Source organism: Amycolatopsis tucumanensis (assembly GCF_021654135.1).
GTDB classification, from domain to species: Bacteria; Actinomycetota; Actinomycetes; order Mycobacteriales; family Pseudonocardiaceae; genus Amycolatopsis_E; species Amycolatopsis_E tucumanensis.
This window is the reverse complement of record NZ_JAKGSD010000035.1, coordinates 1-57366: the sequence shown is the minus strand read 5'-3', so window position 1 is coordinate 57366 and position 57366 is coordinate 1. Positions and strand designations below refer to the sequence as shown.

Here is a 57366-nt window from a genome sequence, read left to right as displayed (position 1 = left end):
CACCCCCATGTCGCCGTCCGCCATTGCGGCGATGAGCGAGGCGCTGTCCACGGTGGGCAACGCCAGCTCGCTGCATTCCTCCGGCCGCCGCGCGCGGCGGGCCGTCGAGGAAGCGCGGGAGGTCATCGGCGAGGCGCTGGGCGCCCGTCCGTCCGAAGTCATCTTCACCGCGGGCGGCACGGAAAGCGACAACCTCGCGGTCAAGGGCATCTACTGGGCGCGCCAGGCCGCCGACCCGAAGCGCCGCCGCGTCCTGGCGAGCGCGGTCGAGCACCACGCCGTGCTGGACGCGGTGCAGTGGCTCGCCGACCACGCCCAGGCCGAGGTCACCTGGCTCGACGTGGACGAACACGGCCGCGTGCTGCCGGAGACCGTGCGCAAGGCCATCGAGGCCGACCCGGACGACGTGGCGCTGGTCACCGTCATGTGGGCGAACAACGAGGTCGGCACGGTCAACCCGATGGCCGAGCTCGCGGCGATCTGCGCGGAGCACGAAATCCCGCTGCACACCGACGCCGTGCAGGCCGTCGGCGCTGTCCCGGTGCACTTCGCGGACAGCGGCGTCAGCGCGCTCACCCTCACCGGGCACAAGCTCGGCGGCCCCTACGGCGTCGGCGCGCTCGTGCTGTCCCGCGACACCGAGTGCGTGCCGCTGCTGCACGGCGGCGGCCAGGAGCGCGACGTCCGCTCCGGCACGCTCGACGTGCCCGCCATCCGCGCGTTCGCGACGGCCGTCGAGGAAGCGGTGCGCGAGCAGCCCCGCTACGCCGAGCGGGTCGGCGGCCTGCGGGACGCGCTCATCGAGGCCGTCCGGCGCGAGGTGCCGGACGTGATCCTCAACGGCATGCCGACGGGCGAGGGCAGACTGCCCGGCATCGCGCACTTCACGTTCCCCGGCTGCGCGGGCGACAGCCTGCTGATGTTGCTGGACGCCAAGGGCATCGAGTGCTCGACCGGCTCGGCGTGCACCGCGGGGGTCGCGCAGCCCAGCCACGTGCTGCTGGCGATGGGCGCCGACGCCGCGTCGGCCCGCGGCTCGCTGCGGTTCTCCCTCGGGCACACGTCCACTCCGGACGACGTGGACGCGGTGGCCCGGGAGATCGCGGCGGTGGTCGCGCGGGCGCGGCAGGCCGGGCTGTCCGGGCTGCGCAAGAACAAGCAGGAGGTGTGATGCGGGTACTGGCCGCGATGAGCGGGGGAGTGGATTCGGCCGTGGCGGCGGCCCGCGCGGTGGAGGCCGGGCACGACGTGGTCGGCGTGCACCTGGCGCTGTCGGCCAAGCCGGGCACCCTGCGCACCGGCTCGCGCGGGTGCTGCACGATCGAGGACTCGCACGACGCGCGTCGCGCCGCGGACATCCTCGGCATCCCGTTCTACGTCTGGGACTTCGCCGAGCGGTTCACCGAGGAGGTCATCGAGACCTTCGTCGGCGAGTACGCCGCGGGCCGCACCCCCAACCCGTGCGTCACCTGCAACGAGAAGATCAAGTTCGAGGCGCTGCTGGAGAAGGCGATCGCGCTCGGCTTCGACGCCGTCGCCACCGGCCACTACGCCCGGCTGTCCGTTGTGGACGGTGTGCCGGAGCTGCGCAGGGCGGTCGACCCGGACAAGGACCAGTCCTACGTGCTGGCCTCGCTGACGCCGGAGCAGCTGCGCCACTCGATGTTCCCGGTCGGCGACACTCGCAAGCCGGACATCCGCGCGGAGGCCGAACGCCGCGGCCTCGCCGTCGCCCGCAAGCCGGACAGCCACGACATCTGCTTCATCCCCGACGGCGACACGAAGAAGTTCCTGGAGAAGCGCCTCGGCCAGCGGCCAGGCGACCTCGTGGACGCCGAGACCGGCGCCGTGCTGGGCCGCCACACCGGTGTGCACGGCTTCACCATCGGGCAGCGCAAGGGCCTCGGCATCGACCGCTCGGTGCTGGACGGCAAGCCGCGGTACGTGCTGGCGCTGGAGCCGGTCTCCGGCACGGTCAAGGTCGGCTCGGCCGACGCGCTCACCGTCCGCGAGATCCGCGCCGACCGCCCGGTGTGGCCCGCGGGGCCGCTCGACGGCCCCACCGAATGCGTGGTCCAGGTCCGTGCGCACGGCGGCCTCGGCGAGGCCGTCGCCGAGGTGGACGGCGACCAGGTGCGGATCCAGTTGCGTGAACCGCTCACCGGCGTCGCCCCCGGCCAGGTCGCCGTGCTCTACCGGCCGGACGCGGCAGGCGACGTCGTGCTGGGCAGCGCGAAGATCGCAGCAACCGACGGGTAACCCCCGATGCGGTGAACTGAGTGGCTGTTCGGTTTAACCCGGCGGCGCTAGCATCGTGGTCCGGTTCCGGCCGGAGACACGACCACGTTGCCGAGGGGGCGAACCTGGTGTCCGACGAGCCGCGCACACCGCTCACCGAGCGGCTGCTGGACCTCGCGGTCGAGTACCGGTCCGGGGCGGCCGTCGTCCGCGCGACCGGCGAGATCGATCTCTCCACCGCGCCGCGGCTCGCCGAGACACTCGCCGATCAGCCCGGCACGGTCGTGCTCGACCTGACCCGGGTGGCGTTTCTCAGCGCCGCCGGCGTGCAGGCGATGCTCGACGTGCGCGCACGCGGCCGGGAGCTGCGGCTGGTCGCGCCGCCCGGCTGCCGCGCGAACCGCGTCCTCGACCTCGCCGGCGTGACCTCGGTCCTGACCCGTTACGAGTCCGTGTGCGACGCCGTGGCTCCATGATCTGCTGACCACCGCGAAAGGGTCTACCGTCGGAGGTGCGGAGTCGGGACCCTCTCGGAAGGCGCATTCTGGTGGCCGAACGGTTCAGGGACATCGTCGTCGTCGGCGCTTCGGCAGGCGGCGTCGAGGCGCTGCGCGCCTTCGTCGGCGGCCTTCCCGCTGACCTGTCCGCGGCGGTCCTGGTCGTGCTGCACCTGCCACCCGGCGGGGCCAGCGCGCTGCCCGCGATCCTGAGCCGGTCCGGCTCGCTGCCCGCGGTGGCGGCCCGTTCGGGCGAGCCGCTGCGCCACGGGAGGATCTACGTGGCGCCGCCGGACCACCACCTGCTGGTCGAGGACGGCGCGTGCCGGCTCTCCCGCGGCCCCACCGAGAACGGGTACCGGCCGGCGATCGACGCCTTGTTCCGGTCCGCGGCACTCGCGCACGGTCCCGCGGTGATCGGCGTCGTGCTCTCCGGCTCGCTCGACGACGGCTCCGCCGGGCTGGACACCATCAAGTCCCGCGGCGGGCTCGCGATCGTGCAGGACCCGGAGGACGCGATCTACCCGGCGATGCCCGAGAACGCGATGGCCAGGGTGTCCCCGGACCACGTCGTCCCAGCCGTGGAGATCGGCGGCGTGCTGGCCGACCGGGTGCGGGAGCCGGTCGAGGCGCGTGACGGCGAACCCCTTCCCCTGATCGAGGAGATCGAAGCACGCATCGCCCGGTCCGACGGTCCGGGCAACGCGGTGTCGCTGGAGGTGCTCGACGTGTCCGAGCCATCGGGCCTCGCTTGCCCGGACTGCCAGGGCGTGCTGTTCACACTCGACAAGGAGGGCACCCGGTACCGCTGCCGGGTCGGCCACGCCTGGACGGCGAAAGCCTTGTTCCAGCAGCAGTCCCGCGACATCGAGCAGGCGCTGTGGGCGGCTCTGCGCGCACTCGAGGAGAAGCGGGACCTGGCGGGCCGGATGACGCAGGACGCCGAACGCCGCGGTTACCCCCTGGTCGCCGGGCGCTACTCCCGGCACCGCGACGAAGCCGGCCACGCGGCGACGGTGCTGCGGAAGTTCCTGTTCGAGGGACTGCCCACCGTGACGGACCTGCCGGACGGCGCCTCGGACGAGACCGCCTGACCTTGTAAGGTCCGCACCGTGAACGAGCAGATCGAGCCCGCGACGGACGAGGGTTTCGAGGCCATCCTCGAATACCTGAAGGAAACGCGCGGTTTCGACTTCACCGGGTACAAGCGCAGCAGCCTCATGCGCCGGGTCGCACGGCGGCTGAGCATCGTCGGCTGCGAGGACTACGCCAGCTACCTCGACCACCTGCAGGCCAACAGCGACGAGTTCGGCGCGTTGTTCAACACGATCCTGATCAACGTCACGAACTTCTTCCGCGACCCCGACGCCTGGGACTACCTGCAGTCGGACATCGTGCCGATGATCCTCGCCGAGCGCTCGCCCGACGACCAGATCCGGGTGTGGAGCGCGGGCTGCGCCTCCGGCGAGGAGGCCTACAGCCTGGCCATCGTGCTGGCCGAGGCGCTGGGGCTGGAGCAGTTCCGGCAGCGGGTCAAGATCTACGCCACCGACGTCGACGAGGAGGCACTGGCCCAGGCCCGGCAGGCCGCCTACACCGCCAAGGATCTGGAAGACCTCCCCTCGGAGTACCTGCACCGCTACTTCGAGCGCAGCGCGGGCCGGTACGTCTTCCACAAGGACCTGCGCCGGTCGGTGATCTTCGGCCGCAACGACCTGGTCCAGGACGCGCCCATCTCCCGCATCGACCTGCTCGTCTGCCGCAACACCCTGATGTACTTCACGGCCGACACGCAGACGAACATCCTGCGGAAGCTGCACTTCGCGCTCGTGCCGCGCGGGGTGTTGTTCATGGGCAAGGCGGAAATGCTGCTGTCGCACAGCCGCATCTTCGAGCCGGTGAACCTGCGGTACCGGATCTTCCGGAAGGTACCGACGGGGATCGGCGGCTCCTCGCCGTTCAGCCACCCTCTGATGCCGGAACGCCGGAACTCGCTGGACCAGATCGACGAACTGCGCGCGCTCACGTTCGACTCGAACCCGGTCGCGCAGATCGTGGTGACGGCCGATGACGTCGTCGCACTGGCCAATCGGCAGGCGCAGCAGGTGTTCGGCCTGACCGACCGCGACATCGGCCGCCCGCTGCGGGACCTGGAGATCTCCTACCGGCCGGTCGAGCTCCGCGCCTACATCGAGCAGGTTCGCGCCGAGCGGCGGGCCGTGCGGGTCAAGGACGTCGAGTGGCAGCGCGGGCCCGGTGAGATGCTGGCGCTGGAACTGCACATCAACCCGCTGATCTCGCTGTCCGACGACGTCGTCGGAGTGTCCGTGGTGTTCCACGACGTGACGACGAATCACCGCCTGCTCGCCGAGCTGGCGAGTGCGAACCGGCAGCGCGAGAGCGCCTACGAGGAGCTGCAGTCCACGACCGAGGAGCTGGAGACCACGAACGAGGAACTCCAGTCCACGGTGGAGGAGCTGGAGACGACGAACGAGGAACTCCAATCGACGAACGAGGAACTGGAGACCACGAACGAAGAACTCCAGTCCACCAACGACGAGCTGCAGTCGATCAACAACACGTTGCGGGACCGCACCAGCGAACTGGACGACGTGAACGAGTTCCTGGAGTCGGTCCTGACCTCGCTGCAGGCCGGTGTCGTGGTCGTCGACCAGGAGATGCGCGTGGTCGCCTGGAACGCGGGCGCGGAGGACCTGTGGGGGCTTCGCTCGGAAGAGGCCGAGGGCGAGCACCTGCTGAACCTCGACATCGGGCTGCCGGTCGCCGAGCTTCGCCCGGTGGTGCGGCCCGCCCTCGCCGACGCGTCCTTCACCGAGCGGATCGTGCTGAAGGCGATCAACCGGCGTGGGCGCCCGGTGACGGTGCGGATCGCTTGTGGCGCGTTGCGCAACCGCCGCGGCGAATCGGCGGGCGCGATCCTGGTGATGGAAACCCTCGACGGAATCTCGGACTCGCTGCCGGACGTCAAACAGGGAACGGCGCGAGGCGACGGGGACCGACGCTGAGCACGGCCCAGACGATCTTCCCGCCGTCCTGGGCGGGGGAGCAGCCCCATGCCCGGGACAGGGCGGAGATGACCTGCAGGCCGTAGCCCTGCAGGCGTCCGCTCGGCCGTTGCCGCAGGACGGCCGGGTGCGGGTCCTCGTCGCGGACGGCGACGGTCAGGTAACCCGCGTGCAGCTCGAGCCGGACCTCGAGCGCCGTGCCCGCGTGCGTGATCGCGTTCTCGACCAGTTCGGTGGTGACGCCGAGCGCGTCCTCCAGCCGGTGCTTGACGTTCCACTCGCGACAGGTCTCCTGGACGAACGCCCGGGCGCCGTGCGAGCTGCTGGGAAGCGGGAGGAAGACGGCCCTCCGCCGTCGCCGGGGCGGCGGTTCGGCCACTGCGTCGACCGCCGCGTCGAGCGAAGAGTGGACCGGGACGAAGCGGCGAATGGCGCTGCCGGCGATCATCCGGTGCCGCTGCGGATCGTGCACGACGAGCAGCACCGGCACGGCCGGCCATGCGTCGGTGCGCATCCGCACCGAAGAGAAGACGGTCAGTGCGGGCTCGCTGACCACGTCCAGTTCGTCGACCTGGACGATCAACGCCCGCGGCTGGTCCAGCGTCAGCTTGATCAGGTTGTCCCGTAGCTCACCGTAGGTATGTGCGTTGAGCCGGCCGGTGAGATCGACGACCGCGCATCCGGCAACCGTCCGTTGCCGGATGAGGACCCGTCCAGCGGTGCTCATTCTGCCGACACCGCCTCCACGCTTCTCGTCGGTTGTGTCAGCGGGGTGGTACCCCGCCGGAGGGCCGGTCATTCCTCCTCATCGAACTCCTTGTGCGCCAATCCACGCAACAGGGGGAGGAAGATTTCGTCGACAATCTCGGTAATCGTTTTCTCGTCGATTTCCCCGTGCTGGAAGATGGCTTCGGCGCGGACGAGGTCGAGGGGGACGCGTGCGACGCGCGGGGTGATCTCGACGGGCGGGAGTTCGCCGCGCGCCACGGCCCTGCGCACGATGGTTTCGAAGGTGGGGCGGTGTTTCGCGGCCGCTATCTGCTTCAGCAGCAAAGCGAAAACGTCGGGGTCGCGAACCGTTTCGCTCATCAGTCCGACCAGCACATCGCGCGGCGTGTCCTGAAATCGGTGCAACAATCGATGCAGGAATGCCAGCAAATCCGAGCGGAGGTCGCCGAGGTCGGGCGGGTTGTCGGCGTCCGGGATGTGACGGCGCCACGCGGCGAGGACCAATTCGGGACGTCCGGGCCAGCGCCGGTAGACCACCGGTTTGCTGGTGCCCGCGCGGGCCGCGACGCCTTCCATCGTCAGCTTGGCGTACCCGACCTCGACGAGTTCGGCCCACGCGGCGTCCAGGATCGCGGCCTCCAGTTCGGCCCCGTGGCGCCTCGACTTGGGCTCCGGCACCCGCCCTCCTAAAAACGTTGCGTTTCTTACGGGCGTAGCCTACACAGTGGATACCGACCGTTCCTAGGGGGAATCGTGCTCAACCGGATATTGCGGACATTCCTGCGTCCGTACTGGCGAGCGCTCGCCGCGGTGGTGGTGCTGCAGCTCGCGGGCACCATCGCGTCGTTGTACCTGCCGAGCCTCAACGCGGACATCATCGACCACGGTGTCGCCACCGGCGACACCGGTTACATCCTCTCCGCGGGCGGGTGGATGCTGGCCGTGACGCTGCTGCAGATCGCCTGTTCCGTCGCGGCGGTGTACTTCGGTGCGCGCAGTGCGGCCGGTTTCGGGCGCGACGTGCGCGCCGCCGTTTTCCACCGCGTCGGCGGGTTTTCCGCGCGCGAGGTGGCGCAGTTCGGCGCGCCGTCGCTGATCACCCGCACCACCAACGACGTGCAGCAGGTGCAGCTGATCGTGGTGCTGGGCTGCACGATCCTGATCGTGGCGCCGATCATGTGCGTCGGCGGCATCGTGCTCGCGCTGCGGCAGGACGTCGGGCTGTCCTGGCTGCTGCTGGTCGCGGTGCCGGTGCTGCTGGCCGCCATCGGGCTCGTGGTGTGGCGCATGGTGCCGCAGTTCCGGCTCATGCAGACCCGCATCGACCGCGTCAACCGCGTGCTGCGGGAACAGCTTTCCGGCATCCGCGTGGTGCGGGCGTTCGTGCGCGAGCGGGACGAAGTGCGCCGGTTCGCCGTCGCCAACAACGAGCTGACCGTCACCGCGCTGCGGGTCGGCCGCCTGCAGGCGGTCATCTTCCCGACGGTGCTGCTGGTGATGAACGCCAGCAGCGTCGCCGTGCTGTGGTTCGGCGCGCACCGCGTGGCGAGCGGCGAGATGCAGATCGGGGCGCTCACGGCGTTCCTGAACTACCTGATCCAGATCCTCATGTCGGTCACCATGGCCACTTTCATCGCGACGCTGGTCCCGCGCGCGTCCGTGTGCGCCGAGCGGATCGCCGAGGTGCTGGACACCGAGTCGTCGGTGCGGCCGCCGCTGCGCCCGGTGCGGGAGGTCGCCGAGCGCGGTGCCGTCGAGTTCCAGGGGGTCGAATTCCGCTACCCGGGCGCGGACGCCCCGGTGCTGCGGGACATCGCGTTCCGCGCCGAGGCCGGGAAGACCACCGCGATCATCGGCAGCACCGGCGCCGGCAAGACGACGCTGCTGTCGCTGGTGCCGCGGCTGTTCGACGCGACCGCCGGGCGCGTCCTGGTCGACGGCGTGGACGTGCGGGAACTCGACCCGGACGTGCTGTGGAGCCGGATCGGACTGGTGCCGCAGCGGCCGTACCTGTTCACCGGCACCGTGGCGAGCAACCTGCGCTACGGGAAACCGGACGCCACCGACGAAGAACTGTGGGAGGCGCTGGAGATCGCGCAGGCGCGGGAGTTCGTGTCGGAGATGCCCGGCGGACTGGACGCCCCGATCGCGCAGGGCGGCACGAACGTCTCCGGCGGGCAGCGGCAGCGGCTCGCGATCGCGCGGGCGCTGGTGCGCAAACCCGAGGTGTACCTGTTCGACGACTCGTTCTCGGCGCTCGACCTCGCCACCGACGCCCGGCTGCGCGCCGCGCTCGCCCCGCACACCGCGGAGGCGGCGGTGATCGTGGTGGCGCAACGGGTTTCCACGATCGTCGGCGCCGACCAGATCGTGGTGCTGGAGAACGGGGAGATCGTCGGGCTGGGCACGCACGCGGAGCTGCTGCGCGACTGCCCCACCTACCTCGAAATCGTGGAGTCCCAGCTCACCGCGGAGGAAGCGGCGTGACCAGACCAGGTTTTCCCGGCGCTCCCGCCGGGCCGGTGCAGAAGCCGAAGAGCTTCGGTGAGGGCGCCCGGCGCCTGATGGGCAGGCTGCGCCCGGAGCGGCTCACGCTCGCGTTCGTGGTCGCGTGCGGCGTCGCGAGCGTCGCGTTCACCGTGGTGGGGCCGAAGATCCTCGGTCACGCCACCGACATCATCTTCGGCGGGTTCGTCTCCAGCCGCCTGCCCGCCGGCACCACCGCCGAGCAGGCGATCGCGGCGGCGCGGGCGGAGGGCAACACCAACCTCGCCGACATGCTCGCCAGGATGGACGTGGTGCCGGGCGCCGGCATCGACTTCGCCGCACTCGGCCGCGTGCTGTCCTGGGTGCTGGTGCTGTACGTGGCCGCGTCGGTGTTCGGCTGGCTGCAGGGCCACCTGCTCAACGGCGCCGTGCAGCGCGTGGTGTACCGGCTGCGCGAGGACGTCGAGGCGAAGCTGCACCGGTTGCCGTTGCGCTACTTCGACGGGCAGCCGCGCGGGGAGCTGCTGTCCCGCGTCACCAACGACATCGACAACATCGCGCTGACGCTGCAGCAGACCCTGAGCCAGCTGCTCACGTCGCTGCTGTCGCTGATCGGCGTGCTGGTGATGATGTTCGTGGTGTCGCCGCTGCTCGCGGTGATCGCGTTGCTGGTGGTGCCCGCGTCGATCGTGCTGACCAGGGTGATCGGGAAGCGTTCGCAGAAGCTGTTCGTGGCGCAGTGGAAGCACACCGGCGCCCTCAACGCGCACATCGAGGAGGCGTTCAGCGGGCACGAGCTGGTCACGGTGTTCGGCCGCCGCCGCGAGGTGGAGCAGGAGTTCGGGCGCCGCAACGCCGACCTCTACCGGGCGGGCATGGGCGCGCAGTTCATCTCCGGGATCATCATGCCCGCGATGATGTTCCTGTCGAACCTCAGCTACGTCGTGCTGGCGGTCGTCGGCGGGCTGCGGGTCGCGACGGGGACGATGACGCTCGGCGACGTGCAGGCGTTCCTGCAGTACTCGCGCCAATTCACGCAGCCGCTGACCCAGGCCGCGTCGCTGGCGAACCTGCTGCAGTCCGGCGTCGCCTCCGCCGAGCGGGTCTTCGAGCTGCTCGACGCGGCGGAGCAGGAGCCGGACACCGCGTCCCCGGCGGTGCCGGAGCGGCGCCGGGGACGGGTGGAGTTCGAGCACGTGGACTTCTCCTACGACCCGGAACGGCCGCTCATCGAGGACCTGTCGCTGGTCGCCGAGCCGGGCCAGACGGTGGCGATCGTCGGGCCGACCGGGGCCGGCAAGACCACGCTGGTGAACCTGATCATGCGGTTCTACGAGCTGGACGCCGGGCGGATCACGCTCGACGGCGTGGACATCACCGCGATGACCCGCGACGACCTGCGCGGCCAGACCGGCATGGTGCTGCAGGACACCTGGCTGTTCAACGGCACCATCCGGGACAACATCGCCTACGGCAACCCGTCGGCGACACCGGAGCAGGTGGAGGCGGCCGCGCGGGCCACGTTCGTCGACCGGTTCGTGCGCAGCCTGCCCGACGGCTACGACACGGTGATCGACGACGAGGGCACCAACCTCAGCGCGGGGGAGAAGCAGCTGGTGACGATCGCGCGGGCGTTCCTCGCCGACCCGTCGCTGCTGATCCTCGACGAGGCCACCAGTTCGGTCGACACCCGCACCGAGGCGCTGCTGCAGCAGGCGATGGCGGCGCTGCGCACGGACCGCACGTCGTTCGTGATCGCGCACCGCCTGTCCACGATCCGCGACGCCGACCTCATCCTGGTGATGGAGTCGGGGCGGATCGTGGAGCAGGGCACGCACGAGGAGCTGCTCGCCGCGGGCGGCGCCTACTACCGGCTGTACTCGGCGCAGTTCCGCAGCCCGGTGGAGGCGGCGACCTGACGGGCGGGGCGGCCTCGTCCCGCGACGAGGCCGCCCGCCACCGCGGCGGCGGTCACGACGGCGCCGAACGCGGTCGCGCTGGTGGCGAGACCGGTGGCGTCGCTGAGGAACCCGGCGGCGAGCGGCAGGACCGCGGCGGGCACGTAGCCGCCGACGTTCTGCGCCGCGGTCGCCTCGGCGAGCCGGTTCGCCGGGACGCTCGCGTTGATCAGGGTGAGGCCGCCGAACTGGCCCATGCCCTGACCGGCCCCGGCGAGCACCGCGGCGACCGCGAGCAGGGCAGGCGACGACGTCTGCAGTGAGACGACCAGCGCGACCATGCCTGCCGTGGTGGAGGCGGCGCCGGCGAGCAGGATCGCCCGCACCGGCAGGTCGCGCACCGCGAACTGGACGCCCGTCGCGCCGAGGAACATGACGAACGCGAGTGCGCCGGCGACGATCCGGTTGGTGGTGCCCAGCAGCTCGGTGAGGACGGACGGGCCCAGCGAGAGCACGAACGACGTGGCCGTGATGCCCGGCGCGAACACGGCGATGCCGCGCAGGACCGCGCTCCGCCCGCCGGGGTGGACCTGCGGGATCCGGATCCAGGTGCGGATCGTGCTCACCGGGCGGGGCAGCGGCAGCCGGGCGACGACGACCGCGGCGGAGACGAGCAGGACGATCTCGGCGAGGAAGATCGTCACGGTCGGCCCCGGCAGGGTTTCCGACGCGACACCGGCCAGCAGTGGCCCGAGACCCGCGCCGAGGACCATCGCGGTCGACGACGCCAGCGCCGCGGTCTTGCCCTGTCCCGGGGCGACGTCGTGCACCACGGCCATGCCCGCGGAGACGGCGGCGCCCACCGCGAGCCCGGTGAGGAACCGCGCGACCGCCAGCACGAGCACCGAACCGGCCGTCGCGAAGAGGACGCACGCCACGATGCCCAGCGCGAGCGCGGGCAGCAGGACCGGTTTGCGCCCGATCCGGTCCGAGACCACACCCGCGACCAGGAGCGCGGCGAGCAGGCCCGCGATGTAGCAGGCGAAGACGACCGTCAGGACGCCTGCGGAGAAGCCGAGTTCGCGCTGCCACAGCACGTAGAGCGGGGTCGGCGCGTTGGACAGGACGAACACGGCGAGGACCGGCCAGGCGGCGAGCCAGGCGGTGCGTTTCACGATCTCCTCCTAGTTCGATTTTTGTCGTACTAGTTGGAAGATAGTCGAACTAGTCGCTAGTACGATATTATTCGAACTGTGACGGAGGAGATGTTGCCGCAGCCGGCGCGGGAGGACCTGCGCCTGGAGGTGGTGCTGTCCGCGCTCAGCGACCCGCTGCGGCTCGGGATGGTGCGGAAGCTGCTGCTGGAGTCGCCGGGCGTGCCGCGCTCGTGCGGCTGGTTCGGGATCGACCGCCCGAAGTCGACGCTGACCCACCACTTCAAGCTGCTCCGCGAGGCCGGGGTGACGACCCAGCGGCAGTACGGGCTGGAGCGCCGCAGCGAGGTGCGCGTCGCCGACCTCGACGCGCGGTTCCCGGGCCTGCTCGACCTGGTGCGGAACTGGGAACCGCCTACAGCATCAGCTTGAACCCGAGGTGGGTGGCCTCGAAGCCGAGCCGCTCGTAGAAGCGGTGCGCGCGGGTGCGGGAGGCGTCGGAGGTGAACTGCACCAGCGCGCAGCCCCGCCGCCGGGACTCCTCGACCGCCCACTCCATCAGCCTGGCCCCGAGCCCGCCGCCGCGCTGGTCGGACCGCACCCGCACGCCCTCGACCAGCGCCCGCGTCGCGCCGCGGCGGGACAGGCCCGGGATGAACGTCAGCTGCAGCGTGCCCACCACGTCGCCGTCCCGCTCCGCGACCGCCAGCAGCTGGCCGGGATCGGCGTCGATCGCCTCGAACGCCCGCAGGTAGGCCGGGTCGCCGGGCGCCTCCCGCCGCGCGCCGAGGTCGTCGTCGGCCAGCATCGCCACGATCTCCTCGACATCGGAGCGCCGGGCACGTCTAATGTGGATCTCACTCACGACAGTCGAGTATGGCACCGGCGCCGAAGGAGGAGTCCCCTTGACCACGCTCCGCTCCAGCACCGTCGCGGACATCCTCCGGCGCAGCGCGGCGCGCTGGCCCGCTCGCGTCGCGCTGAAGTTCGCCGACCGCACCTGGACCTATGCCGAGCTCGACGCCGCCATCACCCGCGCCGCCGCGCACCTGCTCGGCCTCGGGCTGGCCAAGGGCGACCGGGTCGCCGCGTACGGCAAGAACTCCGACGCCTACCTGATCGGCTTCCTCGCGTGCGCCCGCGCCGGGCTCGTGCACGTGCCCGTCAACTACAACCTCACCGGCGGCGAGCTGGCCTACCTGGTCGAGCAGTCCGGCAGCCGCGTCGCGCTCGCCGACCCCGCCCTGGCGGGCAACCTGCCGCCGCTGGAGCAGGTGGTGCCGCTGCGCGACGCCGAGGGCGCGCTGGTCGCGCTGTCCGGCGAGGCGCCCGCGCTGGACGTCGACGTGGCCGACGGCGACCTCGTGCAGCTGCTGTACACCTCCGGCACGACGTCCCGACCCAAGGGTGCGATGATGACCCACCGCGCGCTGGTGCACGAGTACCTCTCGTGCATCACCGGCCTCGACCTCACCGCGGACGACGACCCGCTGCACGTCATGCCGCTCTACCACTCGGCGCAGATGCACGTGTTCCTCGTCCCGTGGCTGGCCGTCGGCGCGACGAACACGCTCCTGGAAACGCCGGATCCGACGGACATCCTGCGCCGCCTGGCCGAGGACCGGCACGGCGCGTTCTTCGCCGCGCCGACGCTGTGGGTCGCGCTGGCCAACCACCCCGACTTCGGCTCCCGAAACCTGAGCGCGCTGCGCAAGGCGTACTACGGCGCGTCGATCATGCCGGGGCCGGTGCTCGACCGCCTCCGGGAAGCCATGCCGGAGCTGGGTTTCTACAACTGCTTCGGGCAGTCCGAGATCGGCCCGCTGGCGACGATCCTGCGCCCCGAGGATCACGCCGAGCGCCCCGACTCGGCCGGCCGCCCGGTGCTGTTCGTCGAGCTGCGCGTGGTCGACGCCGAGGGCAACGACGTGGCGCCGGGCGAGTCCGGGGAATGCGTCTACCGGAGCCCGCAGCTGTGCGAGGGGTACTGGGACAAGCCCGAGGAGACGGCGGAAGCCTTCCACGGCGGCTGGTTCCACTCCGGCGACCTGGTGCGGATCGACGAGGAGGGCTACATCTACGTCGTCGACCGCATCAAGGACGTGATCAACACCGGCGGTGTGCTGGTGGCGTCCCGCGAGGTCGAGGACGCGCTCTACACGCACCCGGCGGTGGCCGAAGCCGCGGTGATCGGCGTCCCCGACGAGAAGTGGATCGAAGCGATCACCGCGGTTGTGGTGTCCAAAGAGGACGTCACGCCGGAGGATCTGATCGCCCACGTCCGGGAACGGCTGTCCGCGTTCAAGGTGCCGAAGGCCATCCGGTTCGTCCCGGACCTCCCGCGCAACGCCTCGGGCAAGATCCTCAAGCGCGAGCTGCGGGAGCAGTTCTCCTGAGCTCGTCGCCGATCAGGCTGTCCACGCTGTCGTCGCCGCCGGGAAGGGACGCGTCGCGCATCGCCTTCGCGGCGGCGGCGTCGGTGGTCTCCGGCGGCACGACCAGCAGCGTCAGGCGGCGCATGCCCGTGCCGACGAGGGTGACGGTGCCGGGGCGCTGCGACCGGAACCCGTCCAGCCGCACCGTGCGCCCGCCGGTGGCGAGCTTGGTGCCTGCGGGGTTCCAGCCGTCCAAGTGGTAGGTCGACCGCTCGACGGCGCCGAGCCGGGCCGTCAGGGCGGCGAGCAGCGCGGGCAATTCGGCGGACAGGTCGCGGGACCTGGGCCACCACGCGCCGTCGACCTGCCCGGTGGCAGGCGCCTCCGGCTTGAGCGTCATGCGCAGACCCGGCCCGGATTGCTGGGGGGTGGTGGTGGATGTGGGTGAACCCGACGTCATGTCGGCGCTCCCGTCCCCGGCCGGAAAACGGCCGGTGTGGTGCCGGGAAGTCCCGGCACCACCGACACTACCCGGTCCCGGCCCGCAGCGGCGCGCCCGTTTCGTGCAGGTGCCGCAACACTTCGCGGTAGGACCGCACCAGACCGGTCTCGCTGTAGGAGATCCCGTGCGCGGCGCAGAACCGCCGCACGATGGGCTGCGCGTGCCGCAGGTGCGGCCGGGGCATGCTGGGGAACAGGTGGTGCTCGATCTGGTAGTTCAGCCCGCCGAGCAGGAAGTCGGTGAACCAGCCGCCGCGGACGTTGCGCGACGTCAGCACCTGCTTGCGCAGGAAGTCCGGCGACTCGCCGGTCATCGTCGGCATGCCCTTGTGGTTCGGGGCGAACGAGCATCCCATGTAGACACCCCACAGCGCCTGGTGCACCACGACGAACAACACGGCGATGCCGGGCGACAGGACGAGGAACACAGCGGCGAGGTACCCCACGGTGTGGGCGACCAGCAGCGCGCCTTCGAGGCGCCGGGCCCTGGTCTCGCCGCGCCACACCGAGCGGATGCCGGAGGCGTGCAGGTTCCTCGTGCATGCCGATCAGGCCGCCGCGCAGCGTCCCCAGCGTGTCGTCGGGGCGGCGCGTCCGGAAGATCTCAGCAACTGCCACCAGTTGTCGCCGAGGAGGCGAAGGCGGTCCGGGCGCCCGCGGCGCGGATCTCGCGCGACAGGGCGGCGTAGTCGCTGCCGGTTCCGGACGAAGTGGGCGCCGTGGCGCCGGTCAGCGGCGGCGGGCCGGGGTGGACGACGGCGCCGCGAAGCGGACGTGCCGCGCGGGGGTCACGTCGACCTCGCCCGCGGTCCGGGTGGGTTCCTCGGCCAGGGGGTGGCTGAACAGGACGGGCGCGGCCGCGTCCGGGGTACGGGTCTGACGGGTGGTCTGCATCAAGGTGAGCTCCTGAAAAGGGGTGGCCGGCGCCGTCTGGCGCGGCAGCCAGGTGGTGAGGACGTCCGGCCCGGGAAACAGCCCGTGACCGGCGGAGTCGATGGCAGCGGGGGGCGAGCGTCAGCATCGCGGCAGGTTCACCGTTCCGGTGCTCCTCGCAACCGGCGTCGACGGCGACCGAACCCGCCCGCTGCCACCCACCCTACGCGAAGTCGCGCCCGGGCGCCCCTGCGACCCGCTCAGGCCACCGAGTAGCGGCGCACCCCGTCCTCGACGAGCAGGGCCAGCTTGCCCTGGTGGACCAGCAGGTCGAGGTGCGCGGCGGTCTCCAGGACGGCCAGCATCCGGTTGAACACGTCCAGCTCGTCCAGCTTGCGCTGCCGCCGCGTCCAGCCCAGCCGCAGCGCCGACTCGTACGCGGTCGCGGCACCGTCCACAATGGTCGTCGCGATGACGTCGAGCCGCTGGGCGTGGTGGTCCAGCAGTTCGTCGACCCTGGCGTGCACGCTGTCGGACACCGGGCCGTGCGCGGGCAGCATCCGCCGGTCCGGCATGCCCCGCACCAGGCGCAGCGAGTCCAGGAAGTCGCGCAACGGCATCTCCGCCACCGCGGGCTGGAAACCGATCGACGGCGTGATGTGCGGTAGCACGTGGTCGCCGGTGAACATCAGCCCCGCCGCGCCGTCGTCGAACACGACGTGCCCGGCCGTGTGCCCCGGCGTGTGCACGACGTCGAGCTGCCTGCCGGGAAGCACGACGCGGCGGCCCGGCGTGAGCCACTCGTCGGGCTGCTCCCAGATCGACGCCTCCGTGTTGCGGCCGTGGATCTCGAACACCCGCACCAGTTCGTCGGCCACCGGATCCGCGCCGCACATGCGCAGCGACCGGATCTGCCCGATGAGCGGCACCACGTCCGGGTCCGCCGTCATGCGCAACGACGGCTCCTCCAGCGAGCCCAGCGCGATCCGCCCGCCGAACTCCCGCCGCAGCGCGACCGCCTGCGTGTAGTGGTCGCGGTGCACGTGGGTGACCAGGAACTGGCTCACGTCACCGAGTTCGGCGCCCAGCCCCTTGAGCGCGGCGGCGAGTTGCTCGCGCGCCTCGTCCAGCGCCCAGCCGGAATCGATGAGCACCAGCTCGGAACCCTCGGTGAGGGCGTAGACGTTGACGGCCCGCAGCCCGTCGTTGGGCAGCGGCAACGGGATCCGGTGCACGCCCGGTGCCACGGTGTACAGGCCGGGCTCGCTCCACTCGGCGCTGCCTTCCGGAGTTGCTTCCACGAGACCTCATCGTCCTTTCCGACCGGGAAATTTCACTTTGGAACTTCCCGGGTGGAAAGTCCACCTGCCGTGGTTGAGACCCACGTCACCCCGGGCGCAGCGCGGTGTCCAGGGTCAGCGCCGCGGCGATCACCAGGCTCGCCAGCGGATCCGTGAGCTGCGCGAACACCTCCACGACGTAGTCGCGGCCGTCCCCCTCCGCCGAGCGCGCCACTTCCCGGCCGGCGGCGTCGGTGATGCTGAACTCACGCGGCCGCCGGTGCTCCAGCACCCCGGCCGGGCGGCCGTGGGCCGACAGCGTGAACCGGTCCGGCCCGTCGGGCGCGATCCCGCCGATCGGCGTGCCGTCCGCGCGCGTCACCAGAAAGCGCGAGTCGTGTGCCCGCACTTTCAGCACGACACTTCCGCCGGAGTCGCGGACGGCGAAACAGTTCGGGCGGAAGCGGGCGGATCCGGTGAGCGCCCACAACGTTTTCCGGAACGCGCCGTGATCGGTTTCCGCGACGGTTCCCAGCGGTCGCCCGTGCTGGTCCCGCACGCCGGGCCCTGCCGCCCCGGCACGGTGGCTGACCACCAGGAAGGGCTCGGTGAACAGGGTGCCACCGCCCGCGTGCCGCGAACCGCTCGTCATGCCCGTCAAGGTTAGCCAGCGGAAATCAAGAACGGGAGACGACCGGGGAATTGCGGAGAAATGTCCGGTTGACCGGATTTTCCGACATCGACACCTTTCCGCTATTCCTCCCGGCGCCATTTTCCGGGCCGCCCGCGGGGCCGGGGGCGCGACCGGCCGGGCGGCCTTGGAGAATCGGGGTGTGAGCGAACACGTCTGGCCACCCGGTGCGGCCACCGCGGTGGGATCGATGCCCGGCGCCGACCCGGCGGAGGCGGCCGCCGTCGTCTTCGGCGAGCTGCCCGACTTCCCGCACCTGCCGGAGCTGCCTGCCCGCGGCGTCGGGGCGGACCTGATCGGCCGGACCGCCGCGATGCTGGTGGACCTCGCGATCGAGGTCGTGCCCAGCGGTTACCGGGTCGCGGCGCGCCCGGGGCACGACCACCGGCGCGCGGTGGACCTGCTGCGCTGGGACCTCGACGCGGTCACCGAGGCGGGTGCCGCGCCCGTGATCAAGACGCAGCTGGCCGGGCCGTGGGCGCTGGCCGCCGGCATCGAGCTGCCGCGCGGGCACCGCGTGCTCACCGACCGCGGCGCGGTGCGCGAGTTCACCGAATCGGCGCTGGAGGGGCTCGCCGCGCACGTCGGCGAGCTCAAGGCGCGCACCGGCGCGGAGGTCGTGGTCCAGTTCGACGAGCCGACCCTGCCCGCCGTGCTCGCCGGTTCGCTGCCGACCCCGTCGGGCTACGGCACCGTCCCTGCGGTCCCTGAACCGGAGGCGCGGGAACTGCTGAGCCGCGTGATCGAGCGGGCCGGCGAGCTGACCGGGCAGCCGGTCGTCGTGCACTGCTGCGCCGCGCGGCCGCCGGTCGGCCTCCTGCACGCCGCGGGCGCGGGTGCGCTGGCGATCGACGCGACGCTGCTCGGCGGAGCGCCCTCGACCCTGCTCGACGAGCTGGGGGAGGCCTGGGACAGCGGGACCGTGCTGTTCCTCGGCCTGGTGCCTGCGCTGGAACCGGCCCGGCGACCCGCGTTGCGGGAGCTGGCGCAGCCCGCGCTGGCGCTGGCCGACCGGCTCGGGTTCAACCGCTCGACGCTGGCCGAGCGCGCGGTGCCGACGCCGACGTGCGGCTTCGCCGGGGCGACCGCGGACTGGGTGCGCCGCGCCCTGAAGCTGACCACGGATCTGGGCAAAGCGTTCGTGGAGCCGCCGGAAGGCTGGTAGGACCTACCCGATGCGATGGTTTCGACGACGGCGTCCAGAGGACGAGCTGCCCGACCCGCGCACGGCGTGGCCGGAGCAGGCGGTGCCGGACGACCCGGTGGCCGCCGCGGAGCGCTTCTGGCGCCGCTGGCCGGAGATGCTGCCGGAGATCAGCGCGGCGCTGGGCGACCGCGAGCCGCAGCGCGTCGAGGGCGAGCTGGCCGCTGCCGTCGCCGAGCTGCACCCGGACCTGCACGTGTCACTCGAACGAGGGCAGCGGGCCATCTACGCGCTCGTGGTGAGCGGCCAGGAGGACCCGGCGCTGCGGCCGTTCACCGACGCGTGGAAGGCCGCCGCGCCGCCCGAGGACGCGATCTGGGAGTACCACGACTCGGTGCCGCCGGTGCCCGATCCGACGGGCGTGACGGTGAACCTCGGGACGCGGTCGGTCGCGCTGGCCGACGTCCGGGTCGCCGCGCAGGTGGACGAGGCCGAGGGGGTGGTCGACGTCGCGGTCCACCACCCGCTGCTGGGTGAACTCGACCCGGCCGCGCGGTCGGCGATGACGTTCCTGCCGCTGGACGCAACGCTCGGCGAACGCCTCGCGGCGGAACGGTTACGCAGGGTGGAGACGGCCGAGGCCGAGCCCGCCGGCGCCATCACGCTCCTCGAACTGCGTGACCTGGTCCGTGGTCTGGACGAGGAACGCCCGGAAACTGTCGGTGGTGCTGACTAAGCTGACGGACTGTGAGTGAGACTCCAGCCGCACAGGACGTCACCGAGGTCCCCGCCGAGGTCCGCGATCGCCACGGCGCGCTCGCGGAAGAGGTGCGCGGGCACCAGTTCCGGTACTACGTGCTGGACTCGCCGGTCATCAGCGACGGCGAGTTCGACGCGCTGCTCAAGGAGCTGGAGCGGCTGGAGTCGGAGTACCCGGGCCTGGCGACGCCGGATTCGCCGACCCAGAACGTCGGCGGCACGTTCTCCACCGACTTCGTCGCGGTCGACCACCTCGAACGCATGATGAGCCTGGACAACGTCTTCGACGAGGAGGAGTTGCGGGCGTGGGTCGACCGGGTGGAGCGCGAGGTCGGCGGGTCCACCCAGTACCTGTGCGAGCTCAAGATCGACGGGCTGGCCATCAACCTGCTGTACGAGAGGGGGCGGCTGGTCCGCGGGCTCACCCGCGGCGACGGGCGGACGGGTGAGGACGTCACGCTCAACGTCCGCACGCTCGAGCAGGTGCCGGAGACGCTGACCGGAACCGACGAGTACCCGGTGCCCGACCTGGTCGAGGTGCGCGGCGAGGTGTTCTTCCGGGTCGAGGACTTCGCGGAGCTCAACGCCCGGCTGGTCGAGGCTGGCAAGCCGCCGTTCGCGAACCCGCGCAACACCGCGGCCGGGTCGTTGCGGCAGAAGGACCCGAAGGTCACCCGCAGCCGCAAGCTGCGGCTGATCTGCCACGGGCTCGGCAAGCGCGAGGGGTTCGAGCCTGCCCGGCAGTCGGAGGCCTACGAGGCACTGGCGGCGTGGGGGCTGCCGGTGTCCAGCCACACGAAGGTCGTCGAGAAGGCGTCCGAGCTGCTGGACCACATCCGGTACTGGGGCGAGCACCGGCACGACGCCGAGCACGAGATCGACGGCATCGTGGTGAAGGTCGACCAGGTGTCGCTGCAGCGGCGGCTGGGCAGCACGTCCCGCGCGCCGCGCTGGGCCATCGCCTACAAGTACCCGCCGGAGGAGGCGACCACCCGGCTGCTCGACATCCAGGTCAACGTCGGCCGCACCGGGCGGGTCACGCCGTTCGCGGTGATGGAGCCGGTGAAGGTGGCCGGGTCGACGGTGGCGATGGCGACGCTGCACAACGCGCAGGAGGTCAAGCGCAAGGGCGTGCTGATCGGCGACCGCGTGGTGATCCGCAAGGCGGGCGACGTGATCCCCGAGGTGCTCGGCCCGGTGGTCGACGTGCGCACCGGCGACGAGCGCGAGTTCATCATGCCCACGTTCTGCCCGGAGTGCGGCACCAAGCTGGCGCACCAGAAGGAGGGCGACGTCGACATCCGCTGCCCCAACGCGCGGTCGTGTCCCGCGCAGCTGCGGGAGCGGTTGTTCCACCTGGCCGGGCGTGGCGCGTTCGACATCGAAATGCTCGGCTACGAGGCGGCGACGGCGCTGCTGGAGTCCGGGGTGGTCGTCGACGAGGGCGACATCTTCGACCTGGACGAGGAGAAGCTGGGGCGGGTCGAGCTGTTCCGCACCAAGGCGGGGGAGCTGTCCGCGAACGGGCGGAAGCTGCTGGCCAACCTGGACAGCGCGAAGGACCGTCCACTGTGGCGGGTGCTGGTGGCGTTGTCGATCCGGCACGTCGGCCCGACCGCGGCGCAGGCGCTGGCCCGGGAGTTCGGCTCGCTGGAAGCGATCGAGAACGCCGACGAGGCCGCGATGGCCGATGTGGATGGTGTCGGCCCGACGATCGCCGGGGCGCTGCGGGAGTGGTTCGCCGTCGACTGGCACCGCGAGGTGGTGGAGAAGTGGCGCCGCGCCGGGGTCCGGATGGCGGAGGAACGCGACGAGTCGGTGCCGCGCACGCTGGAAGGCCTGTCGATCGTGGTGACCGGTTCGCTGAACACGTTCTCGCGCGACGAGGCCAAGGAGGCGATCATGTCGCGCGGCGGCAAGGCCGCGGGCTCGGTGTCGAAGAAGACGGCGTTTGTCGTGGTCGGCGACGCGCCGGGCTCCAAGTACGACAAGGCGGTGCAGCTGAAGGTCCCGATCCTCGACGAGGGCGGTTTCCAGGTGCTGCTGGACCGCGGCCCCGAGGCCGCCGCCGAGGTGGCACTGCCGACGGAGGAGCCGGCTGGTGAGTGAGGTGTCGGCTCGCGCGCCGCGGCCGGAGGGGTGGGTCCGCTGTGGTGGCGGGGCTGACGGAGGAGCCGACCGGTGAGTGAGGTGTCCGTTCGCGCGCGGCGGCGGGAGGGTGCCGCTGTGGTGGCGGGGCCGACCGGCGCGTGCGTGGTGTGGCGGGCGAGCGGAGTGTCCGGCCGAGCGGTGCGGCCAGGGCGCGCCCCCGGGGCGGCGCCGACCAGGGCGACCGCGGTGCGGCTGATGGGTGAGGTGCCGGCTCGCGCGCCGTGGCCGGAGGGCTCCGCTGCGGTGGCGGGGCTGACCGGGGCGTGCGTGGTGCGGCTGGCGAGCGGAGTGTCCGGCCGAGCGGTGCGGCCAGGGCGCGCTCCTGGGATGGCCCGGGTGAGCGCGCCCGTGGTGTGGCCGGTGGAACCCGTTGCGGGGCCGGCCGTTGTGCCCGTGGTGATCTCAGCCGGAGGTGGCCGATGAGCGAGGTGTCCGTCCGACCGGCCCGCCCCGAGGAGTACGCGGCCATCGGCGAGTTGACCGCCTCCGCCTACCTCGCGGACGGCCTGATCACCGCCGACGACGACTACGTCCGCGAACTGGCCGACGCCGCCCACCGCGCCGAACACGCCGAACTCCTGGTCGCCACGGACGACGACGGCCTGCTCGGCTCGGTCACGATCGTCCACCCGGGAACGCACTACGCCGAAATCGCCCGCGACGGTGAGCTGGAGTTCCGCATGCTGGCGACCGCACCCGCCGCCCGGGGCCGCGGCGTCGGCGAGGCCCTCACGCGAGCAGTGATCGACCGGGCGCGTGCCCTCGGCGCCCGCGCCGTGGTGATGTCCAGCCTGGACACCATGAAGACAGCGCACCGCCTCTACACCCGGCTCGGTTTCATCCGCCTGCCGGAACGGGATTGGGAACCATTGCCGGGCCTGCGGTTGCGGGCTTTCTGGCTGCTCCTGTGAGGGGGCACTGACGCCGGGGGCGTTCGCACCAGGGTTGTGGTGCTGGCGGGGGTGGGGCGCTGCCTGGCTCTGCGGCGGGTGGGTTTCGGCCGCGGTCGGGGTTGGGAGCCGTTGCCGGGCCTGTGGTTGCGGGCTTTCTGGCTGCTCCTGTGAGGGGGCACTGACGCCGGGGGCGTTCGCACCAGGGTTGTGGTGCTGGCGGGGGTGAGGCGCTGCCTGGCTCTGCGGCGGGTGGGTTTCAGTCGCGGTCGGGGTTGGGGACCGTTGCCGGGCCTGTGGTTGCGCGCCTTCCGGCTGCAGCTGTGACGCGCCGGCTCGCGTTCACCGGCGGGTGAACTCAGCCAAGCCCCATGGCCTCTACCCGCGGCTCAGCCGGCGGGCTCGGGAGCCGTCGCCGGGGCCGGGGCCTCACCAGCAGCAATCGCGGCGTGCCGCTCCTCGATCGCGGCCGTCCGCTGCTCGATCGCGTGCACCACCGCCGCCATGTCCTCCGCGCCGTGGCCGAGCCGCAGCGTCTCCCCGTACAGCTCGTGGCACACGTCCAGCAGCGGCGACGCCAACCCCGCCCCGCGAGCCGCCTCCGCGACCAGCTGGTTGTTCTTCAGCACGTCCGCGATCGCCGCCTGCACCCCGAAATCCCGGGCCACCAGCTTCGCCACCTTCACCCGGGACACGTCACTGGCCATCGGGCCCGCGTTCAGCACCTCCACGAACCGCGCCAAGTCCAGGCCCTGCCGCTCCGCGAAGTGCGTCGCCTCGGCCAGGCCCGTCACCATCGTGATCAGGTACAGGTTCACCGCGAGCTTCATCAGCAACGCGCCCGGCACCGGCCCGCACTCCACCACCTGACGGCACACCGGCGCCAGCAACGGCCCCACCTCGGCCACCGCCCCCGGCCCGCCCGCCAGCATTGCCACCAGCTGCCCCGCCTCGGCCGGCTTCCGCGACCCCGACACCGGCGCCTCGACGTACCGGCCACCAGCCGCGGCGACATCGGCCGCCAGCCCGCGCGAGTACTCCGGCGACGTCGTCCCCATGTGCACGACGATCCGCCCGCCGACGTTCGCCGCGAACCCGCTCCCGCCGCGGCCCAGCACGGCATCCACCGCCGCGCCGTCGGCGAGCATCAGGAACACCACGTCCGCCCGCCGGCACACCTCCGCCGCGCTCCCGGCGACCGCCGCCCCCGCCGCACGCAGCACCTCGGCCTTGGCGGCGGTCCGGTTCCACACCACGAGCGGCGTGCCCGCGCGGACGAGGTTCAGCGCCATCGGCGTGCCCATCGTGCCCAGCCCCAGGAAACCCAGCTCCATCCCAGCACACTAGCGCGCGACTATGACACTTGTCATGAGCCGGTCAGGTGCCCGATCAGTTCGATCAGCTGCCGCCGGAAGGCCGCGTCGTCGCCGAGGGCGCCGATCACCGACGAGTCCTCCCGCGCGATCTGCTCCGAGGTGGCCAGCACCTCTTCGCCCGCGGGGGTGAGTCGCGCCAGGGAGCGGCGGCCGTCGAGCGGATCGGGCACCCGCGTGACGTAGCCGGATCTGGACAGCCGGTCCAGGGTGCGGCTCATCGTCTGGTCCGTCACCTGGCACCGGCGGGCCAGCGCGCGCTGCGACAACGGCCCGCCGCGCAGCGTGTGCAACGCGATCAGCCCGGCGTGCGACAGCGCGAGCGTCTCCAGCCGCGCCGTCCACCGCTGCTCGACCAGTCGCGCCGCCGCGGACAGCAACCGCCCGGTGGGCCAGGAGGCCATCCCTTCCGCACCCTCGAGCGATGTCCGATTTGCCGGGCCTTCCTCTGCGGGCAACCGCACCTCCCGGTAATGTTCAGCCTGCTGAACAACTCTCCGATCCCTAGGACTGTATTAGCCCATGAGGACCGCACGCTGGCTCGTCCCCGCCCTGCTCGTCGTCGCCTGGCTGGCGCTCGGGGGCTTCGGCGGCCCCTACGCGGGCAAGCTGAGCGACGTCGCTACCAACGACAACTCCGCCTTCCTCCCGGCGTCCGCCGAATCCACCCGCGCGCTGAACGAGCAGCGCACCTTCAGCACCGACCAGACCCTCCCGGCGATCGTCGTCGCCGAGCGCACCAGCGGCGTCACGCCCCAGGACAACGCCTTCCTCAGCGAGGCGGCGGCCCGCATCCAGGCCGTCCCCGGCGTCACGCAGGTCGCGAGCCCGCAGCCGTCCCAGGACGGCCAGGCCCTCGAACTCACCGTCTCCGTCCTGGTCGGCGGCGAACCCGGCGAGGTCGTCGAGCAGATCCGCGCCGAACTCCGCCAGGCGCCGCCGGGGCTGACCGTCCTCGTCGCCGGACCGGCCGCGCAGATCGCCGACCTCGTCACCGCGTTCGGCGGTATCGACGGCCTGCTCCTGCTGGTCGCCGGGATCGTCGTGGCGCTCATCCTCGTCGTGGTCTACCGCAGCCCGCTGCTGCCCGTCGTCGTGCTGCTCTCCGCCGTCTCCGCGCTCGGGCTGGCCAGCCTGGTCGTCTACCTGCTCGCCGACCACGACGTCCTCACCCTCAACGGGCAGAGCCAGGGCATCCTGTTCATCCTCGTCTTCGGCGCGGCCACCGACTACGCGCTCCTCCTGGTCTCCCGGTTCCGCGAACAACTCCGCGACACCGAGAGCCGCTACGAAGCCGTCAAACTGGCCTGGCGCGCCACCTTGCCGCCGATCGCCGCCTCGGCCGGGACCGTCGTGCTCGGCGTGCTCTGCCTGCTGTTCTCCGACCTGCAGTCCAACCGCGGCCTCGGCCCGGTCGCCGCGATCGGCATCGCCGCCGCGTTCGGAGCCTCCGTCACGTTCCTGCCCGCCGCGCTCGCCCTGCTCGGCCGGGCCGCGTTCTGGCCGGTCCGGCCCAAGCTCGGCTCGCCGCACCCGGAATCGAGCGGCATCTGGGGCCGGATCGCCAAGGCCGTCGCGGCCAAACCGCGGGCGATCTGGATCGGCACCACCGTCCTGCTGCTGGCGGGCGCCGCGTTCGTCCCACAGCTCAAGGCGGGCGGCGTCGCGCAGTCCGACCTGTTCCTCACCCCGGTCGACTCGGTCGCCGGCCAGGAGGTGCTGGTCAAGCACTTCCCCGGCGGGTCCGGCTCGCCGACCACGATCATCGCCAACGCGGGCCAGGGCGCGGCGGTCGCGCAGGCCGCGCGGGTGGACGGGGTGGCGCAGGTCGCCGCGGTGCCCAACGTGGTCGACGGCCGCGTCCAGGTCGTCGCGATCCTCACCGACGCGGCCGACTCCGAAGCCGCGCTCGACACGGTCGGCCGCATCCGCGAGGCCGTGCACGCGGTGCCCGGCGCGGACGCCGTCGTCGGCGGCACCACCGCCACCCAGCTGGACACGCAGGAGACCTCCGAGCGGGACCGGGCGGTGATCATCCCGATCGTCCTCGTGGTGATCTTCGCGGTGCTCGCGCTGCTGCTGCGGGCCCTGCTCGCGCCGCTGCTGCTGATCGCGACCGTGGTGCTGTCCTTCGCGGCGACGATGGGCGTGTCCGCGCTGGTGTTCAACCACCTGCTGGACTTCCCCGGCGCGGACCCGGCGGTGCCGCTGTTCGGGTTCGTCTTCCTGGTGGCGCTCGGGATCGACTACAACATCTTCCTGATGACCCGGGTGCGTGAGGAGGCCCTCCGCACGAACACGCACGAGGGCACGTTGCGCGGGCTCACGCTCACCGGCGGCGTGATCACCTCGGCCGGGGTGGTGCTCGCCGCCACCTTCGCGGCGCTGGCGGTCATCCCGATCCTGTTCCTGGCCCAGATCGCGTTCATCGTCGCGTTCGGCGTCCTGCTCGACACCCTGATCGTGCGGTCGCTGCTGGTGCCCGCCCTGACGCTGGACGTCGGGCGGCGGATCTGGTGGCCGTCGAAGGTGCCGTGATCAGCCGTCGAGCACGACGGCGACGATCCCGGCCAGGTGCGCCAGGCGCGCGACCTCGGCGGCCCGGAACATCGGGCCGCCCGGGCGGCCGACGAGCAGCGCCTTGTCCGGCTTGCCGAGCGGCGTCGCGGCCAGCTCGGTGCCCAGCTCCTGCCAGGTTTCCGGCACCCAGGAGTCCTCGGAGTCCAGGATCGTGGCGCGCTCCAGCGGCAGCCACGGCAGATCGGTGATCGGCGCCTCGGGCGCCGCGCTGGAGGAGGCCAGCCGGTCCACGCCCGGCTCGCTGACCGACACCACGATCGCCCAGCCCGCCCGGATGATCCGCGGCACGCCCTCGACCAGCACCGCCAACCCGGACGCCGGCTGCGCGGCGATCTCCTCGACCAGCTCCAGCTCGCGGTGGGTGTCCAGCACGCCGGCGTACGGCCGCACCGCGTCGACCTCGACGCCCTCCACGCTCTCCGCCGCGGTGATCACGGCGTCCGGCAGCCTGCCGGAGGGCAGTTCCACGACCATGTCGTCGATCGCGACGCCGCCGCCGCGCTCGACCACGTCCACCGAGAGGATGTCCGCCCCGATCATGCCGAGAGCCGTCGCGACCGCTCCGAGGGTTCCTGGCGTGTCCGGGAGCTGCACCCGGATCAGGAAGGACAACGTGAACCCCTCTCGGGTCCGGCGCTCCCGCCTCGCCGGGGAGCGCAACCGGCCGCTGATTGTGACAGACGAAGGCCGTCACGGGGAGCCATCGTCTGCCTACCGAGACCGGATCGCGAGCCCGCCGTGCACAACCCGGTCGAGGTCGCAAGGCCCGCCGCCATAGACTTGTGACTCACCGAAACACCGATCCGCACACCCCGGGAGTCACCCGCGTGCCCAACATTTCCCGCGACGAGGTCGCGCACCTGGCCAAGCTCGCCAGGCTCGCGGTCACCGACGACGAGCTGAACGTTTTCGCAGGTCAGCTCGACCAGATCCTGGACGCGGTCGCCAAGGTCAGCGAGGTCGCCGCCGACGACGTGCCGCCGACCTCGCACGCCGTGCCGCTCACGAACGTCTTCCGCGAGGACGTGGTCCGGCCCGGGCTCACCCAGCAGCAGGCGCTGGCCGGTGCGCCGGCCGCCGAAGAGGGCCGCTTCCGGGTGCCGCGGATCCTGGGGGAGGAACAGTGACCGACCTAACACGGCTGTCGGCCGCCGAGCTGGCCGAGAAGATCCACGCGCGCGAGGTGTCGGCCGCGGAGGTCACGCAGGCGCACCTGGACCGCATCGGCGAGGTCGACGACCACGTCCACGCGTTCCTCAACGTCGACGCCGAGGGCGCGCTCGCGGCGGCCCGTGAGGTCGACGCCGCGCTGGCCGACGGCCAGGCCCCGGCCTCGCCGATCGCCGGTGTCCCGCTCGCCCTCAAGGACGTGCTGACCACCCAGGGTCTGCCCACCACCTGCGGCTCGAAGACCCTGGAGAACTGGATCCCGCCGTACGACTCGACGGTCACGCGCAAGCTGCGCGAGGCGGGCGTGCCGATCCTGGGCAAGACCAACATGGACGAGTTCGCGATGGGCTCCTCCACCGAGAACTCCGCGTTCGGCCCGACGCACAACCCGTGGGACCACGCCCGCATCCCGGGCGGCTCCGGCGGTGGCTCGGCCGCGTCGCTGGCCGCCTTCGAGGCGCCGCTGGCGATCGGCACCGACACCGGCGGCTCGATCCGCCAGCCGGGCGCGGTCACCGGCACGGTCGGCGTGAAGCCGACCTACGGCGGGGTGTCCCGCTACGGGCTGGTGGCGTTCTCGTCCTCGCTCGACCAGGCCGGGCCGTGCGCCCGCACCGTGCTGGACGCCGCGCTGCTGCACGAGGTCATCGGCGGGTGGGACCCGCTCGACTCGACCTCGATCAACGCGCCGGTGCCGCCGGTGGTCGCCGCCGCCCGCGAGGGCCTGCGCGGTGACCTCAAGGGCGTCAAGGTCGGCGTGGTCAAGGAGTTCAGCGGCGAGGGCTACCAGGCCGGCGTGCAGCGCTCGTTCGAGGGCGCGGTCGAGCAGCTCACGGCGCTCGGCGCCGAGGTCGTCGAGGTGTCCTGCCCGAACTTCGTCTACGCGCTGCCGGCGTACTACCTGATCGCGCCGAGCGAGGCGTCGTCGAACCTGGCCCGGTTCGACGCCATGCGTTACGGCCTGCGGGTCGCCGACGACGGTTCGCACAGCGCCGAAGAGGTCATGTCGGCCACCCGCGAGGCCGGTTTCGGCGCCGAGGTCAAGCGCCGCATCATGCTCGGCACGTACGCGCTGTCCTCCGGCTACTACGACGCCTACTACGGCTCGGCGCAGAAGGTGCGGACGCTGATCTCCCGCGACTTCGCGGCCGCGTTCGAGAAGGTGGACGTGCTGGTCTCGCCGACCACCCCGACCACCGCGTTCAAGATCGGCGAGCGGGTCGACGACCCGATGGCCATGTACCTCGCCGACCTGTGCACGATCCCGGCCAACCTGGCCGGCAACGCCGCCATGAGCGTGCCCAGTGGACTGTCCGATGAGGACGGGCTGCCGGTCGGCCTGCAGATCATGGCCCCGGCGCTGGCCGACGACCGGCTCTACCGGGTCGGCGCCGCCTACGAGGTCGCGCGCGGGTCGATCATCGACCGGGTTCCGGAGCTGAAGGGAGTCTCGGCGTGACCGCCGTTGCCGAAGTGATGGACTACGCCGAGGTCGTCGAGCGGTTCGACCCGGTGCTCGGGCTCGAGGTCCACGTCGAGCTGAACACCAAGACGAAGATGTTCTGCGGCTGCGCCAACGAGTTCGGCGGCGAGCCCAACACCAACGTGTGCCCGACCTGCCTCGGCCTGCCCGGCGCGCTGCCGGTGCTCAACGGCAAGGGCGTCGAGGGCGCGATCCGCATCGGCCTCGCGCTGAACTGCGAGATCGCCGAGTGGTGCCGGTTCGCCCGGAAGAACTACTTCTACCCGGACATGCCGAAGAACTTCCAGACCTCGCAGTACGACGAGCCGATCGCGTTCAACGGCTACCTGGACGTGACGCTGGACGACGGCGAGGTCGTGCGCGTGGAGATCGAGCGCGCGCACATGGAGGAGGACACCGGCAAGTCGCTGCACGTCGGTGGCGCCACCGGCCGCATTCACGGCGCGGAGCACTCGCTGCTGGACTACAACCGCGCCGGCGTGCCGCTCATCGAGATCGTCACCAAGCCGATCGTCGGCATGGGCGAGCGGGCCCCCGAGGTCGCCCGCGCGTACGTGACCGCGCTGCGGGACCTGCTGCTGGCGCTGGACGTCTCCGACGTGCGGATGGACCAGGGCTCGCTGCGCTGCGACGCGAACGTGTCGCTGATGCCGAAGGGCGCCACCGAGTTCGGCACCCGCACCGAGACCAAGAACGTCAACTCCTTCCGCAGCGTCGAGCGCGCCGTGCGGTACGAGATGACGCGGCAGGCCGCGGTGCTGGTCGCGGGCGGCACGGTCACCCAGGAGACCCGGCACTTCCAGGAGTCCGACGGCACCACCTCGCCGGGCCGCACCAAGGAGACCGCCGAGGACTACCGGTACTTCCCGGAGCCCGACCTGGTCCCGATCGCGCCGTCGCGCGAGTGGGTCGAACAGCTGCGCGGGACGCTGCCGGAGATGCCGGCCGCGCGCCGCAAGCGGATCCAGACCGAGTGGAACCTGTCCGCCGAGGAGCTGCGCGACCTGTTCAACTCGGGCGCGGTCGAGCTGGTCGAGGCGACCGTCGCCGAGGGCGCGAAGCCGAACGACGCCCGCAGCTGGTGGGTGAACTTCCTGGCGCAGGAGGCCAACGCCCGCGAGACCGAGATCGCCGCGCTGCCGATCACCCCGGCGCAGGTCGCCAGGGTGGCGGCGCTGGTCGACGCCGGCGAGCTGACCAACAAGCTCGCGCGCGAGGTCGTCAAGGGCGTGCTGGCCGGTGAGGGCGAGCCGGACGAGGTCGTGGAGAAGCGGGGCCTGAAGGTCGTCTCGGACGACTCGGCGCTGCTCGCCGCGGTCGACGAGGCGCTGGCCGCGCAGCCGGACATCGCGGACAAGATCCGTGGCGGCAAGGTGCAGGCGGCGGGCGCGATCGTCGGCGCGGTCATGAAGGCGACCAAGGGCCAGGCGGACGCCAAGCGCGTCCGCGAGCTGATCATCGAGCGGGTGGGCGCCTGAGGATGCCGTCGAAGGTGTCCGCAGAGCCCGAGCGGTTCTCGCTCGCCCGCGTCAGCTGGCGCGAGTGGACGGCGTTCGGGGCGGGCGTGGTGGCCACGCTCGCCCTGTTCCTGCCGTGGACGAACCTGTCCGCGACGAACCAGGTCGTCGACGAGGCCCTGCGGGAACTGCCGTCCTCCGACGTCGCGCGGGACGCCTGGACCACCGGGTTCCTCGCCTGGTGCGGGCCGTTGCTGCTGCTCCTTGCCGGTGTCGCGGTGGTCGCGTTCGGACAGTTCCGCAAGGTGCGCGTCGCCGGGCTGCCGCACCTGTGGCTGATCTTCGCCGGGGTCGCTCTGTTGTTGATGGTCCTCGGCTGGTTCGCGATGGGCTGGCAGTTCGACGAGGACACGCGCGAGCTGCTCGACGAGGGCGGCATCGGGCTGTACGCCGGGATCGGCCGGTACCTGGGGATGCTCGGTGCGCTGGCCTCGCTGGTGGCGGCTGTGCTGGACGTTCGGGCGCTGCGCCGCCGGGCCTGAGGTTTTCGCTACGCGGGTTTCTACTGCGCCGGCTTCGCTTCGCTACGCCCGGATTTGGTGCCCTCCCGAACCCGATCTTTCAGTGTTCGGTTGCCGAGACACCGCGTCAAGGCGGGAAAGCGTGCCTTGACCCGGCGGCTCGGCAACCGATTTGGCTGGGGATCGGGTTGCGGGAGGGGAGTGGTTCGGGGGGTTTCGGGCTTGCGTTGCCAGCCTGCGGTTCCGGGTGTGGGGCTGGTCGGCTTTCGTTGCCGGGGCGCCGACCTGGCTCCTAGTCCTTGCCGCTGCCGCCGCTCGGGGTAGCCTGCAGCGAGATCAGCACGACCCGGTCGTCGCTGGAAATCGGCTGGCCGCCGTCCTTGTTGACGGTGCCCACGAGCGCGAACTGGCTGTCGATCTGGTCCAGCCCGCCGTAGCGGCCGTACGCGGTGCCGTTCTTGCCGTCCATCAGCGTCTTCGGCTTGCCGCCCACCGAACCGTCCAGCGTGATGGGCAGTTCCTGCAGGTTGGCGCCCACCGAGGTGGCGATGACGACCGCCGAGCCGCTGTCCGCGCAGCCCGCCAGCGCCGGCTTCTCCGGCCACGTCCACGTCGGCACCGCGAGCGACGCGCCCGGCGTGATCGCGTACAGCGCGTCCGCCGACGAGCCCCGGTCCGTGATCCACATCCGGGAACCGTCCGTCGCCTTGCAGAGGCCGCCGGGGGAGTGCACCCCGCTCGCGTACACCCGCGAGCCGGGCGTCGGGTTGCCCTGCGCCGCGTTGCCCGCCGTGTCGATGCGCAGGACCTTCCCGGCCAGGGAGTTCGGGTCCGCCGCCGCCGACGGGTTGCCCGCGTCGCCCGTCGCGACCAGCAGCGCGCCCCTGCCGTCGGTCATGATCGCGCCCCGGTTGCCCGTCGCGCCCTTCGGGATGCCCGTCAGCAGCGCCTTCGGCTGCTGGCCACGCGTGAAGCGGACCACCCGGTTGTCGGTGGCCGTCGTGACGTAGGCGAACACCAGCTGGTCCTCGGCGAACGTCGGGGACAGCGCCAGCCCGGTCAGGCCGCCGTCACCGGTCGCCTGCACGTCCAGGCGGATGACCTCGGCCGGCGTGTGACCGCTCGACACCTGCAGCACGCGGCCCGTCTTGCGCTCCGCGGCCAGCGCGCTCGGCGCGGCGCCGGTGTCCGGCAACGCGGCGAGCGCGGACACGGTGTCCAGGCACGTCGCGATCACCGACTGGTCGTAGTCGGTGCAGCCCTGCGGCGGCGGGATCGATGTCTGCGGCGAGCTGGGCCGCGACTCGTCGTCACCGCCGTCCACCTCGGGCAGTTCCGGCTGCGGCCCGGCCGGGGCGGTCAGCTCCGGGGCAGGCTCGAACGTCTGGTTCGCGGCCCGGTCGTCGAACTGCGCGCAGCCGGTCAGCAGCAGCCCGCAGGCCGCCACCAGCCACCACGGCGCCTTCCCGTTCCCGACACGCACGCTCCCAGCCTAGGTGCCGGTGGGTGAACGACGGGTAAGTACCGTGGCGATCATGCCCGTCACGGTTCTGGTCCCCGACGAAGACGGCCTGCACGTGCTCGGCGAGCTGCCCGGGGTGCGGCCCGTCCGCTACAGCTGGCGCGAGCCGCTGCCGCCCGAGGCCGCCGACGCCGAGGTCCTCGTCCCCGGCGCGCACCGGCCCGAGGAACGCGACGCGGTGCTCGGCGCGCTGCCGAACCTGAAGCTCATCCAGCTGCTGTCGGCGGGCGCGGAGAACTGGATCGGGACCGTGCCGGACGGTGTGCTGCTGTCCACCTGCCGCGGCGCGCACGGCGGCAGCACGGCCGAATGGGTCGTCGCCGTGCTGCTGTCGATCTACCGCGAGCTGCCCGGGTTCGCCGCCGACCAGGCCGCGCACCGCTGGAACCTGCACGCCACCGACACGCTGCAGGACAAGCGAGTGCTCGTCGTCGGGGCCGGTGACCTGGGGCGGCAGCTCAAGCGCCGCCTGGTGGCGTTCGACGCGCGGGTCACGATGGTTGGCGTCAGCGCGCGTGAGGGCGTGCACCCGGTGGACGAGCTGCCCGCGCTGCTGGGCGTGCACGACGTCGTCGCGCTGATGGTGCCGCTGACCTCGCGCACCCGGGGGATGGTGGACGCGAAGTTCCTCGCCGCGATGCCCGACGGCGCGATCCTCGTCAACGCCGCGCGCGGACCGGTGGTCGACACGGACGCGCTGGTGGCCGAGCTGACCGCGGGCCGCCTGCGGGCCGCGCTGGACGTCACCGACCCCGAGCCGCTGCCCGCGGACCATCCACTGTGGACCGCGCCGAACGTGCTGCTGACGCCGCACGTGGCCGGCTCGGTGACGGGCAGCAAGCGGCGCTCGTACGCGGTGGTCGCCGCGGAGATCGCCCGCTACGCCGGCGGGGAGCTGCCGCAGAACCTCGTGCACGGGGAGTACTAGGGATGATCCTCCGCCACGTGACGATCGACTGCGCCGAGCCCTACGAGCTGGCCCGGTTCTGGAGCGAGGTGACCGGCTGGCCGGTCTCCGGCGAGGATTCGCCCGGCGACCCCGAGGTGCTGGTCGAGGCGCCCGCGCCGCTGCCGGGCCTGCTGTTCATCCGGGTTCCCGAGGACAAGACGGTGAAGAACCGCGTCCACTTCGACTGGATGCCGGACGAACGGTCCCGCGACGCGGAGGTCGAGCGCCTTCTCGGGCTCGGCGCGCGGGTGCACGAGGACCACCGGACACCCGACGGGCTCGGCTGGGTCACGCTGCTCGATCCCGAAGGCAACGAGTTCTGCATCGAGCGCAGCGCGGGCGAGCGCGAAACCACCTGACAAACCCCGGGGTGTGTCAGGCGCCGTGTCAGCGCGGAGGCGGTGCGGTGTCAGGCCGGCGGGCGAACGTAATCGCATCGACCACGTTGCACCGATACCGAAGTAACACACAATGCAGAACGTCGACGCCCCCGCCGTCCAGGTCGCCGAGCCGGACCGGCCCGAGCGGCGGCAGGCTGTCCAGGCCCTCGTCGACGCCGGGTTCGCCGCCGCCGAGATGTGCGTCCGCGACGACCGCGGCCGCTGGACCGGTCGTGCGGATGCTGTTGCAGCACACCAGCGGCCTCTACAACTACACCGGCGAGCTCGACGCCGACGGCACGTTCGTCATGGGGCTCCCGTCGCAGGGCAAGGCTCTGACCGGCGCCCGGCTCGAACCGCGGCGGCCGCGACAGCGCGAACGCCGTCACCGGCAACACCTACGCCGAGGAGGCCCAGCGGCGCATCCTCGGGCCGCTCGGGCTCGCGGACACCGTGGTGTCGGCGACCTCGCCGGACCTGCCTGGACCGCACGCGCACGGCTACTACCGCTGCGAGGACGGCACCCTCGTCGACGTCAGCCGCCAGAACCCCACCCTGCTGGCCGGCGCCGGTGACCTGATCTCGACCGCGGAGGACCTGAACACCTTCATCTCCGCGTTGCTCGGCGGCCGGCTCCTGCCCGCCCCGCTGCTGGCCGAGATGCTCACCCCGCACGGCGAGCTCAACCTCGGACTCGGCCTGTGGGTGCAGGACCTCGGCCCGGCGGGCACGATCGTGCACCACAACGGCGGCGCCCCGGGCGGCTACGGCGCCCTGATGATCAGCACGCCGGACGGCAGCCGCACCCTGACGGCGACGCTGACCACCGGCGAGGCCGACCCGGCAGAGGTGTTCCCCGCGGCGCTGGGCGCGCTCATCATGTCGGTGTTCGGCAGCTGAACACCGGAACCTGTCGCGCATCCGACACGGATGGCCTAACCTGCGCGGGTGACCAGCCCTCAGGACGAGTCGAAGACCCAGAACCTGTTCACGGAATCCGGGTACTACCAGCCCACCGAGAGCAGCAGCACCAGCATGCTCTCCGACGTCGAGGACCGGCCGTCGCCGCCGGTGAACCGCTACCACGGCGGGATCGACTTCGGTCTGCTCGCGCTGCGGCTGGCGCTCGGGGCGATCCTCGGCGCGCACGGGTTGCAGAAGGTGTTCGGGCTGTTCGGCGGCCCCGGCATCGACGGCACGGCGCGGATGCTGGAGTCGATGGGCTACACGGCCCAGCCGACGCTGCTCGCGTGGATCACCGGGTTGAGCGAACTGATCGGCGCGGTGCTCGTGGTGCTGGGCCTGTTCACCCAGATCGGCGCCGCGGCGATCCTCGGCGTCACCGTGAACATGGTCTACGTCCAGTGGCGCGGCGGGTTCTTCGAGCCGAACGGGTTCGAGTTCGAGCTGCTGCTGGCGACCGCGGCGTTCGCGCTGCTGTTCACCGGCTCCGGGCGGATCGCGCTGGACGTCAACACCCCGTGGCGGCGCCGCCCGGTGCCGTTCGGGTTGTTCTTCCTGCTGATCGCCGCCGCGGCGGCCGTCGTGGTCATCGTGCTGGCGCGCTGAACAACGAAAAAGGGCCCCGGCTGTGCGCAGCCGGGGCCCTTTTCTCGTCAGGCCTACTTGTTCGGGTCGCGCACGGCGCCCGTGTCGGCGGAGGTGGCCATCCGCGCGTAGGCGCGCAGGGCCGCGGTCACCGGCCGCTGGCGGTCCACCGGCTGCCACGGCCGCTCCGAGGCCTCCATCTTCGCCCGGCGCTCGGCCAGCACGTCGGCGTCCACCAGCAGCTCGAGCTTCCGCTCGTGCACGTCGATCAGGATCTGGTCGCCGTCCTGGACCAGGCCGATCGTGCCGCCCGACGCGGCCTCCGGCGAGATGTGCCCGACCGAGATCCCGGACGAGCCGCCGGAGAACCGGCCGTCGGTGATCAACGCGCACTTCTTGCCGAGCCCGGCGCCCTTGAGGAACGCCGTCGGGTGCAGCATCTCCTGCATGCCAGGGCCGCCGGCGGGACCCTCGTAGCGGACCACGAGCACCTCACCCGGCTGGATCTTCTTGCTCAGGATGACCGAGACGGCCTCCTCCTGGCTCTCGACCACGCGCGCCGGGCCCTGGAACCGCCACAGCTCCTCGTCGATGCCCGCGGACTTGATCACCGCGCCGTTCTCGGCCAGGTTGCCGCGCAGCACCGCGAGCCCGCCGTCCTTGGTGTAGGCGTGCTCGATGTCGCGGATGCAGCCGTTCGAGGCGTCCGTGTCGAGCTCGGTCCACCGGTTGGACGTGGAGAACGCCTCCGTGGTGCGGACCCCGCCGGGCGCGGCGTGGAACAGCTCGATCGCTTCCTCGGAAGCCGACCCGCCGCGGATGTCCCACTTGGACAGCCACTCCTCGAGCGAAGAGGAGTGCACGGCAGTGACATCCCGGTTGAGCAGCCCGGCCCGGTTCAGCTCACCGAGGATGGCGGGGATGCCGCCGGCCCGGTGCACGTCCTCCATGTGGTAGTCGGAGTTCGGCGCGACCTTCGACAGGCACGGCACGCGGCGGCCGATCTCGTCGATGTCGGAGATCGTGAAGTCGACCTCGCCCTCCTGCGCCGCGGCCAGGATGTGCAGCACCGTGTTGGTCGAGCCGCCCATCGCCATGTCCAGCGCCATTGCGTTCTCGAACGCCTTGCGGTTGGCGATCGACCGCGGCAGCACGCTGTCGTCGTCCTCGCCGTACCAGCGCTTGCACAGCTCCATCACCGTGCGGCCGGCGTCCTCGAACAGCTTGCGGCGCGCGGCGTGCGTGGCCAGCGTCGAGCCGTTGCCCGGCAGCGACAGGCCCAGCGCCTCGGTCAGGCAGTTCATCGAGTTCGCGGTGAACATGCCCGAGCACGACCCGCACGTCGGGCACGCGGACCGCTCCACAATGGACAGCCCGTCCTCGTCGACGGCGGGGTTCGCCGAGGCGGAGATGCTGGTGATCAGGTCGGTCGGCGCGTGCGCGACGCCGTCCACGACCACCGCCTTGCCCGCCTCCATCGGACCGCCGGAGACGAACACCACCGGGATGTTCAGGCGCATCGCGGCGTTGAGCATGCCCGGGGTGATCTTGTCGCAGTTGGAGATGCAGACCAGCGCGTCGGCCTGGTGCGCGTTGACCATGTACTCGACCGAGTCGGCGATGATCTCGCGCGAGGGCAGCGAGTAGAGCATGCCGCTGTGCCCCATGGCGATGCCGTCGTCCACCGCGATCGTGTGGAACTCGCGCGCCACGCCACCGGCCTCGCGGATCGCCCCGGCCACGATGTCGCCGAGGTCCTTGAGGTGCACGTGCCCGGGCACGAACTGGGTGTAGGAGTTGGCGATCGCGACGATCGGCTTGCCGAAGTCGCCGTCGGTCAGCCCGGTGGCCCGCCAGAGGGACCGGGCGCCCGCGGCGTTGCGGCCATGGGTGGTTGTTCGGGAGCGCAGAGCAGGCATGGCAGCCAGGTTACGCCCGGCGTGATCAGGACTGGCCGGTGTCCTTCCCAACGTCCTCGGCGTCCTCGGCGTCCAGGTCGTCGGTCAGGCCGCTCGGGTCCTTCATGCGGCCCTCGCTGACCAGGGAGATCACCGGCAGGTGGCGGGTGCGGACGGACGGCAGCGGGACCTCGCTGCCGTCCGTCAGCACCGCGCGGACCTTGGCCTTGTCGTTGATCGCCAGCCCCTTGAGCGAGGACCACGGCAGTTCGCGGTGGCCGAACACCGTCCGCACGTCCAGGCCGCGCGCGGAGGCGACCGTGCGGGTGCGCACCACGAAGACGAACAACCCGATCGGGATGACGTACATCAGCCACAGCCCCGGCACGTCGGCGAAGGCGGCGGGGATCATGCAGACCGCCAGGAACACGACGGCGAGCAGGGTGATCAGCGGAACGCGGAAGATCGCCTTCCGGCCCTCTTGCTGGGTTTCGGCCACGCCACCATGGTGCCTCCCGCCCACCGGGACGCCACGGCCGGGTGCGCCCAGTATCCGGGATCACCGTCCCGCAGAGTTGACACTGTTCGACGCGACCCGATAACGTCACCGCCGTGAACCCGCAGATTGGCCTCGTACTTCCCCCGCGCGTCGACGCGTAGGGACCATCGAACCCACTGCGTCGACGCGCGACCCTCGTGCGACCTGGAAAGGTCGGCGGGGGTTTTTTGTTGCCCACCGCCAGCCCCGAACCCCACCACCCGACGAGAAGCCCGACGAGACCCACGAGGCAGAACTGATGACAAGCGCCACGTCGCGATCGGAAACGAAACCCGGAGCGAATCCGGCCGCCGCGTCGCCGGCCCAGCTCGGCAGCCGCCCCAAGCCAGCCCCGCCCGCAGGCACGCCGGTCCGGGTGACCGGCGCGCAGTCGCTGGTGCGCTCGCTCGAGGCGATGGGCGTCGAGGTGGTCTTCGGCATTCCGGGTGGCACCATCCTGCCTGCCTACGACCCGCTCCTGGACTCGACGAAGGTGCGGCACGTCCTCGTCCGCCACGAGCAGGGCGCCGGGCACGCGGCCACCGGGTACGCGCAGGCCACCGGCAAGGTCGGCGTGTGCATGGCGACCTCGGGTCCCGGCGCGACCAACCTGGTCACCCCGCTGGCCGACGCGAACATGGACTCCGTCCCGGTCGTCGCGATCACCGGCCAGCAGACCCGGCCGCTGATCGGCACCGACGCGTTCCAGGAAGCCGACATCTGCGGCATCACGATGCCGATCACCAAGCACAACTTCCTGGTCACCGACCCCATCGACATCCCGCGCGTGATCGCCGAGGCGTTCCACCTCGCCTCCACCGGCCGTCCCGGCCCGGTCCTGGTCGACATCCCCAAGGACGTGCTGCAGGAGACCACCTCGTTCTCCTGGCCGCCGGAGCTGCACCTGCCCGGCTACCGGCCGACGCTGCGCCCGCACGGCAAGCAGGTCCGCGAGGCCGCGCGGCTCATCGCGCAGGCCCGCCGCCCGGTCCTCTACGTCGGCGGCGGCGTGATCAAGGCGCAGGCCCACGCGCAGCTGAAGGAGCTGGCCGAGCTGACCGGCATCCCCGTGGTCACCACGCTGATGGCCCGTGGCGCGTTCCCCGACTCGCACCAGCAGCACCTGGGCATGCCCGGCATGCACGGCTCGGTCGCCGCGGTCGCCGCGATGCAGCGCGCCGACCTGCTGGTCGCGCTCGGCGCCCGGTTCGACGACCGGGTGACCGGTCAGCTGTCGTCGTTCGCGCCGGAGGCCAAGGTCGTCCACGCCGACATCGACCCGGCCGAGATCTCCAAGAACCGCAAGGCCGACGTGCCGATCGTCGGGGACTGCGCGGAGATCATCACCGAGCTGATCGACGCGGTGAAGGCCGAGACCGACCGCATCGGCGAGCCGGACCTGGCCCCGTGGTGGACGCAGATCGACGCGTGGCGCCAGACCTTCCCGGCGGGCTACGAGTGGCCGTCCGACGGCACCCTGTCGCCGCAGTACGTCATCGAGCGCATCGGCCAGATCGTCGGGCCGGACGCCGTCTACACCGCGGGTGTCGGCCAGCACCAGATGTGGGCCGCGCAGTTCATCAAGTACGAGAACCCGCGCACCTGGCTCAACTCCGGCGGCCTCGGCACCATGGGCTACGCGGTGCCCGCCGCGATGGGCGCCAAGTTCGGCGTGCCGGACAAGCAGGTGTGGGCCATCGACGGCGACGGCTGCTTCCAGATGACCAACCAGGAGCTGGCCACCTGCGCCATCGAGGGCGCGCCGATCAAGGTCGCCGTCATCAACAACGGCAACCTGGGCATGGTCCGCCAGTGGCAGAACCTGTTCTACGCCGAGCGGTACTCCAACACCGACCTCGGCACCCACAAGCACCGGATCCCGGACTTCACGCTGCTGGCCGAGGCGCTGGGCTGCGCGGGCCTGCGGTGCGAGACCAAGGACGAGGTCGACGACGTCATCCGCCGCGCGATGGAGATCAACGACCGCCCCGTCGTGATCGACTTCGTGGTCGGCAAGGACGCCCAGGTCTGGCCCATGGTGGCGGCCGGGACCGGCAACGACGAGATCATGGCCGCGCGCGGCATCCGCCCGCTGTTCGAGGACGACGAGGTTTCGCAGTGACCAGGCATACGCTGTCCGTGTTGGTGGAGAATGTCCCCGGGGTGCTCGCCAGAGTCGCCGGGTTGTTCTCCCGCCGCGGTTTCAACATCGAGTCCCTCGCCGTCGGGCCCACGGAAAACCCCGAGGTGTCCCGGATGACGATCGTGGTCGCCGTTGAGGAGCTACCGCTCGAACAGGTGACCAAGCAGCTCAACAAGCTGGTCAACGTCATCAAGATCGTGGAGCTCGAGCCCGCCTCGTCGGTGCAGCGCGAACTGCTGCTCGTCAAGGTGCGGGCCGATGCCACCGTGCGCAGCCAGGTCCTCGAGACCGTCCAGCTGTTCCGTGCGAAGGTGGTCGACGTGTCGCCCGAGGCGCTCACCATCGAGGCCACCGGCACCGGTGACAAGCTCGGTGCCCTTCTGCGCATGCTGGAGCCGTACGGCGTGCGTGAGATCGTGCAGTCCGGCATGGTCGCGGTCGGCCGGGGTCCCCGGTCGATCACCGCCTCCGCGCCCCGTTGAAGTTTTAGAACCGAAAGGAATCAGTTCCCCTCATGTCAGTCGAAATCTTCTACGACGACGACGCCGATCTCAGCATCATCCAGGGTCGCAAGGTCGCCGTGATCGGTTACGGCAGCCAGGGCCACGCGCACGCGCTGAGCCTGCGCGACTCCGGGGTCGATGTGCGCATCGGTCTTCCGGAGGGGTCGAAGTCGCGCGCGAAGGCCGAGGAGGAGGGCCTGCGGGTGCTCACCCCGGCGGAGGCGTCCGCCGAGGCCGACCTGATCATGATCCTCGCGCCGGACACCAAGCAGCGCTTCATCTACAGCGAGGACATCGAGCCGAACCTGAAGGACGGCGACGCCCTGTTCTTCGGCCACGGCTTCAACATCCGCTACGAGCTGATCAAGCCGCCGGCCAATGTGGACGTGGCGATGGTGGCGCCGAAGGGCCCCGGTCACCTGGTCCGCCGCCAGTTCGTCGACGGCAAGGGCGTGCCCGCCCTGATCGCGGTCGAGCAGGACGCCTCCGGCAACGCGCAGGCGCTCGCGCTGTCCTACGCCGCCGCCATCGGTGGCGCCCGCGCCGGTGTCATCAAGACCACCTTCAAGGAGGAGACCGAGACCGACCTGTTCGGTGAGCAGGCCGTCCTCTGCGGTGGCGCCTCCGCGCTGGTGCAGACCGGGTTCGAGGTGCTGACCGAGGCCGGTTACGCGCCCGAGATCGCCTACTTCGAGGTGCTGCACGAGCTGAAGCTCATCGTCGACCTCATGTACGAGGGTGGCATCGCCCGGATGCGCTACTCGATCTCCGACACCGCCGAGTACGGCGACCTCACCCGCGGCCCGCGTGTCATCACGCCCGCGGTGAAGGAGGAGATGAAGAAGATCCTGGGCGAGATCCAGGACGGCACCTTCGCCCGCGAGTGGGTCGGCGAGGACGAGGCAGGCCGCGCCAACTTCCGCAAGCTGCAGGAAGCCGGCGAGCAGCACCCGATCGAGGAGACCGGGAAGAAGCTGCGCGGCCTGATGTCGTGGGTCGACCGGCCGATCACCGAGACCGCCTGAGTTTTCCGGTGAGGAAGGGACCGCTCCGGGGTGCGCCCCCGGGGCGGTCCCTTTTCGTTTCCGGAGTTACCGTGATCACGTGGACGACAAGGTGCGGGTTCGCGAGGAACTGGATCTCACCGGGGCGCGGTGGCAGGCCACGGACGGCGAACTGGAGTTCGCGCAGGTCGAGCACGTCGACGGTCTCGTCTACACGGCGCTGCGCAAGGCGACCGACCCGGACGGGCCGGTCCTGGTCTTCACACCGTCCGAATGGGACGCGTTTGTCGCCGGTGCCCGGGACGGCGAGTTCCACGACCTGGCGGGGCTGACCGCGGACTGAGCGGCCGCCGTCAGAGCAGCAGGCCGGCCAGCCGCCGCCAGCCGGCCAGGGGCAGGCCGGGCTCGTCGGTGATCACCTGCAGGCACACGTGGTCCGCGCCGGCGTCGAGGTGCGCCTTGACCCGGCCGGCGATCTCCTCCTCCCCGATCGCGATGACGGCCTCGACCAGCCGGGTGCTGCCCGCGAGGTCGTCGTCGGTGAAGCCGAGGCGCTTGAGGTTGACGCGGTGGTGCTCGGCCCGTTCGAGGTAGAAGCCCACCTCCGCACGGGCGATGTCCAGGCCCCGGTCGCGGTCGAGCACCACGCCCTGCTCGACCGCCAGGTAGGCGTCCGGCCCGAGGGTCTCCCGCGCTAGCGCGGTGTGCTCCGGCGGCACGAAGTACGGGTGGGCGCCGTCGGTGCGTTCGGCGGCCAGCCGCAGCATGCGCGGGCCGAGCGCGGCGAGCACCCGCCGTGCCGGCGGCACCGGTTCGGGGCTGGTGAACTCCGCCGCGTCCATCTCGTCCAGGTAGGCGCGGATGCTCTCGACCGGGCGCGCGCCGCGCGCGTGCCCGCCGAGGCCCAGCACGAACCGGCCGGGGTAGGCCTCGGCCAGTGCGCGCGCCCCGCCCGCGACGCCGGCCGGGCTGCGCCGGTCGAAGCGGGCGACGCCGGTGGCGACGGTGATGCGCGAGGTCGCGCCCAGCAGCAGGGCGGCCTGGGTGAGCGCCTCGCGCCCCGGGTACTCGCCGAACCACAGGCTGTCGAACCCGAGCTCCTCGATCTCGGCCGCCGCCTCGCGGACCTGGCCGATCGGCGCGGCGTCGAAGGCGAAGGTCCAGATGCCGACGCTCACGCGGCCACCCCCGGCAGCGCCGGGGCGAGACGCGCCAGCTGGTCCACCGCGCCGGGCAGATCCGCCGCGGTGGGGGAGATCAGCACCTGGTCCGCGCCCGCGTCCAGCTGCCGGAAGGCGTCGTGGCCGAATGTCCGCCCTGGCCCCGCGTCGGTGCCGACCCGCGGGATCTGCCCCACTGACGATCGCGCCTTGGCGGGATGCGCATCGAGCTCCCGGCGCGGGCTCAGCAGCTCGTCCTGGCCGTGCAACGCGGTGCGCGGACGGTAGTCCCGCATCCCGCGCAGCGGATCCGCGAACGACTGCCCGAGGCTCGCGGCCTGGAACGGGTGCCCGATCCCCAGCCCGAGCACGAACCGCCCGGGGTGGGCCTCGGCGACGGTGCGCGCCGCCGCCTGCGCGGTCACCGCCGGCCGCGACCACACGTTCGCGATCCCGGTGCCCACGGTGATCCGCCCGGTCGCGCCGAGGAAGACCGCGGAGCGCGCGAACGCGTCCCGCCCGCCGACGGTCTCGCCCATCCACACCGACGCGTAACCGAGCTCGTCGATCCGCGCCGGCTGCTCCCGTTCCACGCCGGCGGTCACCGGGTTCCCGCCGGAGAGCCACACACCCACTGAACTCATCGAAATCCTTTCGGAGGGGTCCTCCGGTTCACTGTACGGAGGCGGCCTCCGTTTTGTCACGCCTAAAGTGGATCGTGATGAGCAGCACCCGTCCCCTCCGCGCCGACGCCCGCCGCAACTACGAGCGCCTCCTGGCGGAGGCCCACACGGCCTTCGCCGAGTTCGGTGTGGACGCCTCGCTGGAAGAGATCGCGCGCCGCGCCGGGGTCGGGATCGGGACGCTCTACCGGCACTTCCCGACCAGGGAGGCGCTGCTGGTGGCCTTGCTCGGCGAGCGGTTCGAGGCGCAGGCCCGCGCCGCCGAAGAACTCCTCGAAGACCGGGACCCGCTGGACGCCCTGCGCACCTTCGCGCGGAGCCTGCTCGACGCCGCCACCACGTTCCGCGGCCTGGCCGACGCCACCGCGGAGGCGCTCAACGACGAGACCTCGGACCTCCACGCCGCCTGCGCCGGGATGCGCGCGGCGGTCGCGCGACTCGTCGCCCGCGCGCAGGAATCCGGTCAGCTGCGCGCGGACCTCAAGCCCGACGAGGTGTTGCTGATGGTGCACGCGGCGGGGTGGGCCGGTGAGCACGCGGGCACCCCGGACCGGCTCCTCGATCTCGTCTTCGCCGGGTTGCGCTCCCGTTAACAGGCCCGGTGAGCAGCGCGACTAGACTCGCGGGCGTCGTTTGAGCCCAGCCGCGTCCACGGGAGCCCCATCGTGACCAACCCCAGCAAGCCGGTCGTCCTCATCGCCGAAAAGCTCGCCCCGTCCACGCTGGCCGTGTTCGGCGACGAGGTCGAGGTCCGGCACGTGGACGGCACCGACCGCCCCGCTCTGCTGGAGGCCGTGAAGTCCGCCGACGCGCTGCTGGTCCGCTCCGCCACCAAGGTGGACGCCGAGGTGCTGGCCGCCACCACGCGCCTGAAGGTCGTCGCCCGCGCCGGTGTCGGCCTGGACAACGTCGAGGTGCCCGCCGCCACCGCGCGCGGTGTGCTCGTGGTGAACGCCCCGACCTCGAACATCGTCTCGGCCGCCGAGCACGCCGTCGCGCTGCTGCTGGCTGTGGCCCGCCGCGTGCCCGCCGCCGACCAGAGCCTGCAGGGCGGCGCCTGGAAGCGCAGCCAGTTCACCGGTGTCGAGCTGAACGGCAAGACCGTCGGTGTCGTCGGATTCGGCAAGATCGGGCAGTTGTTCGCGCAGCGCCTCGCCGCGTTCGACACCAAGATCGTCGCCTACGACCCGTACGTCCCGGCCGCCCGCGCCGCCCAGCTCGGCGTCGAGATGCTCAGCCTCGACGAGCTGCTCGCGCGCGCCGACATGATCTCGATCCACCTGCCGAAGACCCCGGAGACCAAGGGCCTGATCGACGCCGAGGCGCTGAAGAAGACCAAGCCGGGCGTGATCATCGTCAATGCGGCCCGCGGTGGCCTTGTCGACGAGGACGCGCTGGCCGAGGCCATCCGCAACGGCCACGTCGGCGGCGCCGGCATCGACGTGTTCGTCACCGAGCCGACCACCGAGAGCCCGCTGTTCGGGCTGCCCAACGTCGTCGTCACCCCGCACCTGGGCGCCTCGACCGCCGAGGCGCAGGACCGCGCGGGCACCGACGTCGCCCGGTCGGTGCTGCTCGCCCTGCGCGGCGACTTCGTGCCGGACGCGGTGAACGTCGCCAGCGGTGGCGTGGTGGGCGAGGAGGTCCGTCCGTACCTGCCGCTGACCCAGAAGCTGGGCACCGTGCTGGCCGCGCTGAGCCAGAAGGCGCCGTCGGCGGTCACCGTCGAGGTGCGCGGCGAGCTGTCGTCGGAGGACGTCAGCGTGCTGTCGCTGGCCGCCCTGCGGGGCGTGTTCGCCGGCGTGGTCGAGGACCAGGTCACGTTCGTCAACGCGCCGCGCCTCGCCGAGGAGTTCGGCGTGCGAACCGAGATCGTCACCGAGCCGGAGAGCCCGAACTGGCGCAGCCTGGTCACCGTGCGCGCGGTGCACGACGACGGCACCACGCTGTCGGTGTCGGGTTCGATCACCGGCAACAACCAGGTGGAGAAGCTGGTGGAGGTCAACGGCCGCCACTTCGACCTGCGCGCCGAGGGCCACATGCTGCTCCTGGAGTACCCGGACCGCCCGGGCATCATGGGCCGCGTCGGCACCCTGCTGGGTGAGGCCTCGGTCAACATCGAGGCGGCGCAGATCAGCCAGACCACCGACCGGTCGGACGCGGTGATGATCCTGCGCGTCGACCGCGAGGTGGACTCCCACCTGCTGGAGCCGATCGCCGCGACCGTGGGCGCGCGCACCATCCGCGCCGTCACGTTCGCATAACGCGCACTACCTCCCAAAGTCGGATTACTCCGATGCGCTCTAGGCGCATCGCGGGAGCACCGGCTAAGTTCGCACCCTCGCCTTGATCGGAGTGAGGGTGCGAACAAGCATGAGAAACACGACCCGGCGGTCGCTCGCCGCCGTCTTCGCCGCCGCGCTCGCCGCGACCGGTTTCGCGTCGGGCAGCGCGGCGGCCCAGGACGAGCCGCTGGCGGCGGGCAAGCCCGTGGCCAAGGTGTCCGCGGACGGCCTGCAGGGCAAGCTGTCCCCACGGCTGGCCTCGGCCAAGGGCCGGACGACCGCCTTCATCGAGCTGACCCAGCAGCCCGCGGTGGACGCGTTCAACGCCGAGCGCGGCGCGGGCAAGGACCGCGCCAGGCAGGCGGCGAACAACGCGCGCGCCGGCGTCGCCGGGGTGGTGAACTCCGTGCTGGGCCAGCTGCGTTCGCTCGACGCGGGCACCGAGGTGCTCTACTCGACCGCGAACGCCGTGTCCGGTGTCGTGGTGACCGCCGACGCCGCGAAGATCCGCGAGCTGGCCGCCCGCCCGGACGTCGCGTCGATCCGCACCGTCGTGCCGAAGACGCGCAGCAACTCGAGCGCCGCTCAGCTGACCAACACGCTCAACGCGTGGCAGCAGACCGGCCGCCTCGGCGACGGCATCAAGGTCGGGGTCATCGACGACGGCATCGACTACACCCACGCCGACTTCGGCGGCCCCGGCACGAAGGCGGCCTACGACTCGGTCGACCGGGACGCGCCGACGCCGCTGTTCCCCAACGCCAAGGTGGTCGGCGGCACCGACCTGGTCGGCGACGAGTACGACGCCGGCACCGAGGGCGCCGACACCCCCAAGCCGGACCCCAACCCGATCGCCTGCGGCGAGCACGGCACGCACGTCGCCGGCACGGTCGGCGGCTACGGCGTCAACGCCGACGGCAGCACCTTCACCGGCGACTACTCGAAGCTGACCACCGAGTCGCTGAACGCCATGAAGATCGGCCCGGGCATGGCGCCCAAGGCCTCCCTGTACGCGATCAAGGTGTTCGGCTGCGAGGGCTCCACAGACGTCACGTCGCAGGCGCTGGACTGGGCGCTGGACCCCAACGGCGACGGTGACTTCGACGACCGCCTCGACATCGTCAACCTGTCGCTGGGCAGCGACTTCGGCGCGCCCGACGACCCGGACTCGCTGTTCGTGCGCAAGCTGGCCGCGAACAACGTCCTGTCCGTCATCGCCGAGGGCAACGGCGGCGACCTCTACGACGTCGGCGGCTCGCCGGGCAACACGCCCGAGGCGCTGACCGTGGCGTCCAGCCGGGACGTCTCCGTGCTGCGTGACGCGGCGGACGTGACCGCCCCGGCCGGTGTCGCCGGCCCGAAGGGCGGCCAGTACAGCCAGAACTACACCGGCTACGACACCCTCGACCGCACCGCGGCGGTGGCGAAGCTGTCCTCGGCGAACGCCGACGGCTGCGCGCCCTACTCCGACGCCGACAAGGCCGCGGTCGCGGGCAAGTACGCGTGGCTGGAGTGGGACGACAACGACGCCACCCGCGCCTGCGGTTCGGCCGCGCGGGCCAACAACGCGCAGGCCGCCGGCGCCGCCGGTGTGCTGCTGTCGTCGAGCCTGGAGCACTTCGCCGCTGGCATCGCGGGCAACTCGGCCATCCCGATGTTCCAGTTCACGGCGTCGGCGACCAGCCAGATCCGCCCGGCGCTGGACGCGGGCACGCTGACCGTCCGCCTGTACGGGGCAGGCCGGGCGAGCCTGCAGACCTACGACCCGGCGATCGTGGACACCCCGAGCTCGTTCACCTCGCGCGGCGTGCGCGGCCCGGCCGTCAAGCCGGACGTGTCCGCGCCCGGTGACACGATCTCGTCGGCCCTGCGCGGCAGCGGCAACAACCGCACCGTCCTGTCCGGCACGTCGATGGCGACGCCGCTGACCGCCGGTGTCACCGCGCTGCTGCGCCAGGCGCACCCCGACTGGTCCGTCGAGGAGATCAAGGCCCTGGTGATGAACACCGCCGGGCACGACATCGTCGCCGGCGGCAAGACCTACGCGCCGCAGCGCGTCGGCGCCGGGCGGCTGGACACCCAGGCCGCGCTGAACGACCAGGTGCTGGCCTACTCGCGGGACGACCGGGGCGCGGTCAGCGTCACCTTCGGCACCGTCGAGGTGGACCGACCGACCACGCTCACCAAGACCATCCAGGTGGTCAACAAGGGCGACAGCTGGGCGCGCTACGCCGTGGCCTACGAGGGCATCACCAACCTGCCCGGCGTGCAGTACCAGCTGTCGGACCGCTCGGTGACGGTGCCGCCGCGCGGCACCGCGTCGGTCCGCGTCACGCTGCGGATCACCGATCCCACGGCGCTGCGCAAGGTCATCGACCCGACGGTCGCGACCGAGCAGGCCGGGATGGCCCGCCAGTTCGTCGCCGACGCCTCCGGCCGGGTCGTGCTCACCCCGCCGCCCGGCGGCAACAGCCCGGCGCTGCGCGTGCCGGTCTACGCGGCGCCGAAGCCGGTGTCGTCGATCGACACCCCGAAGTCGCTGAACTTCACGGCCGACACCGCGCGCTTCACGCTCACCGGCCGCGGCGTCGACCAGGGCACCGGCAGCCAGCGCTACGAGTCGCTGATCAGCGTGCTGGAGCTGCAGGGCGAGTCCCCGCGGCTGCCCGAGTGCCGCGGCAGGCTGACCGACGGCTGCACCATCAACGAGACGGCCAAGGCCGGTGACCTGCAGTACGTCGGCGCGGCGTCCACCATCGCGCAGGCGCGGCAGGCCGGCCACGCCGACCAGGCGCTGCTCGCCTTCGGGATCTCGACCTGGGGCAACTGGGCGAACCTGGGCAGCAACACGATCCCGTTCGTCGACATCGACACCACCGGCGACGGCGTGCCCGACTTCGAGTCCTACGTCACGAAGGCGAGCGGCACCGACGTCTGGCTGGTCAACACCGTGGACCTGAACGCCGAGGGCTTCCCCACCGTGGACGTCCAGGCGGTCAACGGCCAGCTCGGTGACGTGGACACCAACGTGTTCGACACCAACGTCGTGCTGCTGCCGGTCAGCATCACGGCGCTGGGCATCGACCCGGCCGCGGCCTCCCACAAGATCAGCTACACCGTCGGCACCACCGGGTACTACGTGGCGCCCAGCAGCGAGAACGGGCTCATCGACGCCATCGGCACGCCGATGACGTTCGACGCGCTCGCGCCGGCCTACTCGGTCGCCGGGGCCAACGGCTCCGCGCTGATGTACTCGGCCAAGCCCGGCACGGCGCTCGACGTCACGCGCAACCCGGCGTCGGCCGACACGGTCCTCGGGCTGCTCGCGCTGAAGCACCACAACGGCAACGGCAACCGGGTGAGCGTGATCCGGGTGAACGGGGGTAGCAGGCCCTGACGACCGGGGCCGCTCCACCATCCGGGTGTCTCACTTCTCGGGAGATTCCGTCATAAGGGTGGTGCCGCTTCGGCTCGTTGGCGACAGCCGGTAACCTGCCGTCGCTGGAGTATGTGGGCAAACGGGTGCGAACGAGCCCCGTGGCCCTGATCGACGGAGGTGTCTGATGCGGCTGGCGGTGATCCCAGGTGATGGGATCGGACCCGAAGTGATCACCGAGGCCCTGAAGGTACTCGGCGAGGTCGCTCCCACAGTGGAGTACACGAACTACGACCTCGGCGCGGCCCGCTGGCACGCCACCGGCGAGCTGCTCCCCGAGTCGGTCCTCGGCGAGCTCCGGCAGCACGACGCCATCCTGCTGGGCGCGGTCGGCGACCCGACCGTGCCCAGCGGGATCCTGGAGCGGGGCCTGCTGCTCCGCCTGCGGTTCGAGCTGGACCACCACGTGAACCTGCGCCCGGCCAAGCTGTACCCGGGCGTGCGCGGCCCGCTGGCCGACAGCAACGCCGAGATCGACATGGTGGTCGTGCGCGAGGGCACCGAGGGCCCGTACGCCGGCAACGGCGGCCTGCTGCGCAAGGACACCGAGCACGAGATCGCCACGGAGGTCAGCGTCAACACCGCGTTCGGCATCCGCCGCGTGGTGTCCGACGCGTTCAAGCGGGCCGAGGAGCGGCCGCGCAAGCACCTCACGCTGGTGCACAAGACCAACGTGCTGCTGCACGCCGGTTCGCTGTGGTCGCGGATCGTCGAGGAGGTGTCGCTCGAGCACCCGGAGGTCACGGTCTCCTACTCGCACGTCGACGCCGCGACGATCCACATGGTCACCGACCCCGGCCGCTTCGACGTGATCGTCACCGACAACCTGTTCGGCGACATCATCACCGACCTGGCGGCCGCCGTGACCGGTGGCATCGGCCTCGCGGCCAGCGGCAACCTGGACATCACGCGCCGCAACCCGAGCATGTTCGAGCCGGTGCACGGCAGCGCGCCGGACATCGCCGGGCAGGGCATCGCCGACCCGACCGCCGCGGTGCTGTCGGTGTCGCTGCTGCTGGACCACCTCGGCCAGCGCGAGGCGGCGCGCCGCATCGAGGCGTCCGTCGCCTTCGACCTGGCGACCCGCGACCAGGCCAACCCGGGCACCACCCAGGCGATCGGCGACCGCCTGGCGGCCCTGGTCTCGTCGAACACGCGACCGGTCGCCTGATCGTTTCCCGCGCCGTGGAGGCCATCCCCGCACCGGGGGTGGCCTCCGCCGCATTTTTGCCCTTTCGCGCACCGGTGTGACATGATGCGGGCATGGCTTCCTCTTTTGCCGTGATCATTATCGGCAGGCGCGCCGGGTAGTGTCCGCATCGGACACCTGGCGCGCAGACCTCTCGCATCCGCGGGAGGTTTTTTTGTTGCCCGAGAAGCCTTCCACCACGCAAGGAGACGACCGTGACCCGCACGGAGCCAGCCGGACTGCCGCTCGGTGACGACTTCCACCTGTACGACACGACTTTGCGGGACGGGGCCCAGCGCGAGGGCATCTCCTACTCGGTGGCGGACAAGCTCGCCGTCGCGCGCCTGCTGGACGAGCTGGGTGTGGGCTTCATCGAGGGCGGCTGGCCGGGCGCGCTGCCGAAGGACACCGAGTTCTTCGCCCGCGCCGCGGACGGGGAGCTGATCCTCAAGCACGCGGCGCTCGTCGCGTTCGGGTCGACGCGCAAGGCGGGCGCGAAGGCGGCGGAGGACGCCCAGGTGCGGGCGCTGCTCGACTCGCGGGCGCCGGTGGTGACGCTGGTCGCGAAGTCCGACCGCCGCCACATCGAGCGCGCGCTGCGCGTCGACGTCGACGAGGCCTGCGCGATGGTCGCCGACACCGTGTCGTTCCTGGTCGGCGAGGGCCGCCGGGTGTTCCTCGACGCCGAGCACTTCTTCGACGGCTACGCCTTCGACCCGGACACCGCGCTGCGCGTGCTGGAAGCCGGGTTCACCGCGGGCGCCGACGTCGTCGTGCTGTGCGACACCAACGGCGGCCAGCTGCCGCTCGGGATCGCCGAGACCGTGCGGGAAGTCGCCGCCCGCACCGGTTTCCGGCTCGGCATCCACTGCCAGGACGACACTTCCTGCGCCGTCGCCAACAGCATCGCGGCGGTGCAGGCCGGCGCGACGCACGTGCAGTGCACCGCGAACGGGTACGGGGAGCGGGCCGGCAACGCCGACCTGTTCGCCGTGACGGGAAACCTCGTGGCCAAGCTCGGCATGGACGTGCTCCCCACCGGGGGCGCCGCCGAGCTGACCCGCGTCTCCCATGCCCTTGCCGAAATCGCGAACATCGCACCCGACACCCACCAGGCCTACGTCGGGTCGTCGGCCTTCGCCCACAAGGCGGGGCTGCACGCGAGCGCGATCAAGGTGGATCCGTTGCTGTACAACCACATCGATCCATCTTCCGTCGGCAACGACATGCGGGTCCTGGTCACCGAGATGGCCGGCAGGGCCAGCCTGGAGCTCAAGGGACGTGAGCTCGGGGTGGACCTTGCCGGCCGGCCTGAGGCGGTCACCAGCGTGGTGGCGAAGGTGAAGGAGCTGGAGGCCGAGGGCTGGTCGTTCGAGGCCGCCGACGCGTCGCTGGAACTGCTGCTGCGCAAGGAGGTCGACGGCCTGGCAGAGCCGCCGTTCACGCTGGAGTCCTACCGCGTGGTGCTGGACCACCGCGGCGACGGGGAGGTGATCTCCGAGGCGACGGTGAAGGTGCACGTCGCGGGGGAGCGGGTGATCGCGACCGCGGAGGGCAACGGCCCGGTGCACGCGCTGGACGCGGCGCTGCGGAAGGCGCTGTCCCCGGCGCTGTCCTGGTTGGACAGTGTCGAGCTGTCGGACTACAAGGTGCGGATCCTGCCGAGCCACCCGGGCACCGACGCGGTGACGCGGGTGCTGCTGAAGTCCAGCGACGGCGACCAGGAGTGGACCACGGTCGGCGTGCACGGCAGCATCGTCGAGGCGAGCTGGCTCGCCCTGTGCGACGCCCTGGTGCACAAGAGCATGCGCGGCTAGGACTCTGTTTCGGGATGCTTGCGGGCCGGTGCGGGTGGCGGCCCCTCCCGCCAGCCCGCCACCGCCCTCAACGGTCAGGCTTCGCGTGACGGTCTCGTTCAAGGCGGCCCCTGGCTGTGGGATCGCCTCCTCATGACCTCCCACCCGCCAGCCCACCGCCACCCTCAACGGACACGCTGCGCGCGGCTCTGCGCGTTCGAACCCGCGGCGGTGCCGGTTGACGGCCCACCGCAAGCGGCTCCACCGCTTCCCAGGGCCCCGGCGGCGGGACTCGCCTCCCTGCAACTGCCGTCCCTGAGCGGCCAGGGTGGGTGCGGTGGAGCCATGGCGGGCAATCCTCGACGGCCTCCCGGACAACGCCCGGGTCGTGCTGCGCTGCCCCACCGGCGACGCGTTCGCCGAGCTGCTGCTGGCCTGCGCCGACCGCAGGCTGGTGGCGGTTCCGCTGCGCGCCCGCGTGCCGGACACCGAGGTGGCCAGGGTCGCCGCGGCGGTCGGGGCCTCCGCGCTCGTGGACGGGCCGCCCCGCGCGTCGCGAGTGAGCTTGCTCGACGGCGAGCCCGATCATCCGGACGCCGCCGGCTTGGCGTTCCTCGTGCACACCCCGGGCGCCGGCCGGTGCGTCATGCTCGGCCGCGACGAGGTGGCCGGCAACGCGGCGCGGACCGCGGCCCTGCACGGCTTCTCGCCGGTCCGCCAGCACGCCACCGCGCTGCCGCTGCACCACGTCACCGCGCTGGTCATGTCGCTGGTCGGCACCCGGCTCACCGACGCGCCCCTCGTGCTGACCGAGAAGTTCGACCCCGTCACGTTCTTCGCGGCGGTCGAGGCGAAGGGCGCGCAGACCGCGTCGCTCGTGCCGGCGCAGCTGCGCGAGGTGGTCCGCGCCGGTGTCCACTGGCCGGACTGCCTGGAGTACGTGATCACCTCCGGCGCGCCGCTGTCGCGGGAACTGGCCGCGGATTTCGCCGCCCGGTACGGGCCGCGGTTGCGGCAGGCCTACGGGCTCACCGAGGCGGTCAACCTCAGCACCACCATGCCGCTGCTCGACGCCGCCGGGTTCCGCGAACAGTACGTGCGGCACCAGGGTCCGGTCGGGGTGCCGTTGCCGGGCACGGAGCTGCGCCTGGAGGACGGGGAGGTGTGGCTCCGTGCGCCGGAGCTGATGCGCGGGTACTGGGGTGCCCCGGAGGTGAACCCGGTGACGCCGGACGGCTGGCTGCGCACCGGGGACCGCGGCGAGCTGCGTGACGGTTTCCTGGTGCTGCACGGGCGTTCCGCGGAACTGATCGAGCGCGGCGGGCAGCGGCTGCACCCGGCCGACGTCGAGGGGGAGTGGCGCGAGGCCGGGCTGTCCGGGGAGTTCGCCGCGGTGGCGGTGCCGGAACCCGCGCTGGGACACGAAGTCGCGCTCGTCGGCGCGGTGGCCGGGTTGCGGGAGGTGTGCCGGACCGCGCGGGTGCGGCCTGCGGTGTTCTCGTCCTCCGGGTTCCTGGCCGCGGAGAACGGGCAGCCGCTGCGCGAGGCGATGGCGCGCGGGCTCACCGTGCGGCGGGAGAGCGCGTTGCGGTACGAGGAACTGCTCGACCACGCCTGCCGTGCGGCGCGGGCGATCCTGGCCTCGCCGGTGCGCCCGGAGTGCGCGCGGGCACGCCACGTGTACCGCGAGGCCCTGGCGCTGACCGCGGCGCATTCCCCGCCGCGGCAGGCGCTTCCGGGCACCCGCACCGCCGCGCACGACGCGCTCGACGCCCTCGTCGCGGCCTGGCCGGATGTCGCGGAGGGCGCGCCGTTCGAGGAGTGGCGCCGCGTGCCGGGCGACTGGCCGATGTCGGTGTACGCCGAGTACGCGGCGGAGGTGGTGATCGCGTCGGGACGCACGCGTGGCCGGGTTCTGGACGCGGGACCGGACGATCTGGACAGTGGGCCGGGGCCAGAGATGTTCGACACCATCGTGGCCACGAACACCGTGCACCGCGCCGCCGACAAGGAGATGTCGCTGCGCCGCCTGCGTGACATGCTCACCGACGGCGGACGGCTGGTCCTGGCCGAGGGCACGAGCCCGACCGCCGGGGCGACGCCGTGGGCGCTGGACCTGCTCTTCGCCGCCGTCGACGGCTGGTGGGACCGCGGTGGACTCCGCAGCCGCTGGGAGTGGCTGCACTTGCTGCGCGAGGCCGGGTTCCGCGAACCGGGGTACGCCGCACTGCACGCCGGGCACCACGACCTCGGCGGGGTCGTCTGGGCGACCAAGTAGGAAGGGGACGGCCGTGGCCGAACTCGAACTCGTCACGTGGGCCCGCGGCCGGGTCCACAGGGGACACACCGAACTGGAGGTGTACCACGGCTCGCGCTCCACGGCGCTGCACGGCGCGCCCGCCGCGAGCGGGGATGCCCTGGTCTCCAACGGGGTCGTCGGCGCGGACCTGCTGCGCCTGCCCGCGGGCGCCGGGTTCGTGCCGCACACGCACCCCGGCCACCACGTGCTGGTGGTGACCGCCGGGATCGGCACGATCACCTACGCGGGCCGGATCCACGAGACCCGCGCCGGCCAGGTGTACCTCATCAAAGGCGAGGTGCCGCACGCCGTCGGCGCGATCACCGACCACGTCATCCTGGCCGTCGGCTCGCCGCACCGGGCGATCGACGCCGAGGACCGGATGGCGCCCGTGCCGTACGAGGAGGTCGTCTCGCTCGACGGCGAGCTGTGCTGCCTGATCTGCGACGTCATCACCAGCGCGCCTCGGCGGCCGCACGACGTGGGTTGCCCGCACTGCCCGTGCCACGCGTGCGCCGGTCAGAACGCCGGTTCGTCGGCGCCTGCCGGGACGGGGATCTCCAGCTCGACGTAGAACGCGTCGTCCGCGGCCTGTTCCAGCACGCTCACCGCGGTGCGGCAGAGCGGGCACCGGGATCTCCGCCAGGAGCCGGTGAAGATCCAGCGGCGGCAGCCTTCGCAGTAGCCCCAGCGCGGGGTTTCGTCGTGGCGCCTCAGCATCGCGTCACTCCGGTGCGCAGCCGGGCGAGCTCGGCGTGGTCGGGTTCGTCTTCGAGCCGTTCCAGGTGCTCGAAGACCCGGCGCAGCAGGACGACCGCGCCGTCGGTCTTCACGGGCACGTCCTCGTGGCCCCGCTCGGGGTGGGCGAGCATCGACTGCTGCGCCTCGATCGCCCACCGGTACTCGGGGATCATCGCGGCGATCCCGTCGGCGACCCGGTCGGCCAGCTTGCGCGACCGGCAGCTCACGGTCCACCACCACCGCAGCCGCCCCGGCGCGATCGGCGTGTGCAGGTGGTGCAGGACGTACCCCTTCTCCCGTTCGCCGCCCAGCCCGCCCGGCCCGACGCGCAGCTCGATCCGCGTCAGGCCGGGGTTGAGCACGTGGTGGGTGTGCTCGCGGTCGACGACGTCGTAGCCGAACCACTCCCGCATCACGTCGGGCAGCTGCTGGTCCCGGGCGCGGCGCACCGTCTTCACGGTCTCGACGCCGCCGATCGTGCGGCGTTCCAGGCGCACCGCGATCCGGGTGCCGCCGGACAGCCTCCGCACGTGCAGCGGGTACGAGCGCCGGACGTCGAGCAGGTTCTCCACCAGCAGGCGGCTGCTCGCCGCGACCTCCACCGGCTCTGACCGGACCGTCACCCAGCCCGGGATCTCGGGGGTGTCCGGCACGGCGACGCGTTCGGCGCGGTGGGGCGCGCCCGGCCACACCCAGACGAGTCCGTCCTTTTCGGTCACCGGACGACGGGGGAGCACGGTGGACGGTGCGGATCCGGGGGAGCACGGGCCCGGCTGGTCGTAGCAGACTCCGTGGTTGGCGCACCGCAGCTCGCCGCCGGAGCGGAGCAGCGGGAACCGCTTGTGCCGGCACCGCCCGTCGTAGGCGACGACCTCACCGTCGAGGGTCCGCCACAGCACGAGGGGCAGCCCCGCGACGACGGGTGCGTGCAGGCGGCCGCGCACGAAGTCGGGCGAGAACCCGGCGACGTACCAGGCGTTGGTGATCACCGAGCCTCCACGTTTCGTTCATCGAAATGAAGGTGCCGTTTAATGAGCCGCCTGTGGGGTAGCCCGTGTCAATGACCACCCGTGTGCCCGGGGGAGGGCGGCTGGTTAGGGTGGGTGGGTGCGTCTAGCTCGAGTTGCTCATGCCGGTGGGGTCGCCTTCGCTTCCGTCGACGGCGACGAGCTCCTGGAAATCGCCGACCACCCGTTCGGACAGCCGAATTACACGGGCAAGCGGTTCTCGCTCGCCGACGTGCGGCTGCTCGCGCCGATCCTCCCGTCGAAGGTGATCGCGATCGGCCGGAACTACGCGGAGCACGCGGCCGAGTTCGGCAACGAGGTGCCGGAGTCGCCGATGATGTTCCTCAAGCCGTCGACCAGCGTGATCGGCCCGAACGCCGCCATCAAACTGCCGGCCGCGTCGCAGCGGGTGGACTTCGAAGGCGAGCTCGCGGTGGTCATCGGCCAGCCGATCCGCAACGTGAAGGCCGCGCAGGCCCCGGCGGCGATCCTCGGTTACACGATCGCCAACGACGTCAGCGCGAGGGACCTCCAGAAGGCCGACGGCCAGTGGGGCCGCGCGAAGGGCTTCGACACGTTCTGCCCGCTCGGACCGTGGATCGAGACCGCCGTGGACGCCTCCGACCTGGCGATCCGCACCGAGGTGGACGGCGAGCTCAAGCAGGACTCGCGGACGTCGCTGCTGATCCACAAGATCCCCGAGCTGGTGGAGTTCGTGTCCGGCGTGATGACGCTCCTGCCCGGCGACGTCATCCTCACCGGCACGCCCGCCGGAGTCGGCCAGATCACCGACGGCCAGACGGTGTCCATCACGATCGAGGGCATCGGCACCCTGACCAACCCCGTGCAGAACGCCTAGCGCCGAACCAAAACCCGAGCTGGGTGGTCATCCCGTCGCCTGACACCGGCGCGATCACCTTGAGTCAGGGCCGCAACCTGCGCGCTCACCGGCGGCCGACCATGCCAACCTTGCGGCCCTGGCTCAAGGTGATATGCACAAACCGGAAG

At 71.8% G+C, this 57366-nt stretch carries 52 protein-coding genes and 1 pseudogene (1 of these 53 only partly in view); 34 read left to right on the top strand and 19 right to left on the bottom strand.

What is annotated here, in order from left to right:
• From L2C96_RS29030 to L2C96_RS29010, 5 genes are all read left to right on the top strand, one after another.
• On the top strand, nucleotides 1–1171 hold the 3' portion of the coding sequence (locus tag L2C96_RS29030) for a cysteine desulfurase family protein (protein ID WP_020422737.1). Its footprint begins 26 nt before the window's first position; the window shows 1171 of its 1197 coding nt (coding positions 27–1197); its start codon lies off the left edge, out of view; its stop codon occupies nucleotides 1169–1171.
• A complete protein-coding gene (gene mnmA / locus L2C96_RS29025) occupies nucleotides 1171–2259 on the top strand; it encodes a tRNA 2-thiouridine(34) synthase MnmA (RefSeq protein WP_027931947.1) in 1089 nt (362 codons plus the stop codon). Before L2C96_RS29030 ends, mnmA begins: the two co-directional genes overlap by 1 nt.
• A 107-nt stretch (nucleotides 2260–2366) precedes the next feature.
• Nucleotides 2367–2714: an STAS domain-containing protein gene (locus L2C96_RS29020; RefSeq protein ID WP_020422739.1), complete on the top strand. Its 348-nt coding sequence runs from the start codon at nucleotides 2367–2369 to the stop codon at nucleotides 2712–2714.
• Nucleotides 2715–2785: 71 nt separating this feature from the next.
• Entirely contained in the window at nucleotides 2786–3829 is a 1044-nt protein-coding gene (locus L2C96_RS29015) for a chemotaxis protein CheB (RefSeq protein ID WP_020422740.1), read from the top strand.
• An 18-nt stretch (nucleotides 3830–3847) separates the two neighbouring features.
• The gene (locus tag L2C96_RS29010) at nucleotides 3848–5761 is read left to right on the top strand and encodes a CheR family methyltransferase (RefSeq protein ID WP_020422741.1); all 1914 of its coding nucleotides are present in this window, start codon (nucleotides 3848–3850) and stop codon (nucleotides 5759–5761) included.
• Here the strand turns inward: L2C96_RS29010 and L2C96_RS29005 are convergent.
• Together L2C96_RS29005 and L2C96_RS29000 are read right to left on the bottom strand one after the other, a co-directional pair.
• Nucleotides 5721–6488 (bottom strand): ATP-binding protein, encoded by a 768-nt coding sequence (locus tag L2C96_RS29005; RefSeq protein ID WP_020422742.1) that lies wholly within the window; start codon nucleotides 6486–6488, stop codon nucleotides 5721–5723. The two genes, L2C96_RS29010 and L2C96_RS29005, sit on opposite strands and share 41 nt — an antisense overlap.
• A 68-nt stretch (nucleotides 6489–6556) precedes the next feature.
• On the bottom strand, nucleotides 6557–7168 hold the full coding sequence (locus L2C96_RS29000) for a TetR/AcrR family transcriptional regulator (protein WP_020422743.1): 612 nt from the start codon (nucleotides 7166–7168) through the stop codon (nucleotides 6557–6559).
• A gap of 75 nt (nucleotides 7169–7243) precedes the next feature.
• Here L2C96_RS29000 and L2C96_RS28995 point away from each other — a divergent pair, with 75 nt between their 5' ends.
• Together L2C96_RS28995 and L2C96_RS28990 are read left to right on the top strand one after the other, a co-directional pair.
• Nucleotides 7244–8977 (top strand): ABC transporter ATP-binding protein, encoded by a 1734-nt coding sequence (locus tag L2C96_RS28995; RefSeq protein ID WP_237338439.1) that lies wholly within the window; start codon nucleotides 7244–7246, stop codon nucleotides 8975–8977.
• A gap of 77 nt (nucleotides 8978–9054) precedes the next feature.
• Entirely contained in the window at nucleotides 9055–10896 is a 1842-nt protein-coding gene (locus L2C96_RS28990; protein ID WP_237338453.1) for an ABC transporter ATP-binding protein, read from the top strand.
• On the opposite strand, the gene L2C96_RS28985 is transcribed toward L2C96_RS28990, so the two are convergent.
• A complete protein-coding gene (locus L2C96_RS28985) occupies nucleotides 10845–12050 on the bottom strand; it encodes an MFS transporter (RefSeq protein WP_020422746.1) in 1206 nt (401 codons plus the stop codon). The genes L2C96_RS28990 and L2C96_RS28985 overlap by 52 nt on opposite strands.
• Nucleotides 12051–12128: 78 nt before the next feature.
• Here L2C96_RS28985 and L2C96_RS28980 point away from each other — a divergent pair, with 78 nt between their 5' ends.
• Nucleotides 12129–12461, top strand: coding sequence for an ArsR/SmtB family transcription factor (locus L2C96_RS28980; RefSeq protein ID WP_020422747.1), 333 nt, complete (start codon nucleotides 12129–12131; stop codon nucleotides 12459–12461).
• Here the strand turns inward: L2C96_RS28980 and L2C96_RS28975 are convergent.
• Complete coding sequence (locus tag L2C96_RS28975) at nucleotides 12445–12885, bottom strand: GNAT family N-acetyltransferase (protein WP_304413092.1); 441 nt, start codon at nucleotides 12883–12885, stop codon at nucleotides 12445–12447. The two genes, L2C96_RS28980 and L2C96_RS28975, sit on opposite strands and share 17 nt — an antisense overlap.
• A gap of 49 nt (nucleotides 12886–12934) precedes the next feature.
• Between L2C96_RS28975 and L2C96_RS28970 the strand changes: the two genes are divergently transcribed.
• Nucleotides 12935–14425, top strand: a complete 1491-nt coding sequence (locus L2C96_RS28970; RefSeq protein ID WP_237338438.1) for an acyl-CoA synthetase — start codon at nucleotides 12935–12937, stop codon at nucleotides 14423–14425.
• Here the strand turns inward: L2C96_RS28970 and L2C96_RS28965 are convergent.
• The 5 genes and pseudogenes from L2C96_RS28965 to L2C96_RS28945 form a co-directional block, all read right to left on the bottom strand.
• The gene (locus L2C96_RS28965; protein WP_020422750.1) at nucleotides 14394–14804 is read right to left on the bottom strand and encodes a DUF5994 family protein; all 411 of its coding nucleotides are present in this window, start codon (nucleotides 14802–14804) and stop codon (nucleotides 14394–14396) included. The genes L2C96_RS28970 and L2C96_RS28965 overlap by 32 nt on opposite strands.
• A 127-nt stretch (nucleotides 14805–14931) precedes the next feature.
• Nucleotides 14932–15438: pseudogene (locus L2C96_RS28960) on the bottom strand (fatty acid desaturase family protein); the annotation flags it as partial.
• Between the two features lie 196 nt (nucleotides 15439–15634).
• Nucleotides 15635–15799 carry a hypothetical protein gene (locus L2C96_RS28955; protein ID WP_020422753.1) on the bottom strand — a complete coding sequence of 55 codons (165 nt, stop codon included), beginning with the start codon at nucleotides 15797–15799 and terminating at the stop codon, nucleotides 15635–15637.
• Nucleotides 15800–16038: 239 nt separating this feature from the next.
• Nucleotides 16039–17079 carry an MBL fold metallo-hydrolase gene (locus L2C96_RS28950; RefSeq protein ID WP_020422754.1) on the bottom strand — a complete coding sequence of 347 codons (1041 nt, stop codon included), beginning with the start codon at nucleotides 17077–17079 and terminating at the stop codon, nucleotides 16039–16041.
• Nucleotides 17080–17164: 85 nt separating this feature from the next.
• Complete coding sequence (locus L2C96_RS28945) at nucleotides 17165–17710, bottom strand: LURP-one-related/scramblase family protein (protein WP_020422755.1); 546 nt, start codon at nucleotides 17708–17710, stop codon at nucleotides 17165–17167.
• A gap of 181 nt (nucleotides 17711–17891) precedes the next feature.
• On the opposite strand from L2C96_RS28945, the gene L2C96_RS28940 reads away from it, so the two are divergent.
• The 4 genes from L2C96_RS28940 (at nucleotide 17892) to L2C96_RS28925 (ending at nucleotide 22714) form a co-directional block, all read left to right on the top strand.
• The gene (locus L2C96_RS28940) at nucleotides 17892–18914 is read left to right on the top strand and encodes a uroporphyrinogen decarboxylase/cobalamine-independent methonine synthase family protein (protein ID WP_020422756.1); all 1023 of its coding nucleotides are present in this window, start codon (nucleotides 17892–17894) and stop codon (nucleotides 18912–18914) included.
• A gap of 10 nt (nucleotides 18915–18924) precedes the next feature.
• Nucleotides 18925–19629, top strand: a complete 705-nt coding sequence (locus L2C96_RS28935; protein WP_027936576.1) for a hypothetical protein — start codon at nucleotides 18925–18927, stop codon at nucleotides 19627–19629.
• 11 nt (nucleotides 19630–19640) lie between these two features.
• Nucleotides 19641–21761 carry an NAD-dependent DNA ligase LigA gene (ligA, locus tag L2C96_RS28930; RefSeq protein ID WP_020422758.1) on the top strand — a complete coding sequence of 707 codons (2121 nt, stop codon included), beginning with the start codon at nucleotides 19641–19643 and terminating at the stop codon, nucleotides 21759–21761.
• A 461-nt stretch (nucleotides 21762–22222) separates the two neighbouring features.
• Nucleotides 22223–22714: a GNAT family N-acetyltransferase gene (locus L2C96_RS28925; RefSeq protein WP_237338437.1), complete on the top strand. Its 492-nt coding sequence runs from the start codon at nucleotides 22223–22225 to the stop codon at nucleotides 22712–22714.
• 368 nt (nucleotides 22715–23082) lie between these two features.
• On the opposite strand, the gene L2C96_RS28920 is transcribed toward L2C96_RS28925, so the two are convergent.
• Nucleotides 23083–24027, bottom strand: coding sequence for an NAD(P)-dependent oxidoreductase (locus L2C96_RS28920; protein WP_237338436.1), 945 nt, complete (start codon nucleotides 24025–24027; stop codon nucleotides 23083–23085).
• 32 nt (nucleotides 24028–24059) lie between these two features.
• Nucleotides 24060–24470, bottom strand: coding sequence for a MarR family winged helix-turn-helix transcriptional regulator (locus L2C96_RS28915; RefSeq protein ID WP_237338435.1), 411 nt, complete (start codon nucleotides 24468–24470; stop codon nucleotides 24060–24062).
• Between the two features lie 118 nt (nucleotides 24471–24588).
• Here L2C96_RS28915 and L2C96_RS28910 point away from each other — a divergent pair, with 118 nt between their 5' ends.
• The gene (locus L2C96_RS28910) at nucleotides 24589–26604 is read left to right on the top strand and encodes an MMPL family transporter (RefSeq protein ID WP_237338434.1); all 2016 of its coding nucleotides are present in this window, start codon (nucleotides 24589–24591) and stop codon (nucleotides 26602–26604) included.
• Here the strand turns inward: L2C96_RS28910 and L2C96_RS28905 are convergent, their stop codons facing one another.
• Nucleotides 26605–27258, bottom strand: coding sequence for an ACT domain-containing protein (locus L2C96_RS28905; protein ID WP_027936445.1), 654 nt, complete (start codon nucleotides 27256–27258; stop codon nucleotides 26605–26607).
• 215 nt (nucleotides 27259–27473) lie between these two features.
• Here L2C96_RS28905 and gatC point away from each other — a divergent pair, with 215 nt between their 5' ends.
• The 4 genes from gatC to L2C96_RS28885 are packed head-to-tail and all read left to right on the top strand — an operon-like array spanning nucleotide 27474 to nucleotide 31298.
• Nucleotides 27474–27773 (top strand): Asp-tRNA(Asn)/Glu-tRNA(Gln) amidotransferase subunit GatC, encoded by a 300-nt coding sequence (gene gatC / locus L2C96_RS28900; protein WP_017987443.1) that lies wholly within the window; start codon nucleotides 27474–27476, stop codon nucleotides 27771–27773.
• Nucleotides 27770–29275, top strand: a complete 1506-nt coding sequence (gatA, locus tag L2C96_RS28895) for an Asp-tRNA(Asn)/Glu-tRNA(Gln) amidotransferase subunit GatA (protein ID WP_237338433.1) — start codon at nucleotides 27770–27772, stop codon at nucleotides 29273–29275. The genes gatC and gatA overlap by 4 nt, the downstream gene beginning before the upstream one ends.
• Nucleotides 29272–30777, top strand: coding sequence for an Asp-tRNA(Asn)/Glu-tRNA(Gln) amidotransferase subunit GatB (gatB, locus tag L2C96_RS28890; protein WP_020421942.1), 1506 nt, complete (start codon nucleotides 29272–29274; stop codon nucleotides 30775–30777). The genes gatA and gatB overlap by 4 nt, the downstream gene beginning before the upstream one ends.
• 2 nt (nucleotides 30778–30779) lie before the next feature.
• Entirely contained in the window at nucleotides 30780–31298 is a 519-nt protein-coding gene (locus L2C96_RS28885; RefSeq protein WP_020421943.1) for a hypothetical protein, read from the top strand.
• 271 nt (nucleotides 31299–31569) lie between these two features.
• Here the strand turns inward: L2C96_RS28885 and L2C96_RS28880 are convergent, their stop codons facing one another.
• Entirely contained in the window at nucleotides 31570–32760 is a 1191-nt protein-coding gene (locus L2C96_RS28880; RefSeq protein ID WP_237338432.1) for a PQQ-dependent sugar dehydrogenase, read from the bottom strand.
• A 52-nt stretch (nucleotides 32761–32812) separates the two neighbouring features.
• Between L2C96_RS28880 and L2C96_RS28875 the strand changes: the two genes are divergently transcribed.
• From L2C96_RS28875 to L2C96_RS28860, 4 genes are all read left to right on the top strand, one after another.
• Complete coding sequence (locus L2C96_RS28875; protein ID WP_237338431.1) at nucleotides 32813–33727, top strand: 2-hydroxyacid dehydrogenase; 915 nt, start codon at nucleotides 32813–32815, stop codon at nucleotides 33725–33727.
• Between the two features lie 2 nt (nucleotides 33728–33729).
• On the top strand, nucleotides 33730–34107 hold the full coding sequence (locus L2C96_RS28870; protein WP_020421946.1) for a VOC family protein: 378 nt from the start codon (nucleotides 33730–33732) through the stop codon (nucleotides 34105–34107).
• 444 nt (nucleotides 34108–34551) lie between these two features.
• Nucleotides 34552–35028, top strand: a complete 477-nt coding sequence (locus L2C96_RS28865) for a serine hydrolase (RefSeq protein WP_237338452.1) — start codon at nucleotides 34552–34554, stop codon at nucleotides 35026–35028.
• Between the two features lie 48 nt (nucleotides 35029–35076).
• Nucleotides 35077–35697, top strand: coding sequence for a DoxX family protein (locus L2C96_RS28860; RefSeq protein ID WP_237338430.1), 621 nt, complete (start codon nucleotides 35077–35079; stop codon nucleotides 35695–35697).
• Between the two features lie 53 nt (nucleotides 35698–35750).
• On the opposite strand, the gene ilvD is transcribed toward L2C96_RS28860, so the two are convergent.
• Complete coding sequence (ilvD, locus tag L2C96_RS28855) at nucleotides 35751–37595, bottom strand: dihydroxy-acid dehydratase (protein ID WP_237338429.1); 1845 nt, start codon at nucleotides 37593–37595, stop codon at nucleotides 35751–35753.
• A 25-nt stretch (nucleotides 37596–37620) separates the two neighbouring features.
• Complete coding sequence (locus tag L2C96_RS28850) at nucleotides 37621–38073, bottom strand: PH domain-containing protein (protein WP_237338428.1); 453 nt, start codon at nucleotides 38071–38073, stop codon at nucleotides 37621–37623.
• A gap of 298 nt (nucleotides 38074–38371) precedes the next feature.
• Between L2C96_RS28850 and L2C96_RS28845 the strand changes: the two genes are divergently transcribed.
• The 4 genes from L2C96_RS28845 (at nucleotide 38372) to L2C96_RS28830 (ending at nucleotide 42105) form a co-directional block, all read left to right on the top strand.
• On the top strand, nucleotides 38372–40234 hold the full coding sequence (locus L2C96_RS28845) for an acetolactate synthase large subunit (protein WP_039791902.1): 1863 nt from the start codon (nucleotides 38372–38374) through the stop codon (nucleotides 40232–40234).
• On the top strand, nucleotides 40231–40737 hold the full coding sequence (ilvN, locus tag L2C96_RS28840) for an acetolactate synthase small subunit (protein ID WP_027936447.1): 507 nt from the start codon (nucleotides 40231–40233) through the stop codon (nucleotides 40735–40737). The genes L2C96_RS28845 and ilvN overlap by 4 nt, the downstream gene beginning before the upstream one ends.
• Before the next feature lie 32 nt (nucleotides 40738–40769).
• Nucleotides 40770–41783, top strand: coding sequence for a ketol-acid reductoisomerase (gene ilvC / locus L2C96_RS28835; protein WP_017987460.1), 1014 nt, complete (start codon nucleotides 40770–40772; stop codon nucleotides 41781–41783).
• Between the two features lie 79 nt (nucleotides 41784–41862).
• Nucleotides 41863–42105 (top strand): DUF397 domain-containing protein, encoded by a 243-nt coding sequence (locus L2C96_RS28830; RefSeq protein WP_020421958.1) that lies wholly within the window; start codon nucleotides 41863–41865, stop codon nucleotides 42103–42105.
• 10 nt (nucleotides 42106–42115) lie between these two features.
• Here the strand turns inward: L2C96_RS28830 and L2C96_RS28825 are convergent, their stop codons facing one another.
• Together L2C96_RS28825 and L2C96_RS28820 are read right to left on the bottom strand one after the other, a co-directional pair.
• A complete protein-coding gene (locus L2C96_RS28825) occupies nucleotides 42116–42940 on the bottom strand; it encodes a TIGR03620 family F420-dependent LLM class oxidoreductase (RefSeq protein WP_237338427.1) in 825 nt (274 codons plus the stop codon).
• Nucleotides 42937–43566 carry an LLM class flavin-dependent oxidoreductase gene (locus L2C96_RS28820; protein ID WP_237338426.1) on the bottom strand — a complete coding sequence of 210 codons (630 nt, stop codon included), beginning with the start codon at nucleotides 43564–43566 and terminating at the stop codon, nucleotides 42937–42939. Before L2C96_RS28820 ends, L2C96_RS28825 begins: the two co-directional genes overlap by 4 nt.
• Before the next feature lie 77 nt (nucleotides 43567–43643).
• On the opposite strand from L2C96_RS28820, the gene L2C96_RS28815 reads away from it, so the two are divergent.
• From L2C96_RS28815 to L2C96_RS28785, 7 genes are all read left to right on the top strand, one after another.
• Complete coding sequence (locus L2C96_RS28815; protein ID WP_020421961.1) at nucleotides 43644–44198, top strand: TetR/AcrR family transcriptional regulator; 555 nt, start codon at nucleotides 43644–43646, stop codon at nucleotides 44196–44198.
• Between the two features lie 72 nt (nucleotides 44199–44270).
• The gene (gene serA, locus L2C96_RS28810) at nucleotides 44271–45869 is read left to right on the top strand and encodes a phosphoglycerate dehydrogenase (RefSeq protein WP_237338425.1); all 1599 of its coding nucleotides are present in this window, start codon (nucleotides 44271–44273) and stop codon (nucleotides 45867–45869) included.
• Between the two features lie 109 nt (nucleotides 45870–45978).
• A complete protein-coding gene (locus L2C96_RS28805) occupies nucleotides 45979–49287 on the top strand; it encodes a S8 family serine peptidase (RefSeq protein ID WP_237338424.1) in 3309 nt (1102 codons plus the stop codon).
• A gap of 166 nt (nucleotides 49288–49453) precedes the next feature.
• A complete protein-coding gene (locus tag L2C96_RS28800; RefSeq protein WP_020421964.1) occupies nucleotides 49454–50497 on the top strand; it encodes a 3-isopropylmalate dehydrogenase in 1044 nt (347 codons plus the stop codon).
• A gap of 233 nt (nucleotides 50498–50730) precedes the next feature.
• On the top strand, nucleotides 50731–52332 hold the full coding sequence (cimA, locus tag L2C96_RS28795) for a citramalate synthase (protein ID WP_237338423.1): 1602 nt from the start codon (nucleotides 50731–50733) through the stop codon (nucleotides 52330–52332).
• Between the two features lie 316 nt (nucleotides 52333–52648).
• Nucleotides 52649–54589, top strand: a complete 1941-nt coding sequence (locus L2C96_RS28790) for an AMP-binding protein (RefSeq protein WP_237338422.1) — start codon at nucleotides 52649–52651, stop codon at nucleotides 54587–54589.
• A 13-nt stretch (nucleotides 54590–54602) separates the two neighbouring features.
• Entirely contained in the window at nucleotides 54603–55184 is a 582-nt protein-coding gene (locus L2C96_RS28785; RefSeq protein ID WP_237338421.1) for a cupin domain-containing protein, read from the top strand.
• On the opposite strand, the gene L2C96_RS28780 is transcribed toward L2C96_RS28785, so the two are convergent.
• Nucleotides 55130–55330: a hypothetical protein gene (locus L2C96_RS28780; protein ID WP_237338420.1), complete on the bottom strand. Its 201-nt coding sequence runs from the start codon at nucleotides 55328–55330 to the stop codon at nucleotides 55130–55132. The genes L2C96_RS28785 and L2C96_RS28780 overlap by 55 nt on opposite strands.
• Complete coding sequence (locus tag L2C96_RS28775) at nucleotides 55324–56340, bottom strand: Rieske 2Fe-2S domain-containing protein (RefSeq protein ID WP_237338419.1); 1017 nt, start codon at nucleotides 56338–56340, stop codon at nucleotides 55324–55326. The genes L2C96_RS28780 and L2C96_RS28775 overlap by 7 nt, the downstream gene beginning before the upstream one ends.
• Before the next feature lie 118 nt (nucleotides 56341–56458).
• On the opposite strand from L2C96_RS28775, the gene L2C96_RS28770 reads away from it, so the two are divergent.
• Nucleotides 56459–57217, top strand: coding sequence for a fumarylacetoacetate hydrolase family protein (locus L2C96_RS28770; RefSeq protein WP_237338418.1), 759 nt, complete (start codon nucleotides 56459–56461; stop codon nucleotides 57215–57217).
• The last annotated feature ends 149 nt before the right edge of the window (nucleotides 57218–57366 follow it).

What these genes read in the sequence shown, in the direction of transcription:
- mnmA (WP_027931947.1), top strand. Translation starts at nt 1,171, where the DNA reads ATGCGGGTACTGGCCGCGATGAGCGGGGGAGTGGATTCGGCCGTGGCG.
- L2C96_RS29005 (WP_020422742.1), bottom strand. Translation starts at nt 6,488, where the DNA reads ATGAGCACCGCTGGACGGGTCCTCATCCGGCAACGGACGGTTGCCGGA.
- L2C96_RS28990 (WP_237338453.1), top strand. Translation starts at nt 9,055, where the DNA reads ATGGGCAGGCTGCGCCCGGAGCGGCTCACGCTCGCGTTCGTGGTCGCG.
- L2C96_RS28965 (WP_020422750.1), bottom strand. Translation starts at nt 14,804, where the DNA reads ATGACGCTCAAGCCGGAGGCGCCTGCCACCGGGCAGGTCGACGGCGCG.
- L2C96_RS28955 (WP_020422753.1), bottom strand. Translation starts at nt 15,799, where the DNA reads ATGCAGACCACCCGTCAGACCCGTACCCCGGACGCGGCCGCGCCCGTC.
- L2C96_RS28945 (WP_020422755.1), bottom strand. Translation starts at nt 17,710, where the DNA reads ATGACGAGCGGTTCGCGGCACGCGGGCGGTGGCACCCTGTTCACCGAG.
- L2C96_RS28935 (WP_027936576.1), top strand. Translation starts at nt 18,925, where the DNA reads ATGCGATGGTTTCGACGACGGCGTCCAGAGGACGAGCTGCCCGACCCG.
- L2C96_RS28925 (WP_237338437.1), top strand. Translation starts at nt 22,223, where the DNA reads ATGAGCGAGGTGTCCGTCCGACCGGCCCGCCCCGAGGAGTACGCGGCC.
- L2C96_RS28920 (WP_237338436.1), bottom strand. Translation starts at nt 24,027, where the DNA reads ATGGAGCTGGGTTTCCTGGGGCTGGGCACGATGGGCACGCCGATGGCG.
- L2C96_RS28915 (WP_237338435.1), bottom strand. Translation starts at nt 24,470, where the DNA reads ATGGCCTCCTGGCCCACCGGGCGGTTGCTGTCCGCGGCGGCGCGACTG.
- L2C96_RS28910 (WP_237338434.1), top strand. Translation starts at nt 24,589, where the DNA reads ATGAGGACCGCACGCTGGCTCGTCCCCGCCCTGCTCGTCGTCGCCTGG.
- L2C96_RS28885 (WP_020421943.1), top strand. Translation starts at nt 30,780, where the DNA reads ATGCCGTCGAAGGTGTCCGCAGAGCCCGAGCGGTTCTCGCTCGCCCGC.
- L2C96_RS28875 (WP_237338431.1), top strand. Translation starts at nt 32,813, where the DNA reads ATGCCCGTCACGGTTCTGGTCCCCGACGAAGACGGCCTGCACGTGCTC.
- L2C96_RS28870 (WP_020421946.1), top strand. Translation starts at nt 33,730, where the DNA reads ATGATCCTCCGCCACGTGACGATCGACTGCGCCGAGCCCTACGAGCTG.
- ilvD (WP_237338429.1), bottom strand. Translation starts at nt 37,595, where the DNA reads ATGCCTGCTCTGCGCTCCCGAACAACCACCCATGGCCGCAACGCCGCG.
- L2C96_RS28845 (WP_039791902.1), top strand. Translation starts at nt 38,372, where the DNA reads ATGACAAGCGCCACGTCGCGATCGGAAACGAAACCCGGAGCGAATCCG.
- ilvC (WP_017987460.1), top strand. Translation starts at nt 40,770, where the DNA reads ATGTCAGTCGAAATCTTCTACGACGACGACGCCGATCTCAGCATCATC.
- L2C96_RS28820 (WP_237338426.1), bottom strand. Translation starts at nt 43,566, where the DNA reads ATGAGTTCAGTGGGTGTGTGGCTCTCCGGCGGGAACCCGGTGACCGCC.
- L2C96_RS28815 (WP_020421961.1), top strand. Translation starts at nt 43,644, where the DNA reads ATGAGCAGCACCCGTCCCCTCCGCGCCGACGCCCGCCGCAACTACGAG.
- L2C96_RS28805 (WP_237338424.1), top strand. Translation starts at nt 45,979, where the DNA reads ATGAGAAACACGACCCGGCGGTCGCTCGCCGCCGTCTTCGCCGCCGCG.
- L2C96_RS28800 (WP_020421964.1), top strand. Translation starts at nt 49,454, where the DNA reads ATGCGGCTGGCGGTGATCCCAGGTGATGGGATCGGACCCGAAGTGATC.
- L2C96_RS28780 (WP_237338420.1), bottom strand. Translation starts at nt 55,330, where the DNA reads ATGCTGAGGCGCCACGACGAAACCCCGCGCTGGGGCTACTGCGAAGGC.